The following is a 57,001-nucleotide window of genomic DNA, read 5'->3' as shown; positions in this document are numbered from 1 at the left end:
ATCGCCCCGGGGAGCGCGCCCGGCAGCACGACATGCCGCACGAGCCCCCACCGCGAGAGTCCGAGGGACTCCCCGGCCTCGATGAGCTGGGAATCGACGCCGCGGATACCGGCGTACACGTTCAGATAGAGGGGGAAGGACACCCCCAGCGTGATGATCGCGATCTTCGGGGCCTCGCCGATCCCGAACCAGATGATGAACAGCGGGATCAGTCCCACGAAGGGCACCGTCCGCAGCATCTGGACGCTCGCGTCCACGAGGTCCTCGCCGATCCGGAAGAGCCCGGAGACGAGGGCGAGTCCGGTACCGACGAGGGTGCCGAGCAACAGCCCCACCGCGACGCGCTCCAAGGAGACGCCCATCGCGTTGGGCAGCGAACCGTCGGCGATGAGATTGCCGCCGACCCGTGCGATGGTGCCCGGCGAGGCGAGGATGTCGGAGGTCAACACCCCTGTGCTGGTGAGGAGTTGCCACAGCGCGAGCAGCAGGAGCGGGCCGGAAGTGCGGCGCAGCCAGCGGGGCACACGGGTGCGGCGGGTGGAGAGGGGGACGATCGGAACGAGCTCGGGTGGCGTCGACTGGGCCGCACCACTCTTGGACATACCCGATATATCGGGCTCGGAGGGGCTGGGCGGGGCATGGCTGATGCTCATGAGTGCTCCACGGGGAGGAGAGCGGCCGGAGAGGAATACGCCATGGCTCCGCCGCGTCAGCGGCTCAGGCGGAGCCGCGACGTGCGGGTGGAGCGGAGCGAGGGCGTGGTGGAACGGGGGAGTGAAAGGGCGTCAGCGGCCGCGGCGACACGCGGCGGAGGCCACCCGCAGCAGGTCGATGTGACCGCGCGTGGTGAGCAAGGCTGAACGCAACATGCGGGTGAAAGTAGCCAGGTGGTCCATGCCCGGTCAATGGCGTCTCGCGGAATGGAACGCGTGTACAGCGGAATGGGACGCGTGAACATGGGTGCGGGCTGTCGGTCGTGTGCGGGAACCCGCGGGCGGGTGAGAATCGGGTCATGCCCGATGCCTTCACCACTCGAGTCCTGAACGTCACCACCGGTTCGGCGGAGACGGTCGTCGACCTCACCCGCGACTGCGAGGCCTTCCTCCGAGAGGCGGCGGCGGGCCGCGACGGCCTCCTGAATGTCTTCGTCCCCCACGCCACCGCCGGTGTCGCGATCATCGAAACCGGTGCCGGAAGCGACGACGACCTCCTCGCCGCGCTGCACTACCTGCTGCCCGCGGACGACCGCTGGCAGCACCGCCACGGCAGCCCCGGGCACGGCCGTGACCACGTACTCCCCGCCGTCGTCCCGCCCCACGCGACGCTTCCCGTGCTGGGCGGGAGGCTGGAACTGGGGACGTGGCAGTCGGTGTGCCTGGTGGACACGAACAGGGACAATACTGTGCGAAAGGTGCGTCTGAGTTTTCTTGGGGGTTGAGTCTTCTCGGGGGTTCATGATCCGGCGGCGGCCGCGCCCGTGGGGGACCGGGGTACGGTGGTCCTACCGAGCGCACCTCGCATGCCGTCATCCGTTTCGGCGTCGTTCTCGGGGAACGGCAAGGTCGGAGCCCATGTGGTCCGGCCGGAGATGAGCCGCCCCATGCCTTCTGGCCAGCGCGATTGCGCCGTCTTTCGTATTCCGTCCCGCGCCCCGCGTTAGCGGACTTCTTGGTTCTCACGCTGTTTTCGAGGCCCTCCGGCACCTCGCTTCACACACCCGCGATGAACAAGAGTCACATGACAAGGAAGCGCATGAGCCTGATGAGCCTGGGAGTGCTTGCCTCCTCCCGCAAGGAGAACGAGTTCCGGTTGCCGTTGCATCCCGGCCACCTCGACCGGATCGCCCCGGACGTACGCGAAAGGATGTTCCTCGAAGAAGGCTACGGCCGGCGGTTCGGCGTCGGTGACGACGCTCTGCGACCACTCGTGGGAGGCCTGCGCTCCCGAGAGCAGCTCCTCGCCGAGTGCGATGTGCTGCTGCTGCCCAAACCGATGCACGACGACATCGCCGAGCTGCGCGAGGGCCAAGTGCTGTGGGGATGGCCGCACTGTGTGCAGGACGAGAAGATGACCCAGATCGGCATCGACCAGAAGCTGACCCTCGTCGCCTGGGAGGCCATGAACCACTGGACGTCCACGGGTGCCTTCAGCGTCCATGTGTTCCACAAGAACAACGAACTCGCGGGCTACTGCTCCGTGCTGCACGCCCTGCAACTCGGTGGGCTGACAGGTAGTTATGGCCGCCGCATGCGTGCCGTGGTCATCAGCTTCGGCGCCACGGCGCGCGGTGCGGTCACCGGCCTCGGCGCCATGGGCGTCTCCGACGTCACGGTGCTCACCCAACGCGCCGCGGCGGCCGTGGCCTCGCCGATGCCGTCGGTCGTGATGGGCCACTTCGAGGAGCAGGAGGACGACCCGTCACGGCTTCGGGCCCTCACGGCGGCCGGTCCCGTGCCGCTCGCGGAGTACCTGGCCGGGTTCGACATCATCGTCAACTGCATCCGGCAGGACACCGACGCGCCGCTGATGTTCGTCACCGACGAGGAACTCGCCCTTTTCCGGCCGGGCACCTTCTTCATCGACGTCGCCTGTGACGCGGGCATGGGCTTCGAATGGGCCCGTCCGACCACCTTCGGCGAGCCCATGCCCACGGTGGGGCCGGGCTGCCACTACTACGCGGTGGATCACAGCCCGTCCCATCTGTGGAACTCGGCCACATGGGAGATCAGCGAGGCGCTCCTGCCCTATCTCCGCAAGGTCATGAGCGGCCCCGTTGCCTGGGATGCCGACGCCACGGTGAGAAACGCCATCGAGATTCGCGACGGCGTGATCCAGAACCCGAAGATCCTCTCCTTCCAGCACCGGTCGGCCGCGTACCCCCACGACCTCGAGGTCCCGGCGCCGCGCCCCGCCGCACAGGTGGCCTGACGACGCCTGGGAGAGCCCGCGCAACAGGTCTGCGTGGGCTCGCCCGGTCGGCCTGCCGGTCGATAATGGTACTTTTCGTGTCCGGACGCGCGTGCCGTGCTAAAGTTGACGCCAGTTGTGGTTCCCGTAAGCTCCAAGTGCCTTTGATGACTTTATGTCGTCGGGCATTTTTGCATTTCGCAGAGCGTGGACCCCTGGGTATCGCCCGGACGTCGGATTCGGTTCGTTCTTGCAATTCATTCGGTTCATCGCTGCCGAGAATTCCTCGATACGTGCCATATCGAGGAAGGTTCTCCATGAACCGCTCAGCTCGCACGAGCGACCGTTTTGCCAAGACCCGTCGGCAGGGCGCGCAGGGGCGCCCCGGCGCCCGTTCGGGCGGCGACGGGCGGCGTCCCGCCGCACCGCAGGGCGAGTTCGCGCTGCCGGAGACCATCACCCCGGCCCTGCCTCCGATCGCGGCCTTCGGTGAGCTGGACCTCCCCGTCGAGTTGCTGAACAAGCTCACCAGCCTCGGCGTGAACGAGCCGTTCCCGATCCAGGCGGCCACGCTGCCGAACTCCCTCGCGGGGCGCGACGTCCTGGGCCGCGGGCGCACCGGATCGGGCAAGACACTCGCCTTCGGCCTCGCGCTCCTCGTGCGCACGGCAGGACAGCGGGCCGAGGCCCGCAAGCCGCGCGCCCTGATCCTCGTTCCCACCCGCGAGCTGGCCCAGCAGGTCTCCGATGCGCTCACCCCGTACGCCCAGTTGCTGAAGGTGCGGCTGGCCACCGTGGTCGGTGGTATGTCGATCGGGCGGCAGGCCGCCGCGCTGCGGGCCGGGGTCGAGGTCGTCGTCGCGACCCCGGGCCGCCTCACCGATCTCGTCGAGCGCAACGACTGCCGCCTCGACCGGGTGAGCATCACCGTCCTGGACGAGGCCGACCAGATGGCCGACATGGGTTTCATGCCCCAGGTCACCGAGCTGCTGGATCAGGTGCGCCCCGACGGTCAGCGCCTCTTGTTCTCCGCCACGCTGGACCGCAACATCGACCTCCTGGTCCGTCGATATCTCCATGACCCGGTGGTCCACTCGGTCGATCCCTCGGCGGGCGCGGTGACCACGATGGAGCATCACGTACTGCAGGTGCATGGCGCCGACAAGTACGCCACCGCCACCGAGATCGCCGCCCGCGACGGGCGCGTGCTCATGTTCCTGGACACCAAGCACGCCGTCGACCAGTTCACCAGGCACCTGCTGGGCAGTGGTGTGAAGGCCGCGGCACTGCACAGCGGCAAGTCGCAGCCCCAGCGCACGCGCACGCTGGCCCAGTTCAAGACCGGTCACATCACGGTCCTGGTGGCGACCAACGTCGCCGCCCGCGGTATCCATGTCGACGATCTCGACCTCGTCGTCAACGTCGACCCGCCCAGCGACCACAAGGACTACCTGCACCGAGGCGGCCGTACCGCCCGCGCCGGTGAGTCCGGCAGCGTCGTCACGCTCGTTCTGCCCGGCGAGCGCCGCGACATGATCCGTCTCATGTCCGACGCGGGCATTCGGCCACACGTCACCCAGGTCCGTTCCGGCGAGGCGGAGTTGAGCCGTATCACCGGCGCGCAGGCTCCCTCCGGTGTTCCCATCGGCGGCAGCCGGCCGGTCGCGGAGCGACCCGAGCGCGGCGGTGCCCCCTTCCGGGGCCTGGGCACCCGCCCAGGACGCGCCGGTGGCGAGTCCCGCCGGGCCGCCGAGGCACGCCAGACGGCCGAGGCCCGCAAGGCCGCTCGGGTTCGTCGTGGCGCGTAGTCCGAGCGCCTGAAACCTGTCCGCTTCTCCTGACCCGCAGATCAGGAGGTCGTGGTGGGTGGAGCCGTGGCAACGGAACCTGTCCGCGACGAACTGTGGGCCTCCCTCGCCGAGGTTCACACGTAAGAGGGACCCACGAGTGACACGGTGACCTGTCTGGAACGCCTCCGACGCATCTCCGACCGGATGGGCAACGGAAGGACACGGCCGAGGTGTCTGCTCGCGTCGGACCGGATCCTGCGGCAGGGCCGGCCACCGGCCACCGCACCTGGGGCCAAGGCTCATGAGGTCGGCGGCCACCGGCGACGAGAGCGGCCAACTTGCCACGATCGAAGGCCACATGGCGGCTCGGCCGCACTAGCACATGAGTCGGCCCGGGAAACACATGTGTTGCACATACCCGCATGACAGGAGCATCCGGTTCCACTCGTGCGTACTATCTCTACACTGCTGCAGGCCGTGGCAGTTGTGTCCTGCGAGTGATTGGCCCATGTCATGACTGAAGTCAGCTCCAACTCCCCCTCCACAGAACTCACGTCGCAGTACATCGCCCAGGTGACGGGTGACCTTGAGCGCAATGCCAAGGAGCAGGAGCGTGTCGCTGCGGAGATCGAGGCCCTGCAGGAGCAGTTGCGTGCCCTGCAGCACGATCACACCGTGCTGGTGAACATGCAGGACGCGCTCGGCGGTCCCAGCCCGGCCCTCGGGGCGGAGGCCGCGGCTACGCCCTCCGTGCCTCACCAGGCCTCTGCCGAACCCAAGCAGAGCAAGGGGAAGAAGGCGGCCGCCACGGGTGCCAAGAAGACGGCGTCCAAGAAGCCCGCCGCCAAGACCTCACCCGTGAAGGCGTCCACGGCAGCGGCCAAGCCGACTCTCGTCGAGCTGATCCGAGGGCACTTGGAGAAGCAGACCGAGCCGCGTTCCGCCGCCGAGATCACCACCGCGCTCACGCAGGCCCACCCCGACCGGAGCGTGAAGACCACGGTCGTGCGCACCACCCTCGAAGGACTCGTCGCCAAGAGCCACGCTCACCGCAGCAAGCAGGGTTCGTCGGTCTTCTACACCACGGCAGTCACCTCGGAGCCCGCGTCGGCCGAGCCGCAGCAGGAGACGGTGTCCGACTGAGCATCCCAAGGAGGCCCTGGCACCTGGCAACTGTCAATTGGTACCTGGTAACTGGCACCGGCATCGGGCCGCAGGTCCGGTCCGCGAGCAGGGCTGTGCCGTGGCGTGCCGTCAGGAGAATTCGTGCCGTACGACCCAGTGGTCGTCCTCTTCGGCCGAGGCGGCGCACAGGTGGTGGCCGTCCATCGAAACGGCGAGGAACTCGGGGGAGCCCGTCGCCGCGGCGATGCGTGACGGCAGGTGCTCGCCGACCGGGTCCGTGACTGCCACCCAGCCGATCTCACTTCCGCCCGACAGGGGCGGAAGGATGAGGAACTCGCCCTTGTCGCCGTACAGCGCACTCGTCGAAGCGCAGTGGTGCCACTTCTCGTCCAGCTCGTCGGCGGCACGGGGCGAGGAGGCGGGGATGACGGCGACGGGCTCGACCTCGAACCCGGTGACGGAGTAGATGGCCGTGTTCACCGGCGGAGCCTCCTGCGGCACGGCGGTCTCCAGCACACGCAGACCACAGCGCTCCAGGACGTCCAGCCACTTGGGCCGCCCTTGGTCCTTCGTCATCCCCGCCCCTCCGCCGCTGCCGGTGACGCTCAGTTGCCTTCGTATCGGCCGCCCAGCCCTGGTGGTCCCAGGTGAGGGTGACCGGGTGCGGCAACCGGCCTCGTCGTAGGCGAAGTCGATGGCCCAGCCGGAGACCAGCATGCCGGTGCGACGCCCGGCGGCGTCGTACGACCAAGTCGTCGCCGCGCCGGACGGCGTCCTGCGGCCCGTACGGCGACCCAAGTTGTCGTGGAAGTAGGTTGCCGCGGCCGTCGACCGACTCCTCCCGCACCCGGCCGAATCGGTCCCGCGGCCCCAACAAGCCGGGGAACAGGCACTGACCGGGGGCTCCGTGATGCGAGCTTTGTCGCTCTATACGATGAGGCGTCCTGTGGGGGATTGGGGGAGAGACCATTGGGTTGGGCGGTCGACGAGCGTCGCGGTGACACCGGGGACGGTCATGCGTGCGGCGACGGGTTCGACGACGACCGGTCGCCGTCCGCCACGAGTGACGACGCGGGCGTGCGGCCGCGCGGCCCGCTGCGCCGGTTCGTGTTGTTCGTCGGGCGCACGCTGTACGGCGAGTGGCACGGCATCGTCGTGGATCCGGTACGGCAAATCGTGCGTCGTGGGCTGTCCGGACTCCTGTTGGCGTTCGTGGCCGTCTTCGGGGTCATCTTCTTCCACGCGCTCGCCCAACATCCCACCGGTGCGGTGATCGTGCGGCTGACCGGCGGAGTGAAGGCCTGCCTGCCGCTGCCTCTGGCCCTGCTGCGTACTCCGGTGTCGCTGTACGTGCCCGCCCTCGACCTTCCCGTGTGGGCGGGCATCACCCAGCTGTTCTTCGCCTTCGCGCTCGCGGAACTCGCCCTCGGCCGGGCCCGGACATTGGTCATCGCCTACGCCACCACCCTGGCCGGCACCCTCACGGTCCGCGTGATGATCGCGCTCGGCCCGGGCTGGTGGGGGTTCGGCCTGCCGCCCGAGATCGGGCAGGTGCTCGACACCGGACCCTCTGCCGCGGTGGTGGGACTGTTCACCTACCTCTCGGTCGTCCGGCGTGCCCCCATCGTGTTCGCGCTCACCGGCGGCTCGATGGTGTGGGAGTCGATCGTCAAACCCAATCTGGCAGGCCGTGAGCACCTGATCGCCGTGGGCGCCGCGATCGTCCTGGCGGTGCTGCACGGGCGCTGCCGAAGACTGTGGGATTCCCTCGGCGCCCTGCTTTTCTCGGCATGGTCACGCAGTGGCCTGGAACGGCTGTTCCCGCCACGGGGTGAGCGGCGTACGCGGGGCACGAGGACTCAACCGCGCTGAGGGTCCCCCACCGGGGACGGCCGTCCCCGTGATCGGAGGAGAGGCGTGTTCAGAGGGCGCGGTCGAAGAGGTCGAGCAGGGCTGCCCAGTGGCGTTCGGTGGCCTTGGCGTCGTACGCGGCGGTGTCGGCCATGGTGTAGCCGTGGTGCGCGCCGGTGTAGACCTCGCTGCGGTGGCGGACACCCGCCTCGGTGAGCGCCTTGTCGAGGCGCTCGATCTGCTCGGGAGGCAGGGAGGCGTCCTGGTCGGCGTGGCCGAAGTACAGCTCCGCGGTGACCCGGCCTGCGAGCAGGTGCGGGCTGTCGGGCGCGTCGGTCGCCAGCCGGGCGCCGTGGAAGCCGGCCACGGCCGCGACCCGCTCGGGATAGGTACCGGCGGTGCGCAGGGCCAGACCGGCGCCCATGCAGTAGCCGGTGGTGCCGACCGGTCCGTCGGCGGCCTGCGGGCAGGCCGCCAGCCAGGACAGATAGGCCTCGGCGTCGCGCATGGCCAGTTCGGGGGTCAACTCCTGGATGATCGGCACGAGTTGCTCGAACAGCGCCGGACGGTGGGCCGCGTCGATGAAGTCCGGCAGCTCCACCACCGGGGCCGGCCCGTGGCGGTAGAGGAGGTTGGGAACCAGCACGGTGTAGCCGGCCCCGGCGAGGCGGTCGGCCATCTCCTTCAGCCGGGGGCGCAGTCCGATGGCGTCCATGTAGAACAGCACCGCGGGGTGGGCGGCGTTGTCGTCGGGGTGGGCCAAATAGGCGTCGGCCGAGCCGTCCGGCGTGGGGATGTTCACGGAGGTTCCGCGTACTTCACGTACATCGGTCATGGGCGTCCCTCTTCTTCTCTCGGGTGTCCCCAGGGCGTCTTCCGGGCGTTTCGGGGTGCCGCGCGGATCTCCGACGGCCACATGATCGCAACGGTCCCGTCGTGCAGTCTGGCACTCGTGGTGCGGTCGGTTCGGCAGGGGCCCCGCTGTCGCCCCGTGGCCCGAGCCGCCGTCCTGCGCAGACGGATTCCTGGCCCGCCGCCGGACGCGAACGAGCCTGGTACCGGCAGTCCCAGGAAGGCCGGGCTACTGGATGTGCGCATCGTCCGGTCGCAAGGTGGAGTCATGACGAGAACACTCATCACCGGAGCGAACAAGGGGCTCGGCTACGAGACCGCCCGCCGGCTCGTCGCCGCGGGCCACACGGTCTACGTCGGCAGCCGGGACGCCGAACGCGGACGCCGGGCCGCCGAACAGCTGGGTGCCCGCGTCGTCCAGCTCGATGTCACCGACGACGCGTCGGTGCGGGCCGCCGTGAAGGCCGTCGAGGCCGAGGGCGGCCTTGACGTACTGATCAACAACGCGGGCATCGAGTCGAGGGGCGAGGGCAACTCCGTGATCGGCGCCGCGGACGTGACCGCCGACGCGATGCGGGAGACGTTCGAGACGAACGTCTTCGGCATGGTGCGCGTCACCCACGCCTTCCTCCCGCTGCTCCAGGCCTCGGCCGCCCCGGTGGTGGTCAACGTCAGCAGTGGGCTGGCCTCACTGGCCCGCGTGAGCGAGGCGGGCACCCCGGCATACGCCTACCCCGGCGTCGCCTACCCGGCTTCGAAGACCACCGTCAACATGATCACCGTGCAGTACGCGAAGGCGTTCCCGAACATGCGGATCAACGCGGTGGAGCCCGGCTTCACCAAGACCGACCTGAACGGGAACACCGGCATCCAGACCGTCGAGCAGGGCGCCGAGATCATCGTACGGACGGCGCAGATCGGCCCCGACGGTCCCACCGGGGGCTTCTTCGACGCCGAAGGCACCCTTCCCTGGTAGTCCGAGCCGCTACGTCACCACGTACGCGTGCCGGACCCTGCGACCGGCGACCGCCACTTCGGCACTCCGCCCATCGACCCCACAGCCCCCACCGTCCCACCGCCCCACCGCCCCACCGAACAAACAGGAGCATCGACATGACCGTGCAGTCACTTCCCGGCGGAACGTTCACCATGGCCAAGGACCTGACGGTCACCCGCATGGGCTACGGCGCCATGCAGCTCGCCGGTCCGCACGTGTTCGGGCCGCCGGCCGACCGGGACGCCGCCGTGGCCGTTCTGCGCGAGGCGGTCGAGCGGGGGATCACACACATCGACACCTCCGACTTCTACGGCCCGTACGTCACCAACCAGATCATCAAGGAAGCGCTGCACCCCTACCCGGCCGGCCTGCACCTCGTGACCAAGGTCGGAGCACGGCGGGACGCCGAGGGAGGCTGGCCGAAGGCGCTGTCGCGCGACGAGCTGCGCCAGGCCGTGCACAGCAACCTCGAGAACCTCGGCCTGGACGCACTCGACGTCGTCAACCTGCGGGTCGGAGGGCTCGACGCCCCCGAGCCGGGTTCGCTCGCCGAACCGTTCACCGTGCTCGCGGAGCTCCAGCAGGAGGGGCTGATCAGGCATCTCGGTGTCAGTACCGTCTCCGCCGAGCAGATCAAGGAAGCCCAGTCCATCGCGCCCGTCGTGTGTGTGCAGAACTTCTACAACCTCGCGAACCGCGCCGACGACGCGCTGATCGACTCCCTGGCCGAGCAGGGCATCGCCTATGTGCCCTACTTCCCCATCGGCGGTTTCTCCCCGCTCCAGTCGGACACCCTGCACGCGGTCGCGGGCCGGCTGGAGACCACTTCGGTCGCCGTCGCCCTGGCCTGGCTGTTGCAGCGTTCCCCGAACATCCTGCTCATCCCCGGCACCTCCTCGGTGGCACACCTGCGTGACAACATCGCCGCTGCCGCCCTGGACCTTCCCGAGAAGGAGCTGGCCGAGCTGAACGGGATCGCGGTGTGAGGAATGCGGGGTCGTCACGCCCGAGGCACGGGCGTGACGACCCGTGGCGGTGTCCGGCGCGCGGTGTGCCGGCGCCGTGCGCTCGCACCGTTCGGTACGAACTTGTTTATCACGAACGCGTTCGTTATCCTTGCGCGGCATGACTCCAGAGAAGTCCGCTCCGATCAGCCGACGGGAACGCCCGGCGAAGCCCGCCCTGACCAGGCAGGGAATCATCGACGCCGCGCTGGCGATCCTTCGTGAGGAGGGACTGGGCAAGGTGACGATGCGCCGCATCGCCGCGGCCCTCGACACTGGGCCCGCGTCGCTCTATGTCTACGTCCGCAACACGGGGGACCTGCACGCGCAGATTCTCGACTCCCTGTTGGGGCCGGTGAAGGTGCCCGCGCCGGAGACCGGGGCCTGGCGGGACCGGTTGAAGGCGCTGCTGGTCAGCTATGGAGAGGTGCTTTTCAGGCACCCGGAGATCGCCCGGATGGCGATGTCCACGCAGCCGAGCGGCCCGAACTACCTGGCGCTGGCCGACGCGATCCTCGGCCTCCTCGACGAGGGCGGGGTGTCGGGCCGGGAAGCGGCCTGGGCCATGGACCTTCTGCTGCTGTATCCCACCGCCGTGGCCGTCGAACACAGCTCCCCGAAGTCCGCCACGCAGGAGGCCGACGAGTTCTCCGCCCTGGCCGCGAAGATCGCCACCGCGGACCCGGCGCGCTACCCCCACATCGCCCGGCTCGGCGACACGCTCGTGTCGGGAGACGGCCCGAGCCGTACCGACTGGGCTCTGGACGTCATCCTGGACGGAGTCCTCGCCGCGGCCTCTCGTGCGTCGGCCGAACAGCGCGGCTGGTGAGAGTGGGGTGTGTGTTTCCCCTGTGGTGCAGGTCGCGCCCGAATGTATGTCTAGGGTTGATCCGTAAGCGCGGGCAAGCAGCGAGGGCCGTGACCAGGCCCTCGGAACATGTCTCCGGCGGTACGGACAACGCGAGTTCGGTGCCTCGCACCTGAGAGTGGTTGTCGTGGCGGCAGGCATTTGAGTGCCGGAGCCCGCGGGGGAGCCGCCCGCGGTCTGTGCCGCGGGTGGGGGAACGACAAGGGGTGTTGATGGAAGGCGCGGATCTTCCAGTGGGGGACCGGTGCGCGCCGGTCCGTGGCGTCGCCGATCAGTTGGCGCGGTAGGCGCCGGTGCGGTGGGACGAGGGCCGCGAGGACGCGGGGGGATCGACACAGGCGCAGGACCCGAAGCAAAGTCACCGCGGAACGGGTGGCCGCGCCGTGGGCCGGGCCGTCCCCTGGGTCATGCGACAGGAACGCAAGGGCATACGACCGCATATCGTCGTCCTGGCGGCGTGGACGTTGCTCTGGTTCCTGCTGGTGCAGAGACACGGGGGGATCTCCTGGCACTACCTGCGCACCGGGGGCCAGTTGCTCTTCGGCGCCGTTCCGGGTGGCGGCCTGGCCATCTACGCCAACCATCCGGAGTTGCAGATCGGCCCCGTGAGCTTTCTGGCGGCCGCGCTGTTCGCCCCGCTGCCACCCCACCTGGCGGAAGTGCTGGCGGAGGCGGTGATGTCCGCACTCGGCCTCTACATGCTGGTGCTGGTCGGCCGCAGTGCGGCCGACCACAACCGTGGCACGGGACTCAACCACCGCCGACTCCAGCAGCGGGTGCTCGTGGCAGGGGTGGCCTTCATTCCCATGTGGGTCGAAGTGGCGGTCCGCTTCGCCCACTTGGACGACGTACTCGCGCTGTTCTTCACCACGCTGGCCGTACGAGCCCTGGTGCTGGGCAAAGGGCGCACGGTGGGCATCATGCTCGCGCTGGCGGTGGACTCGAAACCCTGGGCGCTGGCGTTCGCGGCACTGCTGCTCGCCCTGCCGGCCACGCAACGACGCAACTCCGCGCTCTGGACGGTCGGTCTGGTGGCCGTCGCATGGCTGCCGTTTTACGTCACCCATCTCAACTCGGCTGCCGCCGCCAGATTCACCATCGCCAACCAGCCCGCCTCGGCGCTGCGTTGGCTGGGCGTCCTGGCCCCGGCCACGCCCTGGTGGGACCGCCCGGCCCAAGTACTCCTGGGTCTCGGTCTCGGCGCGCTGGCGGTACTCAGAGGCCGCTGGCCCGCGGTCGTGCTGCTCGGCGCCGATGCCCGCATCGCACTGGACCCGAGTGTCTACACGTACTACAGCGCCTCGATCCTGCTCGGCACCCTGCTGTGGGACGCGGTCGGGCAGCGTCGTCTGGTGCCGTGGTGGAGCTGGATCGCCCTGCTCTCCCTGTACGGCAGCACCCTGTTGGTGCCCTCGGACCGTGTCTGCGGCCTGATCCGGCTGGCCTTCGCCGCCGGTTCGGCGGGCTACGTCCTGCTGGGGCCCGTGCCACGCCGCCGGCGAACCGTGACGAAGGCTCCTTCTCCGGCGTCCCCCCAGATGTGACCCCCTTCGCAGGGATGAATGGGTTGATGAATGTCACACGGCTAAAAACCTCTCAATTCAGACATAAGCCTATTTACTGCGCACCGGGGTCTCTTCCGTCCCTGTAGCGTCGCCGTCATTCGGGAATCGGGATGGGCCCGCGCACGGGCTCCCGATGTGACCGCCGACACAGAGCAGGGAATCTTCATGCCGGACATGCACGCACTGCGCCGCGCGCGGCGTGGACTGGCCGCGACCGCGGCCGCCGGGTCGGTGCTCGCGGCGCTCTTCGCCGCCACCCCGGCCCAGGCGAGCACCGCCGACGCCACCTCCGAGGCCACCGCCACCGTCGGTGGCTCCCAGGTGAAGTGCACCTCGCAGCGGCCAGGGCTCGCCGCCCGGCTGTCCAAGGACATCGCGGGTGCCCTGCACGGGCGGGAGCACGCCGCGGCGATCGCGCTGTACGACCGCACCACGGGGACCTCGTGCGGCTTCCGGGTCGACACCGCCTTCGACTCGGCGAGCGTGGTCAAGGTCACGATATTGGGGGCGCTGCTGCGCCAGACCATGGAGCAGCACCGGGCCCTGACCGCTCACGAGGTGGAACTGACCACCGCCATGATCACCAAGTCGGACAACGACGCGACGAACGCCCTGTGGCACCAGATCGGCCACACCGCCATCCAGCACTTCCTGACCCTGGCCGGGATGGGGGACACCGTCCCCGGGCCCAAGGGCTACTGGGGGCACACCCAGGTCACGGCCGGGGACCAGCTGAAGCTGCTCCGGCTGCTCACCTCGGACAACTCCGTCCTCGACCGGGACACGCGTACCTACGCCCTCCGGGTCATGAACCGGGTCGTCCCCGAGCAGCGTTGGGGAACGCCCGCCGGGGCCCCCGCGACGGCGACCGTCCAGGTCAAGAACGGCTGGCTGCCGCGCGACACCCACGGCTGGCGGGTGCACAGCGTCGGTGTGTTCACCGGCGGAGGCCACGACTACGGAATGGTCGTGCTCGCCCAGGACAACCGCACGATGGCCGACGGCGTCGCGACCGTCGAGGGCGCCGCCCGCGCCGTCAACCGGGACCTGAACACCTCAACTGCCGCGTAGGTAATCCCCTTTCGTGCCCATCAGCCGAGGGCTAGAGTGCGGGCAGCGAGTCTGATCCCTGAGGAGTCGAGACATGCCCGGTCGTCCGAGCGCGCGTTGACGTCGTAGGCCCTGAGCGGCCCGTCATCGCGTGCTGCCCTTGATGCGCGGCACAGCGAGCCTTCCCCCACCTGAACCGTCGGCGTCCTCGTCGTGCGCCGGGTGGCGGGCTCTGTCTTGCGCGACCCAAGGGGTTTTCCTGTGCCGGACGCTTCCTCCTGTCCGCCCTCCTCGTCCTCTTCGTCTTCCTCGTCCTCCTCGTCCGCCCCATCCTCCTCACCATCCTCCGCGTCCGGCTCGGGGCGTCCTGTTCCGCCGGCCCTCCGGCGCGACGCCGACTTCCGCCGGCTGTGGGTGGGGCAGACGGCCTCCCAACTCGGCGAACACGCGAGCCTGGTGGTCCTTCCGCTGATCGCGGTTCTCACACTCGACGCCGATGCCGGCCGCTTGGGCGTCCTGCGCGCGGTGGGGCAGGCGCCGACCCTGCTGCTCGCGCTCCTCGTCGGCGCGTGGGTGGACCGATGGCGGACCCGCACGGTGATGGTGCTGGCGGACCTCGGCCGGGCCCTGGCGCTGGGCGGCGCCGCCCTGGCCGGACTCCTCGGCGGGCTCGGCCTGCCGGCACTGCTCGTGGTCGCCTTCACGGTCGGGGTCCTGTCGGTGTTCTTCGACGTGGCGTACCAGGCCTCTCTCGTACGACTGGTGGAACGCGACCGGTTGACCTGGGCCACCAGCGCGATCGAGGGCAGCCGTTCGGCGGCGCAGATCGTCGGCCCCGCCCTGGGCGGCGCGCTCGTGTCCCTTCTGTCGGCGCCGATCGCCGCCGCGTCCTGCGCCCTGTCCTTCGCGGGGTCGTTCCTTTCGATCCAGCGGATCCGGCGCCGCGAATCGGTCCCCGGGCGGTCGGGACGGGCCCCTCGGGTCTGGCGCCGGATCCACGAGGGCCTGCGCTTCGTCGCCGGGGACACCTGGCTACGGACCGTGGGCCTGGCCTCGGCCGCCTTCCAGTTCTCCTTCGCGGCGATGATGACCGGCTATCTGCTCTTCCTGCCACGGGACTTGCACCTGTCGGGCAGCGTCGTGGGGCTGACACTCGCCGCCACGGGGCCGGGCGCGCTCCTGGGTTCCGTGCTGGCCGCCCGGCTCCCGGGCCGGTTCGGTCACGGCGTGGTGCTCGTGCCGGCGGCGGCGCTCGGCGACGGCGTGATGCTGTGCGTGCCCGCGCTGAGCGGCCCCTCCGCGGTGACGATCCCCTCGCTCGTCGCGGTCAACTTCGTGTTCGGGACCTTCGGCCAACTGGTGAACGTCACGGTCATGGCCGTGCGGCAGGCCGTCACGCCGGATGGGATGCAAGCCCGCGTGGCCGCGACGATCACGTTCGTCGGTATGGGGGCCGCCCCGCTCGGCTCACTGCTCGGCGGCTTTCTCGCGGGGGCGTGGGGGCTGCGCACCAGCCTCCTGGTGACGGCCGCTGGCATGATGCTGTCCCCGGCGCTGATGGCCCTGTCCCCACTCGCCCGCCTGGGACGCGAGCTGCCCCCGCGGGCCGCGCAGCCGCCCGGCCATCACCCCCTTCCACCCGGCTGAGCGGTCGCGGGGGCGCTGCTCAGCCCTCGGGGCCGCTCACCTCTGCGTCTTCGACCCGTTCGGGTAGCGGTCGCGCATGGCGGGGCTCGCCGCCGGGCCCGCCGTGAAGACGAAGGCGTCGCTGTCGTCGAGCCGGCGGCCGGTCCTGGCGTCGACGACGACGGGCTCGACCTCCTCGCCGCTGTCCGTGTCGACGAGGATCATGCTGCGGTCCTGCGGCGCCAGCCGGGAGTTGCCCCAGGCGGCCAGGGCGACTATCACCGGGCGCAGCGAACGACCGAGCTCCGTCAGGACGTACTCGTGGCGCACGGGGTTGGTCTGGTACGGCCGACGCTCCAGCAGTCCGTCCGCGACGAGGGTCTTGAGCCGGGCCGTGAGCATGCTGGAGGAGATTCCCAGGTTCTCCTGGAACTGGTCGAAGCGGGTGTAACCGTCGAAGGCGTCGTGGAGGATCAGCAGCGTCCACCACTCGCCCACGTGTTCCACCGTCGTGGACAGCGGGCACTCCCGGTCCTCCAGCCTGATCCGGCTTGCCACGGCGACCATCCCCTCAGTTACTGCTAAAGTCGAAGTTAGTAGATTCTATTTTAGCAGTAACGGGGCGGCCGTGTTCGGCATGCCCGCACCCGAGAACGGAGCGCACCATGGCCACCCACCCCGGCGAATCCCTCGAGGGCCGCCGTGCCCTGGTCACCGGCGGCACCAAAGGCAGCGGAGCCGCCATCGCCCGGCGCCTCGCCCAGGCCGGTGCGACGGTACTCGTCACCGCCCGCAGCCGTCCCGACGAGGTCGAGGAGAAGACGTTCATCGCAGCCGACCTGTCCACCGCCGATGGCGCCGCCCTAGTGGTCGGTGAGGTGGAGGCCCGGCTCGGAGGTGTCGACATCCTGGTCCACACCCTCGGCGGCTCCGAGGCGCCCGCCGGGGGCTTCGCGGCACTCGGCGAGGACGACTGGGCCAGGGAACTGAACGTCAACCTGCTGGCCGCCGTCCGCCTGGACCGCGGACTGCTGCCCGGCATGATCGCGGCCGGAAAGGGCGCCATCGTGCACGTCACATCGATCCAGCGCCGCATGCCGCTGTGGAACGGAACTCTCGCCTACGCCGCCGCCAAGGCCGCCCTGACCACCTACAGCAAGGGCCTCGCCAACGAGGTCGCCCCGCACGGCATCCGCGTCAACACCGTCTCGCCCGGCTTCGTCCAGACCACCGCCGCCGACAACCTCGTCGCCAGGATCGCCCACGACGCCGGCATCACCCAGGACGCGGCACTGGCCCGGCTCATGGACTCCCTCGGCGGCATCCCCCTCGGCCGCCCCAACCGTCCCGAGGAAGTGGCCGAACTCGTCGCCTTCCTGGTCTCCGACCGCGCCTCGGCCATCGTCGGCGCCGAGCACGTCATCGACGGCGGCACCACCCCCACGGTGTGAACCGCCCTCACTCTCAGCATCTGAAAGACACCACCACCGAGAGGCCTGCCATGCAGCACGACCAGCACCGAGCCATCGCTCCGGACACCCTGCCCGAGGTGATCACCCGCTACCTCACGGCGCACCGCGCCCACGACACCGCCGTGGCCGTCGCCACGTTCACCCAGGACGCCACGGTGATCGACGACGGCAACACCTACCAGGGCACCGCCGCCATCGAGCGGTGGCTGAACCGGTCGGCGACCGAGTTCACGTACACCATCGATCTCACCGGGGCCGAGCGCACCGACGCGAGCCACTACACCGCCACGCAGCACCTCGAAGGCGACTTCCCCGGCGGAACCGTCGACCTGCGCTACCGGTTCACGCTCCGCGGCGACCTCGTGGAACGCTTGGTCATCGAACCCTGAAGCCACTCCCACTCCTAGCGCGAGGCCAGTTTTCGCAATATCAGGGCGGAGAGCGGCGTGGGGAGGGCGCGCAGGGTGCGGACCAGGGTTGTCGTGGTCCAGGGGAAGTACGCCTGTGCCGGTTCCCTTTCCAGGGCGCGTACGACGTGTCGTGCCGCGCGGTTCTGGCTGACTTGGAGGGGCTTGGGGAGACCGTCGGCGCCGACGCGGTCGGTTGCGACGAAGCCGGGGTGGATGCTGGTGAACCGGATGCCGTGGGGCGCGAGTTCGACGCGTGCGGCCTCGATGAGGGTGCGGGCAGCGGCCTTCGCGGCGGAGTAGGGGCCCTGGCGGGGGATGCCCATCAGGCCGGCCAGCGAGTTGGTGTGGGCGATCAGGCCGCCGTCGCGCTGGGTCTTCATCTGCGCGATCAGCGGGACGAGGTAGTGGACGACGACGTCGTAGTTCAAGGCCGTGATCCGTGCGATGTCGGCCACGGTGACCTGGTCCATGGACATGTCCGGTCCCTGGCCGGCGTTGAGGAGCGCGACGTCGACGGATCCGTACTCCGCGACGCACGCGGCCACCACGGCGGAGGCCGCCCCCGGGTCCAGGGCGTCGGCGGCGATGTCCAGGCAGGCGCTGCCCGCGGCTCGGATCTCCTTGGCCACGGAGGCGAGTTCGGGGGCGCGCCGTGCCGTGACGACCAGCCGGTTGCCGTTGTGCGCGAGAAGGCGTGCCACCTCCGCGCCGATGCCCGAGGAGGCACCGACGATCAGGACGGTTCGGTCGGTGATGCGGGTCATGGTGTCACCCTGCCCGGAGGACGGGCCGTCACAGGAAGTGCCGGCCCTCGCCCCGGTACGTCGGTACGGTGTCGACCACCTCGCCGCCGCTGACCAGATGGAGTTCCCCGACCCGCTCGCACAGTTCACCGGCCTTGGCATGCCGCAGCCACACCCGGTCTCCGATGCGCAGGACCTGCGCGGGCTTGCCGAGCAGCGGGGTCTGCACCTCGCCCGCGGCTTCGGTCGCGGTGACGCGCAGGCCGGGGGGCCAGGCCAGGGTGGGCAGCCGGTCCTTGCCGGGCGGGCCTGACGCGATCCATCCGCCGCCCAGGAGCGTCGCGATCTTCGGGGAGGGGCGGCGTACGACGGGCAGCACGAAGTACGCGGCGGGGACGGGCCGGAAGGACCGGTAGAAGTCGAAGAGTCCGGGACCGTACAGGCCGGAGCCCGCCGCGAGTTCGGTCACGGCGTCCTCCCGCGTGGTGGTCTCAAGGCTGCCGGTGCCGCCGCCGTTGACGAACCGCAGCGGGGTGACGGCACGTACGGCGGCGACCGCGGCCTCCCGTCGGTGGCGCAGTTCCTCGACGGAGGAACGCTGCATCGCGCGCACGACGGCCCGCTTGAGCAGGGAACCGGGCTGGTTGTCGCCGAGGCCGGCGACCTGGCCCTCGTACCCCATGATCCCGGTCAGTTCGAAGCCCGGACGGGCCGCGACCTCGCGGGCGAACGCGGCCGCCTCCCGCGGAGTGTGCACCGGGGACCTGCGCGGCCCGAGGTGCAGACGGCCGCCCGCCAGTCGCAGGGCGGCGTCCAGCTCCAGGCAGACGCGGACGCGGGTCTGCCGGGGGCCGGTCGCGGCGTCCACGAGGTCGAGGTGCTCGACGGAGTCCACCATCAGGGTGATCCGGGAGGCGAGCCGTTCGTCTGCGGCCAGCCGGCGCAGCGCGGTGGCGTCGGTGGTGGGGTAGCCGACGACGACGTCCTCGAACTCTTCGGCCAGCCACAGGGCTTCGGGCAGCGTGAAGCCGAGGATGCCCTGGAACCCGGGGCGGGCGAGAGCCCGGCGGATGAGGGCGCGCGAGCGCAGCGACTTGCTCGCGAGCCGTATCGGCTTGCCGCCCGCGCGGCGTTCGAGGTCGACGGCGTTGGCGTCGAAGGCGTCCAGATCGATGACGCCGAAGGGCGGCTCCAGGCCCGCGGTCGCCGCCCGCAACCGGTCGAAGTGCCCCTGTTCCGCGGGGGCGGACCGGGCCGGGGTGGTGGCGGTGTCGGTGGTCATCGGCTGTCTCCTCGCTCGCGCACCACGGCCGTGGCCGGGGTGATGCTCCTACTGCGGCGTTCCGCCATGGCCGCCACCCTGGGGATCACGAAGCGCATCAGCCGGGGGAACACCCCGGCGACTCGCTGAACGCGTCCGCCGACGGCGGGGTGGACGACTTCGACCGGCTTCTTCACGATCGCGTCGACGATGACCGAGGCGACCTTCTCGGGGGTGAGCGGCTTCTCGGCGAAGGTGATCACCGCGCTGGGGTCGGCCATCTCCTGCTCCAGCATCGGCGTCCGGGTGCCGGGCGGGTGGACGATGCTGAACGTCACCGGTCCGCCGCGCTCCTCGATCGCCACGCTGTGGTGGAAGGCGCGCAGCCCGTGCTTGGTCGCGCCGTAGGTGGTGTAACCGGACAGCGGCAGGAACGAGCTCATGCTGCAGACGGTGATGATGTGCCCGCGCCCCTGGGCGCGCATCCGGGGCAGCGCGGTCAGCGTCCCGGTCATCGGGCCGAGCAGGTTGACCTCGACCATGTGGCGGTGCTGTTCCAGGGACAACTGGCGTGCGTATCCCGTGTGGATGATCCCGGCGTTGTTGACGAGAACCTCGACGGGGCCGAACCGGGCCGCGACGGCGTCGAAGGCCTCCTCCCAGGCGTCCTGGTCGCGGATGTCGAGGGGGATCGCGCAGGCGGCGGGGCCGAGGCGGTCTGCAAGGCGGGTGGCACCGGCCAGGTCGATGTCGGCGAGGGCGACCCGGTGGCCTCGGCGCGCGGCCTCGCGCGCGGTGGCGGCGCCGATGCCACTGGCCGCGCCGGTCACCAGGACCACGCTCATCGCGGCCTCCCCTGGCATGCGCCGCCGCTGCCGCACGAGGTGCCGTCGTGGGCGCCGTACGAAGTGTCGAGGGCGCCGTCACCCGTTCGATGTCCGTGCATGTGAACTCCCAGGAGGCGGGCGGGGGATGGCCCCGTGGACGGAGTGCGCGTGTCCGCGAGCGGAGGAGCGGGCCGGCCGTCGGGGAAGGCCCGTGCGTCCGCGGTCACGACGGCAGGACGTACGCCTCCAGCCGTGCGCCGTTGAGCCGTGCCGCGCGCTCCGGGTCGTCGGTGGGGACGGTGGCGGCGTACAGGGTGTCGCCATGCGGGCCCGCGACCAGGCAGCTGAGCGTGCGTTGGCTGGTGGCGACGCGCTCCAGGATCGTGCCGCCGGGGCCGACTCGGACGCACTCGCCGCGCAGCGCGTTGGCGACCCAGGCCGTGCCGTCCTTGCCCGGTGCGATGCCGTCCGGTGCGATGGGGGTGTCGGAGCGGTCGGCGATCGCCTGGTGGTCCAGCAGGGACGAGACCCGCCGGGTGATCCGGCCACGCACCCCGGGACGGTTGAGGGACTTCCACAGCCAGGCCGGGACCAGCGGGGCCCAGGGGCGTGGCGGGCCGAGCCGTCCGTCCGGCAGCACGGGCAGTGCGGTGAGCCGCATCGCCAGTGTCTCGGCGACCAGCAGGGTTCGCCCCTCGTCGATGAGGAAGCAGCCGTTGGGGAACACCAACGGCTCGCTCAGGCCCAGCAGTTCGCCTTCCGGTGACAGGCAGGCGAGCGGGGCCCTGGGCGGGCCCGGCGGTGCGTAGAGCATGGCGTTGGGCCGCTGCCGGACGAAGCCGTGGTAGTCGAAGCCGAAGTTGCCCACGTAGGCGCGGCCCTGCCCGTCGACGAGCATGTCGTTGACCGGGCCGTCGGCGATCTCCCCGAGGTCCGCGTGCACGACCAGGGAGCCGTCCGGCTCCTGGCGGTGGACGCGGCGTCCGTCCATCGAGACGACCAGCATCCGCCCGTCGGGCAGCCAGCCGAGGCCGCCGGCCCGGCCGGGGACCTCCACCACGGTCTCCGGCTTTCCGAGGGTGTCCCAGCGGTGCACCGTCCCGTGGGCGAAGTCGCAGAACCACAGCGCGCCGTCGTGCCAGCGCAGGGACTCCAGCGTGCCGAATCCGTCCAGAACGACAGTGGCTTGCGGTCGCACTTCCGCCTCCTGAGGGGGCTCGTGCCAGGCGTCGGGTTCCGCTACGGTCGCCCACCGCGCGGAAGTAAGTCAAGAGTCTTGGACGCTTGACTTACTTCTTGGCGGATCCGCGCTCCGAGCCGACGCGCGGCCCGTGGGTCTGGCTATCCTGGCGGACGAACCCGCAGGTGAAGAGGGGAGATCGTGTGTCCCGTATGGCGGCGAGCGACCGGAGGGCCGAGCTTCTCGAGGCCGCGATCCGGGTCATGACGCGTGACGGCGTGGCCAAGGCCACCACCCGTGCGATCGTCAACGAGGCCGGTATGACCCTCGGGGCCTTCCACTACTGCTTCGACTCCAGGGCGCAGCTCCTCGAACGCGTCACCGAGACCCTCACCGAGCGCTACGTCGCCGAGGTCCGGGGTCTGTTCGCGCCGCACAGGGACATCCGCGACAGCGTCCTCGACAGCCTGCACGCGTTCTGGAAGGGGTTCGAGGCCAACCCGGGCGAGCACCAGATCAGTTACGAGCTCACCCAGTACGCGCTGCGCAATCCCGGCTTCGAGAACATCGCCAGGAGACAGTACGAGATCTTCCTGGCCGCCTTCGCCTCCCTGCTCGAACTGGCCGCCGACAACGCCGGGATCGAGTGGACGCAGCCCGTGCCGATCCTCGCGCGGTACGTGCACTCGGTGATCGACGGCCTGAACATGACCTGGCTCGTCGACCGCAACAGCGACCACAGCCAGGCGGTTCTGCACCTGCTCGCCGATCACCTTCTCCAGTACGCCCGACCGTCGGCCGCCTGACGCGTGCGTCGTCGACGGCTGGGAATGCGCTATGATTGATCTTGAGCAGACCGCCGGAAGTCTCGGTGGCAGGCCTCGCGTTGGTGGTCCAAGGAAAGACGTCCCGCTTCCTGCGGGGAGATGCAGGTGCAAGGCCTGCCCGGCGCTCCACAGAACCCCGCCCCCGGTACTCCGGAGGCGGGGTTCGCTCGTTGCGGCCGCTGTCGTCATCGGTCCCGGAGGGGCGCGTTCGAGGTGCGGGTCCAGGAGAGGACGCCGGTGAGCGCGATCCGCAGGAGGGCGCGCAGTTCGACGTGCAGGGGGGCTCTGCCGTCGGCGGCCTGCGTCCAGCGGTAGAGAAGCCCCAGGTAGGCGTCGCGCAGCATGTTGCCCGCCACCACCGGGTCGATGTCGCGGGCGATGTCCCCGCGGGTCTGCCCCATCGTGATGACCCGGGTGAAGACGTGCCCCGCGTAGTCGGGCTCCTCGAGGAGGGGCTGGCCCGACCTGACCCAGGCGGTCAGCATCACCCGGGTGAGGTCCGGCTCCGCTTCGTTGAAATCGGCCAGGGCGGCCATGCACCGCTCCAACTGGACGGTGGCGTCGTCGTCCTTGTGCGAGAGCGACTTGTCCATGAAGGCCCGCAGGTTGTCCTGGCGCTGCTCCGCCCACGTCGTGACGACGTCTTCCTTGCGCTGGAAGTGATTGAAGAACGTTCCCCGGGCGACATCGGCGCGTTCCGCGATCTGGTCGATCGTCGTGCGTTCGTACCCCTGCTCGGCGAAGAGCTCCAGAGCTGCCGTGTACAGGCGGTCGTGCATGCGCTGCCTGCTCCGTTCCCGCCGGCCGGGGGGACGTACGGGCTGGGAATTCTCAACCGTCATCGGCTCTCTCTTTCTCTCGGCTCCGACCGGACGTCTCCGCGAACCTTCGGAGTCGACGACGGGCATCCCTACCGTCGTGCCAAGAGACCGGGTCCACGGCGACCGTATCGGTATACCGTAGTCCATTAATGCATTGCGGTTCTAGGTGCGGTACGTGACGCGTTGAACGCCGGAGCGGCCGTACCGCGTGTATCGCGGTACGACCGCTCCGGCTGAAGGCGACCTGGTCGCCGGGACAGGCCTCAGCGGCTCCGGGGCTCGGGCGCCGCCTCCTCTCGGAGGTCGGCCGCGATGGCGGCGGCGCTCTCGTTGCCCAGCAGACGGCTGGTCGGGAGATCCACCCCGAGTTCCCGGTGCAGGATGCGCCTGAGCTGGGTCGCCATCAGCGAGTCGAGGCCCAGGTCGCGCAGTGACCGCCGTGGATCGACTCGGTCGACGGTGGTGCCGAGCATCGTCGCGGTGTGGATGAAGAGGCGCTCCGCGGGCGGACGGGAGGCGTGCGACCGGCCGGTCCCCGGTTTCGGCAGGGGAGCCCGCTCGACGGGAGGAAGCGCCGCGGGCGGCGGCGCGGTGGCCGCCGTCATCGCGTCGGGTTCGTGGTGCGCCGCGTCGGACCGGCCCGGCGACCGGACCATCGCGATGCCTTCGAACTCGGCGAGCACGCGCCCGTCCGGCGCGGTGAGCAGGACATCGCAGCGGGTACGGTCCCGGTCGGCTTCGGGGGCCGAGCGGGCCGTGCTCCAGTACTCGCCGCCGGGTGCGTCGGCCAGCAGGACGCGGGCGAAGGAAAGGGGCAGATGGGCCCGCGTCGGGTCGTCCGCCGCCGTGGAGTGCGGCCAGGCTCCCAGCACGGCCAGCAGACCGGCCTCCAGAGCGCCGCTTACCGCACCCGAGGGCGCGTGCAACCGCGCCACCGCCTCGCCCTCCCGCCGCCACACCTGTCGTACGGTGCGCAGCGCCGGGGCGACGGAGTACCCGCGGGCCTCCGCCCGCCGGTAGAACTCGGCGCCGGGCACGTACTCGCCGCACCGGGTCAGCGCGCCGTCCAGCGGGGCGAGCCCGGGGGCGTGGACCGGTGTCGCCGCCGCCCGTGCGGATCCCGCCAGGCACAGGGCGGGCGCGCCGGACCCCTCGGAGACCACCTCGACCGCGAAGGTGAACTCCCCCTCTCCCGTAGGGGGTTTCCTCTCCCCGGCCAACGGGTCCGTTGCCCCGGCCGATCGATCCAACCGGATCCGCACCGTGGTCCGCGGAGCGTCGGACAGGAGCGGCAGCCCGTCACCGATGCGGGTGTCGAGCAGCTCGACCGGTCCTTCGCCGACCAGGTCGCGCACCGCCTCGGCGACCGCCTGCAGAAACACCACGGGCGGCACGGGGCACAGTCCGCGCACCGACACACCCGTGTCCAGGTCCGCGACGCCCAGCCGCGACAGCCGGACCTGACGTTCGTACAGCCGCACCGGAGCCGTCGAGGGGACGCTCTCGACGCGGTGGTCCTCCGCGTCCCATGTGTACAGCGGCAGCGGTATTCGGCGTTTGTCGTCGCCGTACCAGCGCCGCCAGTCGACCCGGGCGCCGAGGGAGAACGCCCGGCCCAGCGCACGGGCGGTCGCCGTCGCCTCGCTCTGCCGCCGGACCAGCGTGGTCACCACCTTCGGCGCCACGCCGGCCGCGCTCTGCACGTCGTCGATGGCCTGGGCGAGCAACGGATGCGGGCTGACCTCCACGAAGATCACGTCCCGGGCTTCGGCGAGCTGCCGCACGGTTTCGGCGAAGCGCACCGGACGGCGCAGATTGTCCACCCAGTAGGCCGCGTCGAGGTCGGCGCCCCGCACGGAAGCGCACCGGACGGTGGAGACCATCTCCGTCCGCGGCGGCGCCGGCTCCACGTCCGCCAGCCGTGCCAGCAGGTCGTCGCGTATCTCGTCCATGACGGGGGAGTGGGAGGCGACATTGACCTTGACCCTGCGGCACAGGACGTCGCGCCGCTCCAACTCGCCGGCGATCTTGTCCAGTAGGACGGCGTCGCCGGCCAGCACGGTGGCGCTGGGCGAGTTCTCCACCGCCACGCACACGTCGTCGCCGTACGCCGCGACGAGCTCGTGCGCCTCGGCGGGGGACAGCTCCGTGGCGAGCATCGCGCCGCGGCCCGCGAGGCGCTGCATCAGGCTGCTGCGGCGGCAGATCACCCGCGCCGCGTCCCGCACGGACAGGGCACCGGCCACGCACGCGGCCACGGCCTCTCCCATGCTGTGTCCGACGACCAGGTCAGGTTCCACCCCCATGCCGCGCCAGTGGGCCGCGAGCGCGACCTCCATGGCCCACAAGGCGGGCTGCACCCTCTCGACGGCGTCGGCGAGCTCCGCACTGTCGTCCAGCAGCAGGTCCACGACCGACCAGCCGAGCTCCTCGCGCACCGCCGCGTCGCACTCCGTCAGTGCCGCGCGGAAGGCGTCGGAGGTCCGCAGCAGTTCCCGGCCCATACCGCGCCACTGCGAACCCTGCCCGGAGAAGACGAAGGCGACCTCGCGCGGACCGTCGAAGCCCGCCTCGTGCATTCCGCCGTCGGGCGTCGGCTCATCCGCCGCCAGGGCGCGCAGTACGTCGGCCAGGGCGTCGTGCGAGTGGCCGACGGCCCACAGACGGAAGGGGTGTGCGTCCCGGCCCATCGCCGCCGAGCGGCAGATGTCGCGCAGCCGGTGTCCGCGGCCGGCCCCGTCCGGCCCCAGATGCGCGGCGTGGCGGGCGGCCAGCCGGCGCAGGGCCGTGGGGGTACGGGCGCTGAGGACGAGCAGGTGCGGGCCCGCGTCCTCGGCCGACTGCGGTGTGTCGATGTCCGGGCGCGGTGCCGCTTCGGGGACGTACTCGCCTATCACCGCGTGCGCGTTGGTCCCCGACAGGCCGAACGAACTCACTCCGAGCACCGCGCGGTCGCCCCTGGGACGCAGTGGCGTGTTGCGGTCCGCCACCGTGACGGGGAACCCCGGCTCCGTGAGCTGGGGGTGGGGTGACGTCAGGTGGAGCGAGGCGGGCACCGTGCGGTGCTTGGCCACGAGCACCGTCTTGATGAGGCCCGCGATGCCGGCGGCGGCCTCGGCATGGCCGATGTTGGTCTTCACCGAGCCCACCAGCAGCGGTGCCCCGGCGTTGTCCTCGGCCCCCAACGCCTCGGCCAGTGCCCGCAGTTCCACCCCGTCACCGACGGTCGTACCGGTGCCGTGCGCCTCCACGTAGTCCACCTGGGACCCGCTCACCCCGGCGCTGCGCCAGGCGGAGCGGACCATCGCCACCTGCCCGGACACCGCGGGCTGCAGGAGCAGGCCGCTGCCGTCGCCGTCGTTGGTCACCGCGCTGCCCAGCAGCAGGGCGTGCACCGGATCGCCGTCCGCGAGGGCGTCGGACAGCCGCTTGAGCAGCACCGTGCCCACGCCCTCGCTGCGCACGAAGCCGTTCGCGGAGCTGTCGCCGAACTTGCACCGGCCGTCCGGCGCGAGCATCCGCCCCTGGGAGTAGGCGACCGCGTCGGTGGGCGTGAGGATCGTGTTGACCCCGGCGGCGACGGCCAGTTCGCACTCCCCGGTGAGCAGGCTCTGACGTGCGCTGTGCAGGGCGACCAGGGAGGACGAGCAGGCGGTGTCCAGCACCAGGCTGGGCCCGCGCAGGTCGAAGGCGTGGGAGACGCGTCCGGCGGTGACGGCGCGCAGCCTGCTGCCCGCCACGGCGCGCACGTCCGCCGTGGCCGACGGCCCCGTCGCGTCGCCGTATTCGGCGGTCGCCTGCCCGACGAACACTCCGGTGCCGCTGCCGCGGACCGTGGAGGGCGGGATGCCGGCGTCCTCGAACGCCTCCCACACGACGTGCAGGAGCAGGCGCTGCTGCGGGTCCATGGTGCGCGCCTCGCGCGGCGATATCCCGAAGAAGGCGGCGTCGAAGTCGAACACGCCGTCCAGGAAGCCGCCATGACGGGAGATCAGCCGGTCGGGCGTGCCGGGCCGCGGGTCGTACCAGGCGGCGACGTCGAACCTGTCCCGCGGCACCGGTACGACGGCATCGGTGTTGCTCTCCAGCAGTTTCCAGAACTCCTCCACCCCCGGTGCCCCGGGGAACCTGCATCCCATGCCGATGATCGCGATCGGTTCGACTGTGTTCACATCCGCGCCTTCCTGACGAGTCAGTAGTCCAAATCTATACCGAAGAACAAACTTGATCCGAAGTCCTTTTGATGAAGGTGTCGTTAAGGGCGGGTCATGGCGGAGGGATCCTGCGTAACAAACACCACATGAACGGATTTTGACGGCGCCTTTGCGCACGAGGCGCCCGTGGCCCCACCGGCTCTCCCTGGGGATTCCGGTGACCTCGAGTCGACTATTGAACTCCAGTACATCTATGTGCTTCAGTTGCGACGCGATCCCCACCACCGAGTGCGAAGGAGCAGGCATGCTCACCACCAGGAAGCTGGGCCGTCAGGGGCTGGAGGTCTCAGAGCTCGGCCTCGGCTGCATGGGCATGAGCCAGTGGTACGGCGCCACGGACGACCGTGAGTCGGTCGCCACCGTCCACCGGGCACTGGAACTGGGCTACACCCTCTTCGACACCGCCGAGGCCTACGGTCCCCATGACAACGAGGTGCTGCTGGGCCGCGCCCTCGCGGGCCGCCGTGAACAGGCCCTCATCGCCACGAAGTTCGGCTTCCCGATGAAGCTGAAGGACGGCACGACGGCCGAGGCCGACAGCCGTCCCGAGCACATCGTCGAGGTCGTCGAGGCTTCCTTGAAGCGCCTCGGCACCGACTACATCGACGTGCTCTACCAGCACCGCGTCGACCCGAAGGTGCCGATCGAGGACGTCGTGGGCACCATGGCCGACCTCGTACGGCAGGGCAAGGTCCGCTACCTGGGCCTGTGCGAGGCCGGCGAGAAGACCATCCGGCGCGCCCACGCCGTCCACCCGCTGTCCGTCGTGCAGAGCGAGTTCTCGGTCTGGGAGCGGAACCTGGAGGACGGGGTCCTGCCGCTCCTGCGGGAACTCGGCATCGGCCTCGTCGGCTTCTGCCCGCTCGGCCGGGGCTTCCTGACCGGTGGCGTACAGCGCGCCGAGGACTACCCGGACGACGACTTCCGGCACCACGACCCGCGTCTGCAGGGCGTCAACTACGACCAGAACATGGCGATCGCCGCGAAGATCCAGGAGGTCGCGGAGCGCCACGGCCTCACCCCGGCCCAGCTCGCCATCGCCTGGGCGCTGCACCAGGGCGACGACATCGTCCCCATCCCGGGCACCAAGCGGCGTACGTACCTGGAGGAGAACACCCGATCCGCCACGGTGGCGCTCGGCGAGGACACGCTCGCCGAGATCGACGACGCCGTACGCGCCGATCTGGTCGCGGGCCCTCGTTACAACGAGCGAATGATGGCCTACATCGACCGCTGACTCCTCCCGGCCAGGTTCTCGAGAGCCGTCCTTCGACGTGCCGCTCTCTCCTCTTCCCGCAGCAGAGCCCAGAGCCAGATACAGATCCTCAGGAGCAGCCGTGGACATACCGCACTGGCAGAAACACTGGAACGACCGCCGAGCTCCCTTCGCGGACGAGTGCCGGCAGGCCCGGGACGCCTTGCTGTCCGATCTGAAACAACCCGGCGTCGCACAACAGCGCGTCCTCGCCGACGTCATCGACATGAGCGCGGGTTCGGTCCACTGGCGGGAGCGGGGCTACGACGCCATCGCCGCCGACCCCGGCCTCTTCCGCTCGGTGCTGCCCATCATGCGCTACGACGACTTCGTACCGGAGATCGAGCGCGAGACCCGTACCAAGGGCGGAACCCTGACCTGCAGCCCGGTGCTGCGCTGGCTCAAGACCAGCGGGACCACCGGAGTCCCCAAGCTGGTGCCCTACACCCTGCACTGGCTCCTCACCTACCGCATCCCCGCCATGAAGGCGATGTGGGGCACGTACCTGGAGTACCACCCGGAGCTGCTCGACCACCCGTACGCGACGCTCGACACCCAGACCGTCCGGGAGGACGTCTTCGACTTCGTGCACGGGATCGGGCACCAGGCCGTCAGCAACCGGCACCCGCAGATCAACAGCCGCGACTGGAATCCGCCGTGGTACGAGTCGCCGTGGTTCGGCCCGGCCGTCCCCAGCGCCCACGAGGGCCGCATGTACCACCGCATCCGGCACCTCGTCGGCAGGGACCTGCACTACATCTCGGCGATCAACCCGAGCACCCTGATCTCCTTGCGGGACCTGCTGGCCGCGCACGGCACGGACCTGGTGCGCGACCTGCGCGAGGGAACGCTGGAGGGCAGGCCGTACACCGAACCCGACGAGCGGACCGCCCGGCACCTCGAAGACGTCCTGCGCAAGCCGGACTTCAGCCTCAAGGACGTGTGGCCCTCCCTCACCCTCTACACCTGCTGGCTCTCCGCCTCCGCCGGGCTGTACGCGGCCAAGCTGGACGCGGTCTTCCCCGGCGTCGACAAGCTGCCGTTCATGAGCTGCGGCACCGAGGGGGTCACCACCATCCCGGTGGACGACTCGCCGCACAGCCAGCCGCTGGCCGTGGGGCAGGCGTACTTCGAGTTCGTACCCGCCGATGTGCCCCTGGGTGAACTCGTCGACAGCGGCGAGCCGGTGCGCACGCTGTTGTTCGACGAGGTGGAACCCGGCCGCGACTACCACCTCATCATGACGCAGGGCAACGGCCTCTACCGCCTGTGGACGGGCGACATCTACCGCGTCGACCGGATCGTGGACGGCACCCCGTGGGTCCACTTCGTCCACCGCGACGGCATCTTCCACTCCTTCACCGGCGAGAAGATCACCGAGTCCCAGGTCACCGAGGCCATCCGGCGGGGTCTCGCGGCCAGCGGCCTGGGCACCGGGCTCTACATGTGCGGACCGCGGTGGGCGGAGCCCCCGTACTACATCGTCGTCGCCGAGGCCCCCGAGCCGTCACCGCGACTGGACCAGGTGCTGTCGGCCGACGTCGACAGCGCGCTGCACGAGATCAACATCGAGTACGCGTCCAAGCGGGACAGCGGGCGACTCGGCGCGCTGGAGGTCGTCACCGTGCCCCACGACGCCATCACCGCCCACATCGAAAGCCGCCGCCAGGCGGGCAACGCCACCCAGTACAAGTACAAGCCGTTCCAGCAGGACATCGACTTCGTCGCCGCCATATCCGGCCGCATATCCGGCCGCTGAAAGGGGAGTTCGGACGTGATCGAGACCAAGAGGCCGCCGCAGAACATCCGCCGCGAGATCGTGGGCATCCCCGTCGAGGGCGCCGAACTGGCGCTGCACCTGTGGCGGCCGCGCGGACAGGTGAAGGGCGCCGTCTTCTACTTCCACGGACTGCAGTCGCACGCCGGCTGGCTGTGGGAGGTCGGGCCCCAGTTCGCCGACAACGACATCGCCTTCTACGTCCTCGACCGGCGCGGCAGCGGCATCAGCGGCGGCACACGGCACGACCTGCCCGACGTGGACACGGTGATCCGCGACTACGTGACCGCGCTGGAGCACGTACGGGAGACAGTCGGCGAGAGCGTGCCGCTGTCGCTCTTCGGGCACTGCCTGGGCGGCTCCTTCATGGCGGCGCTCATGCACCACCCGGACTTCACCACCCGCTACGACGCGGCCGTCTTCTGCTCGGCATGGCTGGGCAAACTGCACGCCACCCTCGACGACGACCAGCTGCGGACCCTGGCGGCCGAGACCGGCCAGGAGCCGTGGGACGCCGGGCTCAGGGCCCAGGACTTCACGGACGAGGCGCGCCACCGGCACTTCATCGACCACGACGACCTGGCGGTACGCGAACTGACCCGGCGCTCCCGGGGCGTGCTGCTCGACCTGGAGCGGCTGTACATGCGGCCCGAGCGAGCGCTGCCCGCGGTCCCGGCGGCCTACGTGTCCGGCATCAGCGACCCGATCATCGACCTCGACGACGCGCGGCGCACCTTCCTCGGGATGACCGGGAGCCACGGCGCCCTGATCCAGTTCGCCACCGACAAGCACTACCTCTTCTACACCGACGTACGGGCCCGGCTCGTCGACTGGGCGTCCACGTTCACCCTCCTCCAGGGGCTGGACCGCCATGCCTGACGCCGCCGAGGCCGTCCTGTACCAGGTCGAGATGCCGATGGCGGTCTCCTTCGACCACCCCGCCAAACGCCGCTCCACCTCCGACAGCCTCCTGCTGCGCCTGGACGTCGACGGGGCGAGCGGCCTCGGGGAGTGCGCCCCCAGGGCGTACGTCACCGGCGAGACCACCGAGACCGTGACCGGCGCCCTTCGCCATGTGCCGCTGGACGAGATCTTCGCGCGGGTCCGCTCGACCGAACCGGCCGTGCTCCTCGCCCGGCTGCGCCACGGTGGAGTCGCCGGGACCTTCGGCCTGCGGGGCGGCGGCAATCTGCTCTGCCTCCTGGAGACCGCGCTGCTCGACCTGTTGGGCAGGCGGCTGGGCCTGGGCGGGGCGGAACTGGTGCCCGCCGAAGGGGCACCCGCCGCGCGCCGCCCCGCGCTGCCCGTCTCCCAGGTACTCGACCTCAGCCTCGACGTCGAGGAGTTCCTCGACACCCGCGGCCCCTTCCACTTCGTCAAGGTCAAGGCGGCCGACGACTTCGCCCGCGACCTGCGCACGGTCACCGCGATCCGCGCCCGTCTCGGCGACACCGTCCCCGTCATGGTCGATGCCAACATGAGCTGGACCCCGGACCAGGCCCACGGGCAGTTGGCCGCGCTGCGCGACGCCGGAGCCGACCTCGTCGAAGAGCCCCTGGCCAAGGGGTCCTGGGCGGAGCTCGCCCGGCTGCGGGCCCGCACCGGTCTTCGCATCCTGCTCGACGAGTCGGTGTGCACCCTCGACGACGCCCGCACCGCCGTCGAGTCCGGGGCCTGCGACGCCTTCAACGTCCGCGTGGCGAAGAACGGCGGCCCGGTCACCGCCGCGCAACTGATCGACGTGGCGCGGCGCGCCGGCCTCGGCTTCCAGATCGGCGTCCAGGTCGCCGAGGTCGGACCGCTCATCAACGCCGGTCGCGCCCTCGCCTTCGCACACGGCGACGCGTTCACCGTGGAGGCCGGCCAGTCCGACCGCTTCTTCCCCGAACCGGTCGTCTCACCGCCCCCGGCGGTGTGCCGTACCACCAACACCATCACCCCGGCCCCCGGGCCCGGCTTCGGCCTCGACCTCAACGAACACGCCGAACCCTGGGCCGTGCTGCGCCGCACCGAGGGCGACACGTCCTGGCGGCCCGTCCCCGCTCCCGCGCCCCGTACGAAGGAACACGCATGACGACGTCCTATTTCTCCGACCTGGTGGTGGAGTTCCTGCACCAGCAGGGCATCGACAAGGTCGCCTTCAACCCCGGCGCGTCCTTCCGCGGCGTGCACGACTCCCTCGTCCACGCGGACAACGCCGAGATCGCCCCCGAGATCGTGATGACCTGCCACGAGGAGATAGCCGTGGCCGTGGCGCACGGCTACCACAAGGCGAGCGGCCGGCACATGGGTGTGTTCGTGCACGCCAACGTCGGTCTGCTGCACGCCTCGATGGCCGTCTTCAACGCCTGGTGCGACCGCGTACCGCTGTTCGTGCTCGGCGGCAACGGCCCCGTCGACGCCGGCAAGCGCCGACCGTGGATCGACTGGATCCACACCTCGCAGAACATCGAGTCCGTCGTCAAGGACTACGTGAAGTGGTGCGACCAGCCCATCGGCCAGCGGGCCACCGTCGAGTCCCTCTACCGCGCCTTCAAGCTGATGAACACGCCGATGCAGGCGCCGGTGTTCGTGGCGCTCGACTTCGACGTGCAGGAGCAGCCGCTCGAGGACGGCGTACGGCTGCTCCCCGCGCGGGCCACCGAGGCCGCCCGGCTGCCCGCGCTGAACGGCGCCGACCTCGACGACCTGACCGGGCGACTGCTCGCCGCCCGACTCCCGGTCCTGGTCGTCGACTTCTCGGGCCGTGACCCCGGTACCGTCGCGCAGCTGGTCGCGCTCGCCGACGCCCTCGGCCTGGCCGTCGTCGACCGCGGCAACCGGCTCAACTTCCCCAACACCCACCAGCTCAACGTCAGTCACACCTCGGGCACCCTCCTGTCCGACGCCGACCTCGTCCTCGCCCTCGAGGTGCAGGACCTGGTCGGCGCCCTCGGCTCCTTCCTCACGCTCACCGACCAGGGAGCGCCCGCGAACGGCGCCGACATCGTCACCCTCGGCTTCAACGAACTGCTCACCAGCAAATGGGCCGCCGACTACCAGCAGTTCGTGCCGGTCACCCGAGCCGTCGCGGCCGACACCGCGGACTCGGTGGCCGCGCTGCGTACGGTCGTCGAGGACCCGGCCGGTCCGTTCGCGGCGCCCGCGTTCACCGAGCGCCGCGAACAGCGCGCCAAGGCCCTCGCCGACCTGCACACCGAGGCCCGCGCCGACTGGGCGCGCCAGGCCGAGGAGGCGAAGGGCCGCGACCGTATCCACGTGTCCGCGGCCGTCGACGAGATCCACCGTGCGGTCCGCGACGAGGAGTGGATCCTCACCAACACCGGCAGCCTCACCATCGACGGCTGGGTGAAGAAGCTCTGGCCGCTGGAGCGCCCCGGCAGCTATCTCGGCCTCAACGGCGGCGGCGGCCTCGGCTACGGCCTCGGCGCGTCGATCGGCGCGGCGCTCGCCCACCAGAGCGACGACACGCTCTGCGTCGACCTCCAGGCCGACGGCGACTTCCTCTACACGCCCAGCGCGCTGTGGACTCTCGCCGCCTACGACGTGCCGCTCCTGGTGATCGTCATGAACAACCGCCTCTACCTGAACTCCACCCAGCACGCAGAGCGCATCGCCGGCAACCGCGACCGGGACATCGACCGCGCGCACATCGCCACCAGCTTCTACGACCGGCCCGTCGACTTCGTGACACTGGCCCAGTCGTTCGGGGTCCACACCATGCCGCGGGTGGAGCGCGTCGAGGCCGTCGCGCCGACCGTGCGCGAGGCGGTCACCCACCTCAAGGAGCACGGCAAGCCCGTCCTCGTCGAGATCCTCATGGAGTGACCGGACCGGCCCGCCCGGACCGGGCGGGCCGCCGCCTTCCCAGCCCGCGACTTCCCAGGAGGCACCCACCATGACGGTGGTCTTCGAATGCATCTACGACGACGAGCGGTACTTCGGACTGGGCGTGCCGGAGGCCGGAGCGCCCCTGCGCCTGTATCCCCTGGCAGGTGACACCCTCGCCGCGCTGCTCACCACGGCGGCCGGCGACGGGGCGGACACCGCCGACCTGCTCACCCGGGGCCGGGCGGCCGTCGACGTACCGGCCGCGGACCGTCACCGGGCGCGGCTGCTGCCGCCGCTGCTGCCCGCACACGTGGGGGACGCGCTGGTCAGCGGCTTCATGATGACCCACAACGTGAAGGTCGGCGCCGAGGTCCCGGACCAGCCCAACTGGTTCGTCAAGGGGCTCGGGGACGTCCTGAAGGTGCCGGGCGAGGCGCTGTCCGTACCCGGCGACGCCGTGGCCGTGTGCGAGGAGGCCGAGGTGGTCCTCGTCTACGTGGGCGACGAACGAGGGAAGCCCCGCTACGCCGGCTACACCTTCGGCAACGACGTCACCGACATAGGCCGCTTCAAACAGCACGCCGGACACCTGTCGTACGCGAAGCTGTGCGACGCCGGGGTGGCCCCCTGGCTGCACCTCGGCGAACCGCCGCGCACGGTGACGGGCGAGGTCACCGTCGAGCGCGGCGGGGCACCGGCCTGGAAGGGCCCGTTCACCACCGGTGTCGACGCCCTCCACTACGACCTGCCCACGATGATGTCGCGCCTCTTCTCCTACAAGGCCCTGCACCGCCCCGGACGGGTGCACTACGTCTACATCGGCGCCGACCGCAGCAGCTTCCACGCCGGGTTCAGGACCCGGGACGGCGACCGGGTCACCATCGACGTCGCGAGCCACGGTGTGCGGCTGTCCCACCCGCTGGTGTGGACGCGCCGCCCCGGACAGGACTGACGCCGTGACCCCGCTGCGCCGACTCAGCGACGTCGAGGCGGCGTTCGCCCGCACCCACGCGCTGATGCACGGCACCACGCAGGTCTCCACCCAGGTCACGGTGCGCGGCGACCTCGACCCCCAGCACTTCCGGCGCGGCGCCGAGCGGTGGGCCGCCGAGCTGCCGCTGCTGTCGCTGCGCATCGAGGAGCGGCCCGACGGCCTGTGGTTCACCACCGGCCCCGGGCCCCGACCCGGACAGATCCGGCACGACCCGCTCGGCGCGCCGGACTCGCCCGACGACGTACTGCGCCGGGAGCTCAACGACGTGCTGGAGACCGGTGGTCCACTGTGGCGGCTGCGCCTCGTCCGCGACTCGGACGCGGGGGCGTCGCACCTCTACTTCACCCGTAACCACGCGATCTCGGACGGCCACTCCACCGGTGCCGTGGTCCGCGCTCTGCTGGACGAGCTGTTCGCCCCGACCGACGGGGTGAGCGTGCACGACGTCCGGACCCTGCCGCCCAACGGCGACGCGTTGACGTACCGTCCGCCCGCTCGGCCGGACGCCCCGGTACGGGAGTCCGTGCCGCGGCCCGACCCCCTGCCGTTCGAGGCGCACCGGCCGTGGGACGAGCGGGCCGCGGACTTCGTCCCGCTGGCGTTCACCCGGGAGGAGAGCCTGGCCCTCAAATCCTGGTGCGGGGAGCGGGGGGTGACGGTCAATCAGTTCTTCGCGGTCGCGCTGGCCGAGTCGTACGCCGAGGCCACGGGCCGTTCGGAGGTGAATCTGTGCACGGCCGTGTCGCTGCGGCGGCGGTACGAGGAGAGCGCCGAACTGCCGGACGTGGGCTGTTTCATCAACGTCCTGAACGTTCCCGTGCGGGTCGGCCGGGGCGATCCGGCCGACGAAGCCCGTGACTACGCCGCGGCGCTGGCGCGGGCGGACGCCGCCTGGCGCCCGCCCCTCCGGGACCACGCGCTGATCCGGCGGGCGGTGGAGGAGACCGCGGCCGCCCGGTCGGCCACCGGGATCTGCATCACCAACGTCGGTGTCGTCGACCCGGCGCTCGGCCCGCACACCGCCCGGGTCACCGGCTATCGCACCGTGGTCAACCGCGTGGGTGCCAACTACGCGGTCGTCCTCCATCTCGGCACCCTCGGCGGGGCGTTCACGACGGCACTCGCCTTCGGCACCCCCAGCACCGACCCGGACACGGTGCGCGCCGTGGCGAAGGCACTGCGCGACCGCGCGCTACGCCCCGCCGCGGCGCGCCGGGACCTGTCGGCGGGAGCTTCCCGATGAGGCGCTCAGGCCCTGTTCTTGGTGTTCTCGGTGTTCTCGGTGTCCTTGGATTCCGCGGTGCGCAGGACCAGGGCGAGGAGACCGGGGAAGCGCTCGTCGAACTCGGCGCGGCGCAGCCGGTTGAGTCTCTTGGGTCCGGCGTCGCGCTGCTCCAGGAGGCCGGCCTCGCGCAGTACGGCGAAGTGGCGGCTGAGGGTCGCCTTGGTGACCGGCACGTCGAAGCTGCCGCACGCCCTTTCCCAGTCGGCGGCCCCGGCCAACTCCCTTACCAGGGTCTGGCGGACCGGGTCGGCGAGGGCGAGCAGCGCCGCCTCCAGTGGTACGTCGCCCGGGGGAATGTGGACCGGTGGCGTCCGGTGACTCGCGGCTGCCGTCGGCTGTCGGCTCTCCATGGTCGCCTGCCCGCCGCGTGCCGTCGACTCTCGGCTCTGTGCCGTCATGGCTGGTTGCTCCGTCCCGACTCGCTTGGTCCGTGAGGCGTGCCGTACACGGATTGCAGAGTGTTCGATGATCTGCGTACACTCGGACTGTTCGCTTGTAGACGAACAGTCTACCGGAGCCCGCTGCGTATCGCCCGGCTCCGGCCCCCCCACCGCCCTCCGGCACGACGGAAGGAAAACCGTGCCTCAGACCCAACCCCACAAGACCCGGCCGGGACTGACGCTGTTCGCGGCCTGCCTCGGTTTCGTGGTCGTCATCCTGGACGTCAGCGTCGTGAACGTCGCCACCAAGGCGCTCGGCGCGGACTTCGGCGGCAGTCTGTCCGGTCTTGAGTGGGTGATCAACGGCTACACGCTCACCTTCGCGGCCTTCCTCCTGACCGCCGGCGCCATGGGCGACCGGTACGACCCCAAGCAGATCTTCATGGCGGGCTTCGCCCTGTTCGCCGTGACGTCCCTGGCCTGCGGCGCCGCCCCCTCGTTGGTCGCCCTCATCACCGCCCGTGTGGTCCAGGGCGTCGGCGCCGCGATGATCGTGCCGTCCTCGCTGTCCATCGTGAACACCAACTTCCCCGACCCGGCGGAACGCACCCGCGCCGTGAGCCTCTGGGCCGCGGCCGGCGGACTCGCCCTCGCGCTCGGCCCGGTCGTGGGCGGCCTGCTGGTGGACTCGCTCGGCTGGCGCTCGATCTTCTACGTCAACGTCCCCATCGCCGCCGTCGGCATCGTGCTCGTGCGGGCCCACGCCCGGCCCGCCCCCGCGCGCGACGCCTCGGTCCGCCGCTCGCTGGACCTGCCCGGTCAGCTGCTCGCCGTCGTCGGCCTGGGCGCGTTCACCGGAGCGATCGTGGAGGCCAACGCGCAGGGCTGGTCCTCGGCCACCGTCCTGACCTGCCTGGCCGTCTTCCTGGTCGCACTGGTCGGCTTCCTCGCGGTGGAGCGCCGCAGTGGCGACCCGATGCTGCCCCTCCACCTGTTCGGCCGACGGGCGTTCAGTTCCACGTCCCTCATCGGAGTGCTGCTGAACTTCGCCTTCTACGGCCTGATCTTCGTCTTCAGCCTCTTCTTCCAGCAGGTCTGGGACTACTCGCCCATCGGTGCCGGACTCGCGTTCCTCCCGATGACGGCCGCCATCATGATCGCGAACCTCTCGTGCGGTCCGCTGGTCAAGCGCTACGGCGCCCGGACCGTACTGATCACCGGCAACACCCTCGCCGTCCTCGGCTACCTGGCCACGGTCCCCGTCGTCGACTCCGGGGCGTACGCGCAGATGACCGCGCAGTTCGTCGTCGCCGGATTCGGCATCGGCCTGGTCGTCCCCTCCATGACCAACGCCATGCTCGGCTCCGTGGACCCTGCCAACGCAGGTATCGCCTCCGGCGTCCTCAACGCCTCGCGTCAGCTGGGCGGCCTCATCGGGGTCGCGGTGATGGGTCTGCTCGTCGGCCAGGCCGCCTCCGAGCACTTCCTGTCCGGCCTGCGCGCGGCCCTGTTCTGCGCCGTGGTGGCCCTCGCGATCAGCGCGGTGCTCAGCGCGGTCGGCCTGCCCAGGCGGCAGGCGACCACCGCGACGGCACCGGCGGCCGCCGCATCCAAGGCCGGGTCCGAGCCCGAGCCCGCTCTGAAGACCGCCGACGCGCGCTGACGGCCGCCGCCCGGCCGCCCTACCCCAAGGAGTCCCCGTTCCATGCCTCACCTCGTGCTCGAATACTCAGGCAACGTCCGGGAGCGCATAGACCCGGCCGCCCTCTTCGGGAAGCTGCACACCGCACTGGCCTCCGTCGGAGGCTTCCGCATCCAGGACTTCAAGAGCCGTGCCGTCCGCATGGACCAGTACTTCATCGGCGACGGCACCCGCGAGCAGTCGTTCGTCAACCTCGACGTGCGGACGTTCGGCGGCAAGTCCCCGGAGGCCAGAACGGCGGTGAGCGAGGCCGCCCTGACCGTACTCGCCGACGCCTTCGAGGCGACCCTGCGCGAGACGGCCTGCGACATCTCCGTCCAGATCACCGAGCTGGACCGCCCGAGCTTCGCCCGGACCCGGTCCGAGGACCACAGCGGCCGTTCCGCGGCCTGACCGGCCCCGCCCCCTCCACGTACAGGAGCAGAACCAGTCATGAGCGCATACGCAGACCAGCGCGTCCTGGTCGTCGGCGGCACCTCCGGTGTCGGCCTCGCCACCGCCCGGGAGTTCGTCACGCAGGGCGCCGACACCGTCATCGCCTCGCGCAGCCCGCAGCGGCTCGACGCGGCGCTCGCGGTGCTCGGCGGGCTCACCGCGTCCGGCGGCGGGGCGGTGAACGGGCAGACCCTGGACATCCGTTCCGAGGACGAGGTGGAGAAGTTCGCCGCCACCGCCGGGGAGTTCGACCACGTCGTCGTCTCGGCGGGGGAGACCCCCATGGGGCGGGTCGACGCCCTGCCGCTGGCCGACGCGTACGCCGCCATGGACAGCAAGTTCTGGGGCGCGTACCGCATCGCCCGGTCCGTCCGGGTCCGGCCCTCCGGATCGCTGACCCTGCTCGCCGGCTACCTCTCCCAGCGGCCGGGCCGGGCCTCCGCCCTGCAGAGCGCCATCAACGCGGCCCTCGAGGCCCTCGTGCGCGGCCTGGCCCTGGAGTACGCGCCGCTGCGCGTCAACGCCGTCTCGCCGGGGCTGCTGCGAACCCCGCTCTGGGAGGGGATGGACGTCACCGCCCGCGAGCGGATGTACGAGGCGGCGACGCAACGCCTGCCCGTGGGGCGCGTGGGGGAAGCGGCCGACGTCGCCCAGGCGGTCCTCTTCGTCACCGGCAACGCCTACGCCACGGGCACCACCGTGTACGTCGACGGCGGCGGAACCATCGCCTGACGACACATGACCCGACGCTCCTCGCCGAACCGCGACGGGTGCGCTGTGAGACCCCGTCTCCGATGCTCGGGAGGCGGGGTTTCCCGCATATGTGACAGATCTCTTCTCCAGCGACCTACCGGCCGGTATACAAGCGATGTTGAGCATGCAAGGAACGCCGAGTCAGTGTCGACGGAGGAGAGATGATGAACCATCACGTGGTCCGGGGCGACGCCATCCGAAGACGACGGCACGCCTCCGCGCTGGGAGCCGCCCTCGGTTGCGGTGTCCTGCTCCTCGGCGTCGCCTCCGCGTCTCCCGCCGTCGCGGGCGGACCGCACTCCCACCGGGGCGTCGACTACGTGGCGCTCGGCGACTCGTACACCTCCGGACCCCTGATCCCTCGTCAGGTGGACGCCAACTGCGCCCGCTCCGACCAGAACTACCCCTCGCTCGTCGCGACGCGGCGGTCGACCACCACGTTCACGGACGTGAGCTGCGCCGGCGCGACGACCGACCACATGTGGAAGGCGCAGGGCACCAACGGACCCCAGCTGAACGCCGTCGAGCGCTCCACGGATCTGGTGACCGTGCAGATAGGCGGCAACGACATCGGCTTCAGTTCCATCATCGGCACCTGTGCCGCGCTGAGTTCCAAGGACCCTTCGGGCAACCCCTGTCAGCAGTACTACAACTCCTCGGGTTTCGACCAGCTGACGCGGAAGATCATCGAGACGGCTCCCAAGATCGCGCGGGTGCTGCGCGCCGTGCACGACAGGGCCCCGCACGCCCGCGTGCTCGTGGTCGGCTACCCGGACCTCCTGCCCGACGACGGCAGCGGTTGCTATCCGTCCGTCCCGTTCGCCGCCAAGGACTTCGCCTACCTGCGTGACGTCGGCAAGCGGCTCAACCTGATGATGCACACGGTGGCCCTGTTCAGCCGTGCCGAATACGTCGACACCTACAAACCCACCGTCGGACATGACATGTGCAAGGCACCCGCCGACCGGTGGATCGAGCCGCTGCAGCCCGCTTCACCCGCCGCCCCCGCACACCCCAACGCCAAGGGCGAGGCGGCCATGGCCGGAGCGGTGCTCCGGCGGCTGTAGGTCCATGGACCAGGCATGTTTACAGGAGCTGCTCAGGGTCACACGGGTCAGTGAGCACCTGATGCCGAGAGCACCGAGAGGTGAGTTCCATGGCTCGCGACCAGAAAGCCAAGGCCAAGGCCGAGCAGGCCAAGGGCAAGATCAAGGAGACCACGGGTCGTGCCGTGGGCAACGAGCGGATGACGGCCGAGGGGCGCATGGAGAAGGCCAAGGGTGACGCGCGGCAGGCGAAGGAGAAGACCAAGGACGTCTTCAAGGGCTGATGCCCGGCCGCTCGTGGGGCGGACGGTTTTACGCGGAGCAGGGGGCCCGTCGCATGGAGCGACGGGCCCCCTGCTCCGCTCCGCGTACACCCGCGCCGAGCGCTGGAGGTTCGTAGGCTTTCCCCGCCGAAGATCGTAGGCTTGCCCCTCCGGAGACTGTGTGGGGGAGCCATCTATGACCACGGCCAGGGACCTCTTGATCACCGCCATGGACGTGGACCCGGACCGCCCCGTGGGGCAGGGCGACCTGTCCCTCGCCCTCGCCGGAGCCGAGGTGATCGACCTCCTCGCCGTTGATGCCGTCCACCTGGACGGCGACCGCCTCGTACCGGCCCCGGAGCCGACGACGGAGGACCGTCTCCTGGCCGAGGCGGCGTCCTCACTCGTACGTCAGGTGCCCTACGAGCCGGTCGAGGACTGGCTGTGGCGCAGGGGGCGCGGCCTGGCCGCGGTCCATCTCGCCGCCCTCGAGGCGGACGGTCAGCTGACCCGGCAACGCCAACGCCGACTGCTTTTCGGAGCCGTCCGGGTGGTCGTGGTCGACTCGCCCGCCCGGCGCCGGGCCCTGCACCGCTGGGCCGCCGACGAGCCCGTCCTCGTCTCCCTCGCGGCGGCCGTCGGGATTCCGGCCGAGGAGGGCGCGGACGTACCGGTCGTGACCGACGACGCGGTGACGACCGTGCTGGCCGCCGTCAACGACGCGGTCATGGAACTGGAAGCGGTACGCCAGCGCCGGTCCATCGAGAACGCGGCGTTCGCCAACCTCTGGCGAGGTGCGTGACGCGAGCGGGCGCGCCGCGACACGCTGGTTTCAGAGGGTGGCCTCGGGCCGGCGCCGGTTTCCGGTAGCGATCACTCGCCCTTGCTGGGCCCGTTCTCGGGCGTGCCGGTGCCGGTGCCTGTTCCAGTGTCGGTGCCCCGGTCCGTGCCGTCGTCGCGGGCCGCGCGCCGTGCCCGTACGGTGCCCGCGACCCGCTGGAACGTCCGCGTCAGCTGGTGCAGCGGATTGCCCTCCGGGCCGGCGGACGTCTCGTGCGCACCGGACGCCGTCGTCCGGAGGTCTCGGAGATCGGCCAGTGCCGCATGCGCGAGTTCGGTCGCCTCGCGGTACTGGTCGCGCGACTTCGTCATGGCGTCGAGTGCCTCGGCGTAGACAGCCACCAGCGCCCGCGCCTCCTCCAGCGTCAGCAGCTTCCAGTCCTCCCGGAGGCCGGTGAGGGCGTCCTCCGCCGCTTCCGGCAGCGGCCGGGGCAGCGCCGCGTACCGCACGACCTTCTCCAGGAGCTCCGTCGGCTCCGAGCCGTCGAGGAACACGCTGCGTACGGTGCAGTCCTGCTCGTCGTAGCCGGGCCGGGCGGGGGAACCGGGCAGAATCACGGCGCCGCCGCGCGGCACCCGTACGCCCAGGTCGTACAGCGCCCAGTTGACCGCCTGGAACTGCTCGGGCGCGGCGCGGTGTTCCACGACGCGGTGGCGCAGACCGGGCGGGAGCAGCCGGGCCAGCGGGAGGCGACCGCGTTCGTCGGTGGTCATCGCCTCGTGGATGACGACGTTGATGCTCCAGCTGTGCTGCGCGGCCTCCTTGAGCAGGCGGCGCAGTGTCTTGTCCTCCTGCGGCAGCGGGTTGATGTCCCGCAGCTGGAGCCCGGCCACGATGTCGTGGTCCCAGGGGACCTCGTGTCCCTCGGGCCAGAACATGGTCGCGGGAGAGGGCCACGCGAGGTTCCAGGGCCGCTCCGCCTCGGCCACCAGCGTCCAGCGGGTTGCTTCGGCGGCGTGTTCGCGTCCGTCCGTCGTGAGCCGTGCGCGAACCGTCACGGCGTCGTCGACCAGCCAGCGCGCCTCGAAGACACGCCCCTCGGAGTCCGAGGGGTTCTCTGCCTCCAGGAAGTCGTGGATGGTCTCGTCGGCCTTCAGCCTTCGCAGGTTCTCCCTGAGGATCTCCTGCGGGGCGGGCCCGATGTGGCGCCCGCCGGCCAGCCAGACGGTTTCCGGGGCGGTGGCGCGGGCGGTGGAGGGCTTGGGCATGAGTCACTTTGCGATGGGAGGCGGCGTGGCCTCCCAGTATGGTCAGCGCGGGTGGCGAGCCGGGCGGCGAGGCCCGCGTGGATCACGTACATCCCGTATTGCGGAGCTTTGGCCTTTCCGGTGCCTTATATGTGCTTTGAGGTGCTGGAGATGTCGCGGCGTCCGTCACGCCGGGCGCAGCGCGCCGTGGATCGCGTTCTGTCCGGCGAAGAAGAGGGACTCTTCGCGTATCGAGGCACCCGGGCTGGGGGCGTGGATCATCATGCCGTTGCCGGTGTAGAAGCCGACGTGGCTGACGTTGTCGTAGAAGAAGATCAGGTCGCCGAACTGGATGTCGGTCAGGGGAATCGCCGCACCGGCGGTCGCCTGCCCGTGCACGGTGCGCGGGAGTGCGACTCCGGCGGCCCTCCAGGCGGCCTGGACGAGGCTGGCGGAGTCGTACGAGTCCGGTCCGGTCGCGCCCCAGACGCACGGCTTGCCGATCTGCTCGCGGGCGAAGGCGAGGGCTTTGGCGGCCTTCCCGCCGTACGCCGACTCCACGGCGCCGACCGCTCCGACGGCCATGTTGACCGCGCCGGTGCCTACGGGCATACCCGCGGCCAGGGGCATCCCCATACCCATGGGCATGTCCGTGACCAGTGGCATTCCCGCGCCGAGGGACATGTCCGCGCCGAGCGGCATGCCCGTGGCCAGTGGCATCCCCGCACCGAGGGGCATGTCGGCACCGAGGGGCATCCCCACCCCCATGGACATGTCCGTGGCCAGGGGCATTCCCGCGCCGAGGGACATGTCCGCGCCGAACGGCATCCCCGTACCCATGGACACGTCCGCACCGAGAGGCATCCCGGTGCCCATGGACATGTCCGGGCCGAGTGCGGTCGACTGCTGTCGCTGCCACTCCTGCGCGGCCTGCTGGCGAGCCTGATCCTCCGGGGTGGGCCAGACACCCTCGGCCGGACGTGACTCGATCGCCGCGGGCCCGGGGTTCCACTGTGCGGCGTGCTTGGACACCAGCTCACGGGCCAGCGCCAGCTTCCGCTGGATCTTCTCCTTGGACGTCTTCAACGAGGACTGCGCCGGCCCGGCGGGCAACGCGGGCAGCAGGGCCGTGGCGGCCTCCTGCGCGGGTCGCGGCGCAGGCTCCGGCGCGGCCGGCAGCGCGGCGACGGCCCTGGCCGTCAACTCGGCCACGGGCCCGGCGGCCGCCTCGGCGGAGGGGCCCGCGGTCAACTCGAGAACGGGGCGGGCGGTCAACTCCCGCCCACGGTCGCCGAGTCCGTCCTCCGGCCGCTTCGCCGGGCCCGTGGGCCGTGCTTCGGCCGGGGGCTTCGGCATCCGGTCGGCCGGCAGCCTGGCCGGCGCGGACGGACCCAACTGCCTGCGCGCCGCGTCGAACCAGGTCTTGGTGATGTCGTCGAGGGCGGGGTCACGGCGCCTGCGCGCGGTTTCCGGCGCCGGGTTGACGCGGTTTCGGCTCCCCGTGGTCATCGCGCGGGTCCCGTTGACGAACCCCACGGCGTTCTCGGCCTGGTCGTAGAGGGAGCTGATCCGCTGCTGCACCTCCTCGCGGCTCGGACCGTCCGCGCCACTGAGGGCGGCCGTCGCGCGTGCGGAGTCGGGCATGCCAGGGAGGCTGTTGCCTCCAGGGCGCGGGGTTCGTTCCGGCGCCATGGGAGCCGTACTCCTTCCGTACTCCGCCTACCGGGCCGGCTGTCGGGTTCGGGCGGAAGATTCCGGAAGGCATGCCCTACGGCCCTTGCCCGGTGGGGCAGTTGGGCCGATTCACCCCAAGGTCGGTTGGGTCCTGGTTCCGGTGGCCACGGGGGCGCCGGATTCGGCGGAGGTCGCGCGACCCGGCGAGGTTCGCCGGAGGGAGTCGTGCGGCCTACAGCCAACTTAGCCAATTTGTGTGCCTGGTGTGAAGATTGGAGCGCGAACTGTCCGATATGTAATTGTGACCTTCGTCTACGTGTCCCGGCCGCGACCAGGATGTCGTACGACCGCCGTGCGCCCCATGGTCGCCGCGAGCGTGCGCAACCGGCGCCAGTCCAAAGGGGGTTGGGCCTCCGGCACGCCGGGCCGGTCCCTGGGGACGCGGACGCGCAGCGCTCCGGGTTCGACGCGGCAGTGGACCGGGGCGGGCAGGACCAGGGCCTCGCCGTCGATGCCGGCCTCGATCTCCGCACGGTCGGCGTCGATGACCACCTCACGGGTGGTCAGGACCGCGATTCCGTCCGGCGCGGGGTCCAGCACGAGCACGGCGGCCTCGGCCGCGCTGTCCACCGTGATGCCGAGGACACCGAGCAGCCCGGAGTCGAGCCGTTCGCGGCGGCCGAGACCGGCCGGATCGTTGGTGCGGTAGGGGTTGTTGCTCACCAGTACGGCCTGCGGGGCGTCGAGCGTCGTGTCGCCGGTGCGGGCGGTCAGTCGCGGCCCGCGCTGGCGGGTGAGCAGGTCGGGCAGGAGGTCCAGGATGGTGCCGATCTTGTCGTCGCGGTACGCGGGACTCTGCACGACCGCCGCGTACGCTCCGAAGGAGGCGTTGTTGACGAACGGGTGGCCGCCGGCGAAGCCGAGGTCCACGCGGAGTTCGACGCCGTCGGTGAGGGCGTCCAGGCAGGTCGCCGGGTTGTCGCGATCGAGGCCGAGATCCATGGCGAAGTGATTGCGGGTGCCGGCGCAGACCACCAGGAACGGCAGACCGTGTTCGGCGGCGACGGCCGCGACCAGCGCCTGGGTACCGTCACCGCCGGCGACGCCCAGCAGATCCGCGCCGTCCGCGACGGCGGCCCGGGCCAGCGCGGTGACGTCCTGGTGCTGGTCCGGGTCGAGGAGCACGACCTGCGCGCCGAGCCGCTCCGCCTTCTCCCGCAGTCCGAACTTCGCCACCTTGCCACCGCCGGAGTGCGGGTTCATGAGGAGGAAGGGTCGCCGCGGCGGTGGTGCCCTGCGTTCCTTCGGGCGCGGGGCGTGCGTCCGGTCGCTCCGCAGGGCGTACCGGCCGCTCCAGACGGCCACGGTCCACAGTGCCAGCGACACGGGGATGGCCCAGAGCAGGCGGGCCACGGCGAACAGGGTGATCACGGCGCCGGGGGCGACGGCCGCCAGCACGGCCGCCACCCAGCGGAGCGGGCCGCGCCGGGTCAGCGCCCACCACAGCGCCGCCGCCGTGACGGCCACGCCGAGGAGCGCGGCCAGGAGCAGCAGTACGCCGTCCACGCCTCCGTAACCGAGCGGCAGCAGCACCGCCAGCGCCGCCGCGACCAGCGCGGCCCTGGCCGCCCACCGTTTCCCGTGGCCGACCTGCGCGCTCGCGTCCACACCCATCGCTCCTCCACGGACGTCGTAGAAGTCCGGCCCTGGTGGGCCCGGCCGCACGGAGGCCTGGTTCGGCGGGTCGTTCGCTGCGTGCGGGGTCGGCCATCGACGACACAGTCGTATGCAACCGTCGGGTAAGGCCCCGCGCAACCGCCACGCTCCGCCAGGGCCCGCGCCGACCGGGGCCGGTCCGGGCGGCTCTCACCGAACCCTTGGTCCACCCCTCGGGGCCGGGACCGTCCCGGCTGATGCACGATGGGCGGCGGCGGGCCCCGGCAGGACGCCGGGGTGGGGCGGGGAGGGACAGTGGTGATGAGTGGGCAGCGCGGCCGTGTCCTGGTCGTGGACGACGACGCGGCGATCCGCCGCTCGCTGGAGCGGGGCCTGAGGCTCGGCGGATTCACCGTGGACCTGGCCGACGGGGGCCGGCCGGCCCTGGCGGTGGCCCGGCGGACGCCGCCGGATGTGATCGTGCTGGACATCTCGATGCCCGACCTCAGCGGCATCGAGGTGTGCAGGGCACTGCGGGACGAGGACAACGACGTACCCGTGCTGATGCTCTCCGCACTCGACGAGACCGCCGACCGGATCGCGGGCCTGCAGGCGGGCGGCGACGACTACCTCGTCAAGCCCTTCGCCCTGCAGGAGCTGGTCCTGCGGCTGGAGGCGCTGCTGCGGCGCAGGCCGCCACGGGACAGCGGCACCGTACGGGCCGGCGGGCTGCTCCTTGATCCCGCCGCCCGCGGAGTGAGCCTCGACGGGCGGCCGGTGGAACTGACCCGCCGCGAGTTCGAACTCCTCCACTTCCTCGCCCGCAACGCCGGCATCGTGCTCAGCCGGGACCAGCTCCTCGAACGCGTATGGGGCTACGACTTCGAGGTCCGCACCGACGCGGTGGACACCTTCGTCAGCTATCTGCGCCGAAAACTGGAGACGTCGGGGCGCTCCCGGATCATCCACACCGTACGAGGCGTGGGCTTCGTCCTGCGCGACGACGACCCGCGGGAGCGGCCGTGAGACTGTCCACGCGGATCGCCCTGGCCGTCGGCGCCACCGTGCCCGTACTGGTACTGGCCACCGGCTGGCTGCTGCTGCGGCTGGTCGCCGCGGATCTGCACGATCAGCAGGACACGCATCTGCGTGAGCGCGCGGTGGCCGTCGCCAAGGACGCCCGGGGGCTGCTGCGCGCGAGCGCCGCCGACCGGTCGGCGGCGGTGGAGCAGGCCCGCGAACGCCGGGTGTTCACCTCGGCCCTGGACGTGGGCGTACGGCTGATCGGCCCCGAGGAGACCTTCACGGGCGGCCCGCAACCGGCGGCCGACGTGGCGCTGCCCGCCAGGGCGCCCGTGCCGGTCACCCTCCGTGCCGACGGCAGGAGCTGGCGGATCCTGTCGACCCGGGTGACGGGGGCGCGCCCCGGCGTGCGCGGCACCCTGTGGCTGTTCGCGTCCGACACCGCCGCCGACACCCAGGTGCGCCTGGTCCGACGGCGCGCGGTGACCGTCGCCCTGCTCGCCGCACCGCTGTCCGGGCTGCTCGCCTGGGCCGTCGCCACCCGGGCGAGCACACCGCTGCGCCGTCTGCAACGCCGGGCGAGCGGCCTCGACCCCCGCTCCAGTCCCACCCGACTCGATCACACCCCGACGCGGATCGCCGAGGTCGACGACCTCGCACACACCCTGCAGACCGTCCTGGCACGCTACGACGAGCAGGCGCTCAGGACCGCCGAGGCACTGGCCACCGCCCGCTCCTTCGCCTCGGCGGCCTCGCACGAACTGCGCACGCCGCTGATGAGCATGCAGACCAACCTGGAGATCCTCACCGAGCATCCGGAACTCGCCGGACCCGACCGCGACGAAGTGCTGCACGACCTGAGCCGCGAACACGCACGCCTCCTCGGGGTCCTCGTCATGCTGCGCGACCTCGGCCGCGGAGACCTCGTCGAGGCGGACGCCTTCGGCCCCGTCGACCTCGCCGACCTCGTCGAGGCGAGCACGGAGGACCAGCGGCGACGCCATCCGCACGCACGGGTGGTCGGCCACTGCGCACCGGGGCTGCGCGTACACGGCTGGGAGGCGGGACTGCGGAGCCTGGTGGACAACTTGCTCGTCAACGCCCTGGTCCACGGACACGCGGACGGGCAGCCCCTGCAGGTCGAGGTGACCTTGCGCGCGAGCGGCGCCGACGCGCTCCTCGTCGTCGAAGACCGGGGACCCGGGATCCCGCCCGCGCTGCGCACCGAGGTCTTCGCACGCTTCCGCCGCCGACCGGACAGCCCCGGCTCCGGCCTCGGACTGACCCTGGTCGCCCAGCAGATCGCCCTGCACCGGGGCGGGATCCGGGTACTGGACCGGCCCATGGGTCCGGGCACCCGCGTCGAGGTCACCCTGCCGCTGAGCGACGGCACCGCGGACACGGGGGCCACGCTTCCGCTCCCGCGCAACTGGATGATCACGACCGCCGACCGGCCACAAGAATTCCACAAAGACGGCTCCTAGCTTTCCCGGCGAGAGGGCAGTCGCCCGTGAACGCGGAGGAGTTCGTCATGCCAAGCACCAGGAAGACCGTGATCTCGGTCGTCTCGTTGGTCGCCGCCGGATCGCTGTTCGGCGCCGCCACGGCCGACGCCGCGACACCCGCGCCGTCCGGCACCCCCACGGGTGACGGCGCGGCGGCGCTCTGCAAGCGCGCGCCGAAGATCGACCGGCGGATCGACCGGATCCTCACCCGGCTGCGCGCGGACGCTTCCCAGCGTGGTTCCATCGCCCGTCTCGAGCAGCGGGTGGCGAACGCCAAGTCCGCGGGGCACACCCAGATCGAGACCTACCTGAACGACCGGCTCACCGTCCGGCGTTCCCTGGTCCCCACCCTGGAGACCCGCAAGAAGGACCTGGCCGACGTCGAGAAGTGGTGCGGCGCCCACGACAACGGTCGTACGAACTGATGCGCGCGCGCCACACCGTGCCGGCCGTACTGGCCGCCCTGCTGTTCCTGGCCGGATGCGGCCACGGCGGGAGCGCACAGAGCACGCACAGCACACAGTCCGCACAGGGCACGCAGACCACTCGGCAGCCCGCGCCCACCTCCTCCGCGGACCTCGGTCACCTGCGGAAACTCGTCGACGACGCCGATTCCGCGGCGAGCGCGGCGGAGTCGGACATGGCCCGGGAGTGAGGTCAGCGTTCCGCCGACGAGGGCGATCCGGTGGGATGGAGCCGGTGGTGGCCGTCGACGGAACGGGTGGCGAAATGCGGTCGATGCGGGTGGTGCGAGGCGATGCGTTCGATGATCAGGAGGGCGGCGTCGTCGCCGGGATGGTCGCCGACATGCGCGAGGAGGTCGTCGTGGATGTTCCGCATCAGGGCTTCGGGGCTGGAGACGGGAAAGGAGGCGACCCGCTCGAGGAGCGGGTAGAAGACGCCCGACGGTGAGCGGGCTTCGATGACGCCGTCGGTGTAGAGCAGGAGGATGTCACCGGTTTCGAAGGTGAACGGGTCGGGTCGGTGGCTCGCGGCGGGCAGCTCGCACATGCCCAGCGGCGGGAGGGGGTGGCGCGGGTGCAGGACCGTGACCTCCTGGTTGCGCAGCAGGAGAGGCGGTGGGTGACCGCAGGTGATCATCCAGGCGTCCGGCCCCTCGTCGGGGATGTCGAGCACGAGCGCGGTGATGAAGTGCTCGCCCGGGTCGTGCTCGGTGTCGGCCACGTCCTCCAGGTCGCGGCACACGCTGACCTCCAGTGCCGCCGTGAGTTCGGGCAGGGTGGCGTACCGGTGAGCGCCCTCTCGGAACGAGCCGAGTACCACCGAGGCCTCGCCGATGGAGGCCAGACCCTTGCCGCGTACGTCTCCGATGATCACCCGCGTGGAGGCCTGGGCGGCGCGGGAGACCGCGAACAGGTCGCCGCCGATCTGCGTCTCGTCCTCGGCGGCCAGGTACAGCCAGGCCACGCGCAAGGGCCCGATCCGGCGGGGCGGCGGGCGCAGCAGGACCCGCTGCGCCGTCTCGGCCACCGACCGTGCCCGGCTCAGCTCCCGGGCACGCCGCTCGCGTACATGGCAGACGAAGACCACCAGCGCGGAGAGCACGGTCAGGGCGATGATCTGTGCGACGTGGTTGGCGGTGGTCAGTCCGCCGTGGAACACCGCGATGAAGATCTGGGCGGCCACGGCCAGCGCCCCCACGACCGCGGTCAGTCGTGGCCCGGCCAGGGAGGCGGTGAGGGCGGGGGCGATGACCAGCAACGGACCCAGGTGGACGTTGGTCGGGGAGTGGAGGTCCACCACAGTGATCACTACGATCAGCGCGAGTGGGATTGCCACCAGTCCGCGGCCCGACGGCTGCTCCACGAGGCGGTCCACTGACACACGCCGGACATCCACATATCCCAGTTTGCCCCCGATTCCGAGGCCCGTGCTCCCCGGCGGCGGGTCATAAGATCGGCTTATGGGGTCATAGATCCAACCCGGCTACTGACTAAGGTTTGCCTTAGTTTAGGCTTCCCGACGAGCCACCCTGCCACCGTTCGAAGGGAACCTGATCATGCCTCGCCCTCTGCGGGTAGCCATTGTCGGAGCCGGCCCCGCCGGGATCTACGCTGCCGACGCGCTGCTGAAGTCCGCAGTTGCGGTCGAGCCCGGTGTGTCCATCGACCTCTTCGAACGGATGCCGGCCCCCTTCGGCCTGATCCGTTACGGCGTGGCCCCCGACCACCCGCGGATCAAGGGCATCATCACGGCCCTGCACCAGGTGCTCGACAAGCCCCAGATACGTCTCTTCGGCAATGTCGACTACCCCGGGGACATCAACCTCGACGATCTGCGCACCTTCTACGACGCCGTGATCTTCTCCACGGGGGCGACGGCCGACCGGGCCCTCGACATACCCGGCATCGGCCTCGACGGCTCGTACGGTGCCGCGGACTTCGTCTCCTGGTACGACGGTCACCCGGACGTGGCACGGACCTGGCCGCTCGAAGCGGAGAAGGTCGCCGTCCTCGGCGTCGGCAACGTCGCGCTCGACGTCGCCCGCATCCTCGCCAAGACCGCCGACGAACTGCTGCCGACCGAGATCCCGCAGAACGTCTACGACGGCCTCAAGGCCAACAAGGCCCTGGAGGTCCACGTCTTCGGCCGCCGCGGTCCGGCGCAGGCGAAGTTCAGCCCGATGGAGCTGCGGGAACTGGACCACTCCCCGAACATCGAGGTCATCGTCGACCCCGAGGACATCGACTACGACGAGGGCTCGATCGCGACCCGGCGCGGCAACAAGCAGGCCGACATGGTCGCCAAGACCCTGGAGAACTGGGCCATCCGCGACACCGGTGACCGCCCGCACAAGCTGTTCCTGCACTTCTTCGAGTCCCCGACCGAGATCCTCGGCGAGAACGGCCAGGTCGTGGGCCTGCGCACCGAGCGCACCGCCCTCGACGGCACCGGCAACGTCAAGGGAACCGGCGAGTACAAGGACTGGGACCTCGGTGCGGTCTACCGCGCCGTGGGCTACCTGTCCGACGAACTGCCCAAGCTCCCCTGGGACGCCGAGTCGGGCACGGTCCCGGACCAGGGCGGCCGGGTGATCGAGGAGACCGGCGAGCACCTGCAGTCGACGTACGTCACCGGCTGGATCCGACGCGGGCCCGTGGGTCTGATCGGCCACACCAAGGGCGACGCCAACGAGACCGTCGCGAGCCTGCTGGACGACCACGCGAACGGACGTCTGCACACGCCCGGCTCGCCCGACCCGGAGGCCGTGGACGCGTTCCTCGGCGAGCGGGACGTCCGCTTCACCACCTGGGAGGGCTGGTACCGCCTGGACGCCGCGGAGAAGGCGCTGGGTGAACCGCAGGGCCGGGAACGCGTGAAGATCGTCGAGCGCGAGGACATGCTCGACGCGAGCGGCGCGTAGGCCTAGGGGGCTCTCCAGGGCTCCTCGGGTCCCCCTGGTCTCAGGGCCCCTCGGCCGGCGCCGGTGGCGAAGTAGCGGCCGAGTCGTCGCCGCCCTTCAGTCGACGTAGTCGGCGACCATGGTCGCGAACTCGTCGGGGGTGACCAGCCGGATGCCGAGGTCCTCGGCCTTGGCACGCTTGGATCCGGCGCCTTCGCCGGCGACGACCAGCGTGGTCTTCTTGGAGACGCTGGAGGAGGAGCGGCCACCGGCGCGCTCGATGAGTTCGTTCATCTGGTTGCGGCTGAGCTTCTCCAGCGGGCCGGTCATGGCTCCGGTGACGACGACCGCCATCCCGGTCAGCGGCCCGCCCGCCGGCTCCGCGCCCTGGGCGCCGGTATCGGCGCCGGTGTCGGTGTCGTCGGCGGCGACGGGCGGAGTGGCACCGGGCTCGGTCATGTTGACCCCGGCCGCGGCGAGCTTGTCGATGAGCGGGGCGAGTTCGGCGAGTTCGGCCACGATGGACGGGGCCTTCTCCGTGCCGATGCCCTCGACCCGCTGCATCGCTTCCGCGTCGGCGGCACGGATGTGGTCCATGGTGGCGAAGTACCGGGCGATACGACGGGACATGGAGCGGCCCGTACCGCGGACGCCGAGCGCGCACAGGACCCGCGACAACGGCTGCCCCTTGGCCGCGCCGATCGCCGCGAGGAGATTGTCGGTGCTGGTCTCGCCCATCCGTTCCAGGGCGAGGAGCTGGTCGCGCGTGAGGGCGAACACGTCGGCCAGATCGGCGACCAGGCCGGCCTCGACGAGCTGGACGACACGGGTGTGGCCCAGGCCCTCGATGTCGAGCTGGTCGCGGCCGGCGGCGTACGAGAGGGCGGCGACCAGATGACAGTTGCGGCCGTTCTCGCAGCGCCAGCGCTGCTCGCTGGTGTCGATGGCGGAGCCGCACCGCGGGCACACCTCGGGGAAGACGATCGGCCGCTCCTCGCCGGTGCGCAGATGGGCGACGGGGGCTTCGACGCGGGGAATGACGTCCCCGGCGCGGTGGACCATCACATGGTCGCCCAGACGCAGGTCGCGGCGGGTGATGTCGGCAGGGTTGTGGAGGGTGGCGTAGGTGATGGTGGAGCCGTCGATATCGACCGGTTCGAGGACCGCGCGCGGAGCGATGATGCCGGTGCGGCCCACGTTCCACTCCACCTCCAGCAGCCGGGTGATCTTCTCCACGGCCGGCAGCTTGTAGGCGATCGCCCAGCGCGGTGCACGCGAACCGGATCCGGCGGCCTCCTGATCGGCGGCGAGGTCGGCCTTGACGACTATCCCGTCGATCCCGAACGGCAACTCCGCCCGAAGCGCGGCGATCTCCTTCACCCGGGCCAGGACCTGCTCGGCGGTCTCCGCCGTGGTCCCGGGCACGGCGGTGGCGGCGGTGGTGTTCACGCCGAGCTCGGCGCACCGGGCCATCAGCTCGCTGTGCGCGGCCTCGCCCAGCCGTGCCGCGAGGGCCTCCTCGGTGCCGGGCAGCGGCAGCAGGGCATAGCCGAAGAAGGTCATCGGCACGGTGTAGGCGCGGTCCTTGGCGCGCAGTGTGCCCGCCGCGGCGTTGCGCGGGTTCGCGAACGGCTGGCCGCCGTGCGCGGTGCGCACCTCGTTGGCGTGCTCGAACTGGGCGGTGGTCATCAGGACTTCGCCGCGCACCTCCACCGTGACCGGCTCGGCGAGTTCGGCCGGGAGGCCTTCGACGGTGCCGATGGCGTGCGAGACGTCCTCCCCGGCCGTCCCGTCACCACGGGTGATCAGCCGGGTGAGGCGACCACGGGTGTATCGGGCGGCGATCGCGAGCCCGTCGAGCTTCGGCTCGACACCGAAGCGGGTGACGTCATGGCCGATCCGCCGGGCCAGTGACGCGGTCCAGGCGGTGAACTCCTCCGGCGAGAACACGTTGTCCAGGCTCAACATGGGAACCGTGTGCGGGACATCGCCCTCCACGGCGCCACCGGCGACCTTCCCGGTCGGTGAGTCGGGCAGCACCTCGTCGGGATGAGCGGACTCCCACGCCGCGATGCCGCGCACGAGCCGGTCGTAGGTGTCGTCGTCCAGTACCGACGTGCCGCCCGCGTAGTAGGCGGCCGAAGCCTTCACGGCGTCCTCGACCGCCTGCGCGTAGGCGGCGGCATCCACGATCACTGCGGCTGGTGTTGTCATACCCGCCATCCTGCACGCCACCACTGACAACGCCCCGGCACGCGTCTGCCGCACGCCGGAAACCAGGTGAGCACGACCGCGGTGACCACTACAGTGAACTCGTTCAGGTGCGAAGGTTTCGGCTACTTCTCCTGTCAAGAGAGAAACGCGGGTTCGAATCCCGTCGCCCGCCCCAGCGGGTGTCGTCCAGCGGCCCAGGACACTTACGTCGCCGACACCGATTCCGATCTCTGAACACCGCGACACGAGCCGTCCGCCAGGGGGGAGTTACAGGCGGACGGCTTCGTCGTGCGCGTAGGAGCGGCTGTCAGTGACGACGGCCCGCCGCTCCCGCTCCCGCCCGCAGCCCGCAGGCAGCGGCTCGGCTCACTCGGGCGGCGCGGAACCCGGCGCGCCCACCCGCAGACCGTCCATCACGAGGTCCAGAAGGCGGGTGGCGCGCGGCTGCCAGTCCCCGTCCGCGTCGATCTGCCAGAGACCGGCGATGAAGAGGAAGAAATCCTCGGGGGTCACTCCGGGGCGGATACTGCCCGCCTTGTCGTTCGCCGCCAGGAGCAGCGCGGTGGCCGAGGACATCGCGCCGTGCCCCAGCCGGGTCAGCGTGCCGTGCGCGAGGGTGGTCGCGCGCAGGGCTTCGGCCAGGCCGACCTTGGTCATGGCGAACTGGGCGAGGCGGTCCATCCACTCCCGCAGGGCCCGGTCCGGCGCACGCGTCTCGAGCAGCTGCGCCGCGGCGTCGGCGACCTGCTGCACCTCGTGGCGGTAGATCTCCAGGAGGAGTGCCTCGCGATTGGGGAAGTTGCGGTAGAACGTCCCTTGCCCGACCCCCGCCTTCTTGGCGATCGCGCTGAGCGGGGTGTCCGCCGACCGCGTCAGCTCGGCCAGGGCCACCTCGAGAATGCGCTCGCGATTGCGTTGCGCGTCCGAGCGCAGCGTGGCGGCCTTCTTCTGCTGCACTCGGGCCTCCTTCGTCCTCCGCCCTCCCAGGCGAGTACCTTGCTAAGCGGACAGCTGTCCGATAGGTTCGAGGTGAACGGACAGCTGTCCGCTTAAGGGTTCACCATACCGCCGGATCCGGCCAGTGTGGACCATCGGTGCCCCCTTTTCCCGGCCCTCTCGCGACTTCCTTTCCCCCTCAGACAGGCGAAAGAAGGCTGATCATGGCCCCCACGACGTCCAGCGCCACGACCTCGACGTCCAGCACCATCACCCTGCACGTCAACGGCGAGAAGTACACGCTGCCCGTCGACCATCGCACCACCCTGCTCGACGCGCTGCGTGAGCGTCTCGATCTCACCGGTACCAAGAAAGGCTGCGATCAGGGCCAGTGCGGCGCCTGCACGGTGCTGCTCGACGGACGCCGGGCCGTCTCCTGTCTGCAACTCGCCGTCGCCGCCGAGGGACGCGAGATCACCACCATCGAAGGGGTGGCGGACGGTGAGCGGCTGCATCCCGTGCAACAGGCCTTCCTCGACCTCGACGGCTACCAGTGCGGCTACTGCACGCCCGGCCAGATCTGTTCGGCCCTCGCGGTGATCGAGGAGCACGCGGCGGGCTGGCCGAGCGCCGTGACCGCGGACGTGCGGCCCGAAGCGGGAGTTCCGCAGCTCACGCCCGAGGAGATCCGTGAGCGGATGAGCGGCAACCTGTGCCGGTGCGGCGCGTATGTGTCGATCGTCCAGGCCGTCGCACGGGCGGCGCAGTCGTCCGATACACGGTCGTCCGATACACGGTCGTCCGATACACGGTCGTCCGAGACCAAGGAGGCGGCGGCATGAGGGAGTTCGACTACGAGCGCGCCTACGACGTCACCGGCGCGGTCGCGCTGCTGGGCGCCGACCCGGACGCGCGCTATCTCGGCGGTGGTACCAATCTCGTCGACCTGATGAAGAGCGGGGTGGAGCGGCCCGCCCGGCTCGTCGACGTGCGTGAACTCCCCCTCGACCGGGTCGAGTTCACAAGGAGCGGCGGGCTGCGGATCGGCGCCACCGTGACCAACAGCGACCTCGCCGCCCATCCCGACGTGCGGCGCCACTACCCGGCGTTGACCCAGGCCGTGCTGGCCGGGGCCTCCGGTCAGCTGCGCAACATGGCCACCGTCGGCGGAAACCTGCTCCAGCGCACCCGCTGCGGCTACTTCACCGATCTTGCGAAGCCCTGCAACAAGCGGGTCCCCGGCAGCGGTTGTCCGGCCGTCGAGGGCGAGCACCACAACCACGCCATCCTCGGTGCCTCCACGCACTGCGTGGCCACGCACCCCTCGGACATGGCCGTGGCCCTCACCGCCTTCGACGCCGTCGTCTCGTACGAAACGGCGGACGGGCCGGGGGAGTTGCCGCTCTCCGAGTTCTATCTGCCGGTGGGTGACACCCCGCACCTGGAGACCGCCCTGCCGCCCGGCGCGCTGATCACCGGCGTCACCCTGC

52 protein-coding genes and 1 riboswitch (2 of these 53 only partly in view) are annotated in these 57,001 nt (G+C 70.9%); of the genes, 34 read left to right on the top strand and 18 right to left on the bottom strand.

Annotated elements, in window-relative coordinates; genetic code table 11:
• Both OG798_RS11370 and OG798_RS56530 read right to left on the bottom strand, forming a co-directional pair.
• Positions 1-653, bottom strand: partial view of an ABC transporter permease gene (locus OG798_RS11370; protein WP_328756905.1) — the 5' portion only. The gene continues 235 nt to the left of window position 1, outside the view; the window shows 653 of its 888 coding nt (coding positions 1-653); it begins with the start codon at positions 651-653; the stop codon falls past the left edge of the window.
• A 132-nt stretch (positions 654-785) separates the two neighbouring features.
• Positions 786-869, bottom strand: a complete 84-nt coding sequence (locus tag OG798_RS56530; protein WP_313884353.1) for a putative leader peptide — start codon at positions 867-869, stop codon at positions 786-788.
• A 143-nt stretch (positions 870-1,012) separates the two neighbouring features.
• Between OG798_RS56530 and OG798_RS11365 the strand changes: the two genes are divergently transcribed.
• The 4 genes from OG798_RS11365 to OG798_RS11350 all read left to right on the top strand — a co-directional run bounded on the left by OG798_RS11365 (position 1,013) and on the right by OG798_RS11350 (position 5,840).
• Entirely contained in the window at positions 1,013-1,438 is a 426-nt protein-coding gene (locus OG798_RS11365; RefSeq protein WP_095856088.1) for a YjbQ family protein, read from the top strand.
• Between the two features lie 314 nt (positions 1,439-1,752).
• A complete protein-coding gene (locus OG798_RS11360; protein WP_095856089.1) occupies positions 1,753-2,928 on the top strand; it encodes a N(5)-(carboxyethyl)ornithine synthase in 1,176 nt (391 codons plus the stop codon).
• A 296-nt stretch (positions 2,929-3,224) separates the two neighbouring features.
• A complete protein-coding gene (locus OG798_RS11355; RefSeq protein ID WP_097226573.1) occupies positions 3,225-4,715 on the top strand; it encodes a DEAD/DEAH box helicase in 1,491 nt (496 codons plus the stop codon).
• A gap of 495 nt (positions 4,716-5,210) precedes the next feature.
• Positions 5,211-5,840: a hypothetical protein gene (locus OG798_RS11350; protein ID WP_095856091.1), complete on the top strand. Its 630-nt coding sequence runs from the start codon at positions 5,211-5,213 to the stop codon at positions 5,838-5,840.
• A gap of 111 nt (positions 5,841-5,951) precedes the next feature.
• On the opposite strand, the gene OG798_RS11345 is transcribed toward OG798_RS11350, so the two are convergent.
• Complete coding sequence (locus tag OG798_RS11345; protein WP_267063780.1) at positions 5,952-6,398, bottom strand: hypothetical protein; 447 nt, start codon at positions 6,396-6,398, stop codon at positions 5,952-5,954.
• Between the two features lie 534 nt (positions 6,399-6,932).
• Here OG798_RS11345 and OG798_RS11340 point away from each other — a divergent pair.
• Complete coding sequence (locus OG798_RS11340) at positions 6,933-7,694, top strand: hypothetical protein (RefSeq protein ID WP_267063779.1); 762 nt, start codon at positions 6,933-6,935, stop codon at positions 7,692-7,694.
• A gap of 49 nt (positions 7,695-7,743) precedes the next feature.
• On the opposite strand, the gene OG798_RS11335 is transcribed toward OG798_RS11340, so the two are convergent.
• Entirely contained in the window at positions 7,744-8,508 is a 765-nt protein-coding gene (locus OG798_RS11335) for a dienelactone hydrolase family protein (RefSeq protein WP_121416889.1), read from the bottom strand.
• A gap of 285 nt (positions 8,509-8,793) precedes the next feature.
• Here OG798_RS11335 and OG798_RS11330 point away from each other — a divergent pair, with 285 nt between their 5' ends.
• The 6 genes from OG798_RS11330 to OG798_RS11305 all read left to right on the top strand — a co-directional run bounded on the left by OG798_RS11330 (position 8,794) and on the right by OG798_RS11305 (position 15,656).
• Positions 8,794-9,501 (top strand): SDR family NAD(P)-dependent oxidoreductase, encoded by a 708-nt coding sequence (locus OG798_RS11330; protein ID WP_095858253.1) that lies wholly within the window; start codon positions 8,794-8,796, stop codon positions 9,499-9,501.
• Between the two features lie 137 nt (positions 9,502-9,638).
• Complete coding sequence (locus OG798_RS11325; protein ID WP_121416891.1) at positions 9,639-10,508, top strand: aldo/keto reductase family oxidoreductase; 870 nt, start codon at positions 9,639-9,641, stop codon at positions 10,506-10,508.
• A gap of 139 nt (positions 10,509-10,647) precedes the next feature.
• Positions 10,648-11,355, top strand: coding sequence for a TetR/AcrR family transcriptional regulator (locus tag OG798_RS11320; protein WP_095856094.1), 708 nt, complete (start codon positions 10,648-10,650; stop codon positions 11,353-11,355).
• A gap of 446 nt (positions 11,356-11,801) precedes the next feature.
• Positions 11,802-12,938 carry a hypothetical protein gene (locus tag OG798_RS11315; RefSeq protein WP_095856095.1) on the top strand — a complete coding sequence of 379 codons (1,137 nt, stop codon included), beginning with the start codon at positions 11,802-11,804 and terminating at the stop codon, positions 12,936-12,938.
• Positions 12,939-13,133: 195 nt separating this feature from the next.
• Entirely contained in the window at positions 13,134-14,030 is an 897-nt protein-coding gene (locus tag OG798_RS11310) for a serine hydrolase (RefSeq protein WP_443054184.1), read from the top strand.
• A gap of 240 nt (positions 14,031-14,270) precedes the next feature.
• Complete coding sequence (locus tag OG798_RS11305) at positions 14,271-15,656, top strand: MFS transporter (protein WP_328756903.1); 1,386 nt, start codon at positions 14,271-14,273, stop codon at positions 15,654-15,656.
• Positions 15,657-15,692: 36 nt separating this feature from the next.
• Here the strand turns inward: OG798_RS11305 and OG798_RS11300 are convergent, their stop codons facing one another.
• The gene (locus tag OG798_RS11300) at positions 15,693-16,202 is read right to left on the bottom strand and encodes a winged helix-turn-helix transcriptional regulator (protein ID WP_179436660.1); all 510 of its coding nucleotides are present in this window, start codon (positions 16,200-16,202) and stop codon (positions 15,693-15,695) included.
• Between the two features lie 98 nt (positions 16,203-16,300).
• Here OG798_RS11300 and OG798_RS11295 point away from each other — a divergent pair, with 98 nt between their 5' ends.
• The gene (locus OG798_RS11295) at positions 16,301-17,086 is read left to right on the top strand and encodes an SDR family oxidoreductase (RefSeq protein WP_121416893.1); all 786 of its coding nucleotides are present in this window, start codon (positions 16,301-16,303) and stop codon (positions 17,084-17,086) included.
• A 50-nt stretch (positions 17,087-17,136) separates the two neighbouring features.
• Entirely contained in the window at positions 17,137-17,496 is a 360-nt protein-coding gene (locus tag OG798_RS11290) for a nuclear transport factor 2 family protein (RefSeq protein ID WP_183127429.1), read from the top strand.
• A 14-nt stretch (positions 17,497-17,510) separates the two neighbouring features.
• On the opposite strand, the gene OG798_RS11285 is transcribed toward OG798_RS11290, so the two are convergent.
• From OG798_RS11285 to OG798_RS11270, 4 genes are all read right to left on the bottom strand, one after another.
• Complete coding sequence (locus OG798_RS11285) at positions 17,511-18,281, bottom strand: SDR family NAD(P)-dependent oxidoreductase (protein ID WP_328756902.1); 771 nt, start codon at positions 18,279-18,281, stop codon at positions 17,511-17,513.
• Positions 18,282-18,309: 28 nt separating this feature from the next.
• Entirely contained in the window at positions 18,310-19,542 is a 1,233-nt protein-coding gene (locus OG798_RS11280) for an amino acid deaminase/aldolase (RefSeq protein ID WP_121416895.1), read from the bottom strand.
• Entirely contained in the window at positions 19,539-20,366 is an 828-nt protein-coding gene (locus tag OG798_RS11275; RefSeq protein ID WP_121416896.1) for an SDR family NAD(P)-dependent oxidoreductase, read from the bottom strand. The genes OG798_RS11280 and OG798_RS11275 overlap by 4 nt, the downstream gene beginning before the upstream one ends.
• A 205-nt stretch (positions 20,367-20,571) precedes the next feature.
• Positions 20,572-21,546, bottom strand: coding sequence for an SMP-30/gluconolactonase/LRE family protein (locus OG798_RS11270; RefSeq protein WP_328756901.1), 975 nt, complete (start codon positions 21,544-21,546; stop codon positions 20,572-20,574).
• Between the two features lie 194 nt (positions 21,547-21,740).
• Here OG798_RS11270 and OG798_RS11265 point away from each other — a divergent pair, with 194 nt between their 5' ends.
• Positions 21,741-22,334, top strand: coding sequence for a TetR/AcrR family transcriptional regulator (locus OG798_RS11265; protein ID WP_054228878.1), 594 nt, complete (start codon positions 21,741-21,743; stop codon positions 22,332-22,334).
• Positions 22,335-22,540: 206 nt separating this feature from the next.
• Here the strand turns inward: OG798_RS11265 and OG798_RS11260 are convergent, their stop codons facing one another.
• Positions 22,541-23,134 (bottom strand): TetR/AcrR family transcriptional regulator, encoded by a 594-nt coding sequence (locus tag OG798_RS11260; RefSeq protein ID WP_079065215.1) that lies wholly within the window; start codon positions 23,132-23,134, stop codon positions 22,541-22,543.
• 305 nt (positions 23,135-23,439) lie between these two features.
• Positions 23,440-27,348, bottom strand: a complete 3,909-nt coding sequence (locus tag OG798_RS11255; RefSeq protein WP_328756900.1) for a type I polyketide synthase — start codon at positions 27,346-27,348, stop codon at positions 23,440-23,442.
• 286 nt (positions 27,349-27,634) lie between these two features.
• On the opposite strand from OG798_RS11255, the gene OG798_RS11250 reads away from it, so the two are divergent.
• From OG798_RS11250 to OG798_RS11220, 7 genes are all read left to right on the top strand, one after another.
• Positions 27,635-28,627, top strand: coding sequence for an aldo/keto reductase (locus OG798_RS11250; protein WP_121416899.1), 993 nt, complete (start codon positions 27,635-27,637; stop codon positions 28,625-28,627).
• 100 nt (positions 28,628-28,727) lie between these two features.
• The gene (locus tag OG798_RS11245) at positions 28,728-30,404 is read left to right on the top strand and encodes a GH3 family domain-containing protein (RefSeq protein WP_328756899.1); all 1,677 of its coding nucleotides are present in this window, start codon (positions 28,728-28,730) and stop codon (positions 30,402-30,404) included.
• Between the two features lie 15 nt (positions 30,405-30,419).
• A complete protein-coding gene (locus tag OG798_RS11240; protein ID WP_121416901.1) occupies positions 30,420-31,301 on the top strand; it encodes an alpha/beta hydrolase in 882 nt (293 codons plus the stop codon).
• Entirely contained in the window at positions 31,294-32,496 is a 1,203-nt protein-coding gene (locus OG798_RS11235) for a mandelate racemase/muconate lactonizing enzyme family protein (RefSeq protein WP_328756898.1), read from the top strand. Before OG798_RS11240 ends, OG798_RS11235 begins: the two co-directional genes overlap by 8 nt.
• Positions 32,493-34,250, top strand: coding sequence for a thiamine pyrophosphate-binding protein (locus tag OG798_RS11230; protein WP_121416902.1), 1,758 nt, complete (start codon positions 32,493-32,495; stop codon positions 34,248-34,250). Before OG798_RS11235 ends, OG798_RS11230 begins: the two co-directional genes overlap by 4 nt.
• Positions 34,251-34,320: 70 nt before the next feature.
• A complete protein-coding gene (locus tag OG798_RS11225) occupies positions 34,321-35,205 on the top strand; it encodes an FAH family protein (RefSeq protein ID WP_328756897.1) in 885 nt (294 codons plus the stop codon).
• Between the two features lie 4 nt (positions 35,206-35,209).
• Positions 35,210-36,490 (top strand): phthiocerol/phthiodiolone dimycocerosyl transferase family protein, encoded by a 1,281-nt coding sequence (locus OG798_RS11220; RefSeq protein ID WP_328756896.1) that lies wholly within the window; start codon positions 35,210-35,212, stop codon positions 36,488-36,490.
• Between the two features lie 5 nt (positions 36,491-36,495).
• Here the strand turns inward: OG798_RS11220 and OG798_RS11215 are convergent, their stop codons facing one another.
• Positions 36,496-36,882, bottom strand: a complete 387-nt coding sequence (locus OG798_RS11215; protein ID WP_328760014.1) for an ArsR/SmtB family transcription factor — start codon at positions 36,880-36,882, stop codon at positions 36,496-36,498.
• A gap of 229 nt (positions 36,883-37,111) precedes the next feature.
• Here OG798_RS11215 and OG798_RS11210 point away from each other — a divergent pair, with 229 nt between their 5' ends.
• From OG798_RS11210 to OG798_RS11185, 6 genes are all read left to right on the top strand, one after another.
• Entirely contained in the window at positions 37,112-38,575 is a 1,464-nt protein-coding gene (locus OG798_RS11210) for an MFS transporter (RefSeq protein WP_257016929.1), read from the top strand.
• A 42-nt stretch (positions 38,576-38,617) separates the two neighbouring features.
• The gene (locus OG798_RS11205; RefSeq protein WP_328756895.1) at positions 38,618-39,007 is read left to right on the top strand and encodes a 5-carboxymethyl-2-hydroxymuconate Delta-isomerase; all 390 of its coding nucleotides are present in this window, start codon (positions 38,618-38,620) and stop codon (positions 39,005-39,007) included.
• A 39-nt stretch (positions 39,008-39,046) separates the two neighbouring features.
• Positions 39,047-39,781, top strand: a complete 735-nt coding sequence (locus OG798_RS11200) for an SDR family oxidoreductase (RefSeq protein ID WP_097226582.1) — start codon at positions 39,047-39,049, stop codon at positions 39,779-39,781.
• A gap of 185 nt (positions 39,782-39,966) precedes the next feature.
• Positions 39,967-40,869, top strand: coding sequence for an SGNH/GDSL hydrolase family protein (locus tag OG798_RS11195; RefSeq protein ID WP_328760013.1), 903 nt, complete (start codon positions 39,967-39,969; stop codon positions 40,867-40,869).
• A gap of 89 nt (positions 40,870-40,958) precedes the next feature.
• The gene (locus OG798_RS11190; protein ID WP_095856111.1) at positions 40,959-41,132 is read left to right on the top strand and encodes a CsbD family protein; all 174 of its coding nucleotides are present in this window, start codon (positions 40,959-40,961) and stop codon (positions 41,130-41,132) included.
• Positions 41,133-41,307: 175 nt separating this feature from the next.
• Positions 41,308-41,913 (top strand): GOLPH3/VPS74 family protein, encoded by a 606-nt coding sequence (locus OG798_RS11185; protein ID WP_095856112.1) that lies wholly within the window; start codon positions 41,308-41,310, stop codon positions 41,911-41,913.
• A 71-nt stretch (positions 41,914-41,984) separates the two neighbouring features.
• Here OG798_RS11185 and OG798_RS11180 read toward each other — a convergent pair whose 3' ends face one another.
• The 3 genes from OG798_RS11180 to OG798_RS11170 all read right to left on the bottom strand — a co-directional run bounded on the left by OG798_RS11180 (position 41,985) and on the right by OG798_RS11170 (position 46,487).
• Positions 41,985-43,160, bottom strand: coding sequence for a hypothetical protein (locus OG798_RS11180; protein WP_183127432.1), 1,176 nt, complete (start codon positions 43,158-43,160; stop codon positions 41,985-41,987).
• Positions 43,161-43,325: 165 nt separating this feature from the next.
• The gene (locus OG798_RS11175) at positions 43,326-44,783 is read right to left on the bottom strand and encodes a C40 family peptidase (RefSeq protein ID WP_328756894.1); all 1,458 of its coding nucleotides are present in this window, start codon (positions 44,781-44,783) and stop codon (positions 43,326-43,328) included.
• 56 nt (positions 44,784-44,839) lie between these two features.
• Positions 44,840-45,010, bottom strand: a riboswitch (cyclic di-AMP (ydaO/yuaA leader).
• Between the two features lie 115 nt (positions 45,011-45,125).
• On the bottom strand, positions 45,126-46,487 hold the full coding sequence (locus OG798_RS11170; RefSeq protein ID WP_328756893.1) for a diacylglycerol/lipid kinase family protein: 1,362 nt from the start codon (positions 46,485-46,487) through the stop codon (positions 45,126-45,128).
• Positions 46,488-46,790: 303 nt separating this feature from the next.
• On the opposite strand from OG798_RS11170, the gene OG798_RS11165 reads away from it, so the two are divergent.
• Genes OG798_RS11165 through OG798_RS11150 form a run of 4 tightly spaced genes read left to right on the top strand, consistent with a single transcriptional unit; the run spans position 46,791 to position 49,652 of the window.
• Positions 46,791-47,495, top strand: a complete 705-nt coding sequence (locus OG798_RS11165; RefSeq protein WP_095856115.1) for a response regulator transcription factor — start codon at positions 46,791-46,793, stop codon at positions 47,493-47,495.
• Positions 47,492-48,976: a sensor histidine kinase gene (locus tag OG798_RS11160; protein ID WP_328756892.1), complete on the top strand. Its 1,485-nt coding sequence runs from the start codon at positions 47,492-47,494 to the stop codon at positions 48,974-48,976. Before OG798_RS11165 ends, OG798_RS11160 begins: the two co-directional genes overlap by 4 nt.
• A gap of 47 nt (positions 48,977-49,023) precedes the next feature.
• On the top strand, positions 49,024-49,422 hold the full coding sequence (locus OG798_RS11155) for a hypothetical protein (protein ID WP_121418592.1): 399 nt from the start codon (positions 49,024-49,026) through the stop codon (positions 49,420-49,422).
• Positions 49,422-49,652, top strand: coding sequence for a hypothetical protein (locus OG798_RS11150; protein ID WP_097226584.1), 231 nt, complete (start codon positions 49,422-49,424; stop codon positions 49,650-49,652). Before OG798_RS11155 ends, OG798_RS11150 begins: the two co-directional genes overlap by 1 nt.
• A 2-nt stretch (positions 49,653-49,654) precedes the next feature.
• Here OG798_RS11150 and OG798_RS11145 read toward each other — a convergent pair whose 3' ends face one another.
• A complete protein-coding gene (locus OG798_RS11145; protein WP_328756891.1) occupies positions 49,655-50,770 on the bottom strand; it encodes a PP2C family protein-serine/threonine phosphatase in 1,116 nt (371 codons plus the stop codon).
• A 247-nt stretch (positions 50,771-51,017) separates the two neighbouring features.
• On the opposite strand from OG798_RS11145, the gene OG798_RS11140 reads away from it, so the two are divergent.
• Positions 51,018-52,382 carry an FAD-dependent oxidoreductase gene (locus OG798_RS11140; protein ID WP_095856119.1) on the top strand — a complete coding sequence of 455 codons (1,365 nt, stop codon included), beginning with the start codon at positions 51,018-51,020 and terminating at the stop codon, positions 52,380-52,382.
• A 96-nt stretch (positions 52,383-52,478) separates the two neighbouring features.
• Here OG798_RS11140 and ligA read toward each other — a convergent pair whose 3' ends face one another.
• Together ligA and OG798_RS11130 are read right to left on the bottom strand one after the other, a co-directional pair.
• Positions 52,479-54,575, bottom strand: coding sequence for an NAD-dependent DNA ligase LigA (gene ligA / locus OG798_RS11135; RefSeq protein ID WP_328756890.1), 2,097 nt, complete (start codon positions 54,573-54,575; stop codon positions 52,479-52,481).
• A gap of 366 nt (positions 54,576-54,941) precedes the next feature.
• Positions 54,942-55,532, bottom strand: coding sequence for a TetR/AcrR family transcriptional regulator (locus OG798_RS11130; RefSeq protein ID WP_121416913.1), 591 nt, complete (start codon positions 55,530-55,532; stop codon positions 54,942-54,944).
• Positions 55,533-55,735: 203 nt separating this feature from the next.
• On the opposite strand from OG798_RS11130, the gene OG798_RS11125 reads away from it, so the two are divergent.
• A complete protein-coding gene (locus OG798_RS11125) occupies positions 55,736-56,353 on the top strand; it encodes a (2Fe-2S)-binding protein (protein WP_328756889.1) in 618 nt (205 codons plus the stop codon).
• On the top strand, positions 56,350-57,001 hold the 5' portion of the coding sequence (locus OG798_RS11120) for an FAD binding domain-containing protein (RefSeq protein WP_328756888.1). The gene runs 341 nt beyond the window's last position; 652 of the gene's 993 nt are visible here — the first part of the coding sequence; it begins with the start codon at positions 56,350-56,352; the stop codon falls past the right edge of the window. Before OG798_RS11125 ends, OG798_RS11120 begins: the two co-directional genes overlap by 4 nt.

Source organism: Streptomyces sp. NBC_00271 (assembly GCF_036178845.1).
GTDB lineage: Bacteria > Actinomycetota > Actinomycetes > Streptomycetales > Streptomycetaceae > Streptomyces.
This window is presented reverse-complemented; position numbering and strand designations above follow the sequence as displayed.

Coding starts and splice junctions, on each gene's coding strand:
- OG798_RS11140 (WP_095856119.1), top strand. CDS start 51,018: ATGCCTCGCCCTCTGCGGGTAGCCATTGTCGGAGCCGGCCCCGCCGGG.
- OG798_RS11225 (WP_328756897.1), top strand. CDS start 34,321: ATGACGGTGGTCTTCGAATGCATCTACGACGACGAGCGGTACTTCGGA.
- OG798_RS11330 (WP_095858253.1), top strand. CDS start 8,794: ATGACGAGAACACTCATCACCGGAGCGAACAAGGGGCTCGGCTACGAG.
- OG798_RS11285 (WP_328756902.1), bottom strand. CDS start 18,281: ATGACCCGCATCACCGACCGAACCGTCCTGATCGTCGGTGCCTCCTCG.
- OG798_RS11215 (WP_328760014.1), bottom strand. CDS start 36,882: ATGGAGAGCCGACAGCCGACGGCAGCCGCGAGTCACCGGACGCCACCG.
- OG798_RS11315 (WP_095856095.1), top strand. CDS start 11,802: ATGCGACAGGAACGCAAGGGCATACGACCGCATATCGTCGTCCTGGCG.
- OG798_RS11365 (WP_095856088.1), top strand. CDS start 1,013: ATGCCCGATGCCTTCACCACTCGAGTCCTGAACGTCACCACCGGTTCG.
- OG798_RS11125 (WP_328756889.1), top strand. CDS start 55,736: ATGGCCCCCACGACGTCCAGCGCCACGACCTCGACGTCCAGCACCATC.
- OG798_RS11350 (WP_095856091.1), top strand. CDS start 5,211: ATGACTGAAGTCAGCTCCAACTCCCCCTCCACAGAACTCACGTCGCAG.
- OG798_RS11280 (WP_121416895.1), bottom strand. CDS start 19,542: ATGACCACCGACACCGCCACCACCCCGGCCCGGTCCGCCCCCGCGGAA.
- OG798_RS11345 (WP_267063780.1), bottom strand. CDS start 6,398: ATGACGAAGGACCAAGGGCGGCCCAAGTGGCTGGACGTCCTGGAGCGC.
- OG798_RS11200 (WP_097226582.1), top strand. CDS start 39,047: ATGAGCGCATACGCAGACCAGCGCGTCCTGGTCGTCGGCGGCACCTCC.
- OG798_RS11275 (WP_121416896.1), bottom strand. CDS start 20,366: ATGAGCGTGGTCCTGGTGACCGGCGCGGCCAGTGGCATCGGCGCCGCC.
- OG798_RS11205 (WP_328756895.1), top strand. CDS start 38,618: ATGCCTCACCTCGTGCTCGAATACTCAGGCAACGTCCGGGAGCGCATA.
- OG798_RS11265 (WP_054228878.1), top strand. CDS start 21,741: ATGGCGGCGAGCGACCGGAGGGCCGAGCTTCTCGAGGCCGCGATCCGG.
- OG798_RS11185 (WP_095856112.1), top strand. CDS start 41,308: ATGACCACGGCCAGGGACCTCTTGATCACCGCCATGGACGTGGACCCG.
- OG798_RS11155 (WP_121418592.1), top strand. CDS start 49,024: ATGCCAAGCACCAGGAAGACCGTGATCTCGGTCGTCTCGTTGGTCGCC.
- OG798_RS11325 (WP_121416891.1), top strand. CDS start 9,639: ATGACCGTGCAGTCACTTCCCGGCGGAACGTTCACCATGGCCAAGGAC.
- OG798_RS11175 (WP_328756894.1), bottom strand. CDS start 44,783: ATGCCCGACTCCGCACGCGCGACGGCCGCCCTCAGTGGCGCGGACGGT.
- OG798_RS11235 (WP_328756898.1), top strand. CDS start 31,294: ATGCCTGACGCCGCCGAGGCCGTCCTGTACCAGGTCGAGATGCCGATG.
- OG798_RS11170 (WP_328756893.1), bottom strand. CDS start 46,487: ATGGGTGTGGACGCGAGCGCGCAGGTCGGCCACGGGAAACGGTGGGCG.
- ligA (WP_328756890.1), bottom strand. CDS start 54,575: ATGACAACACCAGCCGCAGTGATCGTGGATGCCGCCGCCTACGCGCAG.
- OG798_RS11335 (WP_121416889.1), bottom strand. CDS start 8,508: ATGACCGATGTACGTGAAGTACGCGGAACCTCCGTGAACATCCCCACG.
- OG798_RS11250 (WP_121416899.1), top strand. CDS start 27,635: ATGCTCACCACCAGGAAGCTGGGCCGTCAGGGGCTGGAGGTCTCAGAG.
- OG798_RS11360 (WP_095856089.1), top strand. CDS start 1,753: ATGAGCCTGATGAGCCTGGGAGTGCTTGCCTCCTCCCGCAAGGAGAAC.
- OG798_RS11195 (WP_328760013.1), top strand. CDS start 39,967: ATGAACCATCACGTGGTCCGGGGCGACGCCATCCGAAGACGACGGCAC.
- OG798_RS11290 (WP_183127429.1), top strand. CDS start 17,137: ATGCAGCACGACCAGCACCGAGCCATCGCTCCGGACACCCTGCCCGAG.
- OG798_RS11165 (WP_095856115.1), top strand. CDS start 46,791: ATGAGTGGGCAGCGCGGCCGTGTCCTGGTCGTGGACGACGACGCGGCG.
- OG798_RS11190 (WP_095856111.1), top strand. CDS start 40,959: ATGGCTCGCGACCAGAAAGCCAAGGCCAAGGCCGAGCAGGCCAAGGGC.
- OG798_RS11260 (WP_079065215.1), bottom strand. CDS start 23,134: ATGCACGACCGCCTGTACACGGCAGCTCTGGAGCTCTTCGCCGAGCAG.
- OG798_RS11150 (WP_097226584.1), top strand. CDS start 49,422: ATGCGCGCGCGCCACACCGTGCCGGCCGTACTGGCCGCCCTGCTGTTC.
- OG798_RS56530 (WP_313884353.1), bottom strand. CDS start 869: ATGTTGCGTTCAGCCTTGCTCACCACGCGCGGTCACATCGACCTGCTG.
- OG798_RS11320 (WP_095856094.1), top strand. CDS start 10,648: ATGACTCCAGAGAAGTCCGCTCCGATCAGCCGACGGGAACGCCCGGCG.
- OG798_RS11230 (WP_121416902.1), top strand. CDS start 32,493: ATGACGACGTCCTATTTCTCCGACCTGGTGGTGGAGTTCCTGCACCAG.
- OG798_RS11355 (WP_097226573.1), top strand. CDS start 3,225: ATGAACCGCTCAGCTCGCACGAGCGACCGTTTTGCCAAGACCCGTCGG.
- OG798_RS11300 (WP_179436660.1), bottom strand. CDS start 16,202: ATGGTCGCCGTGGCAAGCCGGATCAGGCTGGAGGACCGGGAGTGCCCG.
- OG798_RS11310 (WP_443054184.1), top strand. CDS start 13,134: ATGCACGCACTGCGCCGCGCGCGGCGTGGACTGGCCGCGACCGCGGCC.
- OG798_RS11295 (WP_121416893.1), top strand. CDS start 16,301: ATGGCCACCCACCCCGGCGAATCCCTCGAGGGCCGCCGTGCCCTGGTC.
- OG798_RS11180 (WP_183127432.1), bottom strand. CDS start 43,160: ATGCCCAAGCCCTCCACCGCCCGCGCCACCGCCCCGGAAACCGTCTGG.